This window comes from Fictibacillus sp. NRS-1165 (assembly GCF_050468105.1).
GTDB lineage: Bacteria > Bacillota > Bacilli > Bacillales > Fictibacillaceae > Fictibacillus_C > Fictibacillus_C terrinigri.
Window position 1 is genome coordinate 1 of record NZ_JBDPNU010000020.1, and the last position, 56,156, is coordinate 56,156.

63 protein-coding genes are annotated in these 56,156 nt (G+C 45.4%); 13 read left to right on the top strand and 50 right to left on the bottom strand.

All coding sequences use genetic code 11. From position 1 onward, the window contains the following. The 3 genes from ABHN01_RS08565 to ABHN01_RS08575 all read right to left on the bottom strand — a co-directional run. On the bottom strand, positions 1-878 hold an 878-nt coding region (locus ABHN01_RS08565; protein ID WP_429875179.1), incomplete at its 3' end, for a Cof-type HAD-IIB family hydrolase. Between the two features lie 387 nt (positions 879-1,265). After that, positions 1,266-1,577, bottom strand: a complete 312-nt coding sequence (locus ABHN01_RS08570) for an AzlD domain-containing protein (RefSeq protein WP_290401793.1) — start codon at positions 1,575-1,577, stop codon at positions 1,266-1,268. Next, a complete protein-coding gene (locus tag ABHN01_RS08575; protein WP_429875180.1) occupies positions 1,567-2,292 on the bottom strand; it encodes an AzlC family ABC transporter permease in 726 nt (241 codons plus the stop codon). The genes ABHN01_RS08570 and ABHN01_RS08575 overlap by 11 nt, the downstream gene beginning before the upstream one ends. Positions 2,293-2,387: 95 nt before the next feature. On the opposite strand from ABHN01_RS08575, the gene ABHN01_RS08580 reads away from it, so the two are divergent. Beyond that, the gene (locus tag ABHN01_RS08580; protein ID WP_429875181.1) at positions 2,388-2,936 is read left to right on the top strand and encodes a helix-turn-helix domain-containing protein; all 549 of its coding nucleotides are present in this window, start codon (positions 2,388-2,390) and stop codon (positions 2,934-2,936) included. 17 nt (positions 2,937-2,953) lie between these two features. On the opposite strand, the gene lpdA is transcribed toward ABHN01_RS08580, so the two are convergent. From lpdA to ABHN01_RS08610, 6 genes are all read right to left on the bottom strand, one after another. After that, positions 2,954-4,402 carry a dihydrolipoyl dehydrogenase gene (lpdA, locus tag ABHN01_RS08585; RefSeq protein WP_429875182.1) on the bottom strand — a complete coding sequence of 483 codons (1,449 nt, stop codon included), beginning with the start codon at positions 4,400-4,402 and terminating at the stop codon, positions 2,954-2,956. Continuing rightward, positions 4,403-5,656, bottom strand: coding sequence for a dihydrolipoamide acetyltransferase family protein (locus ABHN01_RS08590; protein WP_429875183.1), 1,254 nt, complete (start codon positions 5,654-5,656; stop codon positions 4,403-4,405). Between the two features lie 12 nt (positions 5,657-5,668). Further along, positions 5,669-6,664: an alpha-ketoacid dehydrogenase subunit beta gene (locus ABHN01_RS08595; RefSeq protein ID WP_429875184.1), complete on the bottom strand. Its 996-nt coding sequence runs from the start codon at positions 6,662-6,664 to the stop codon at positions 5,669-5,671. Between the two features lies 1 nt (position 6,665). Then, positions 6,666-7,727, bottom strand: coding sequence for a pyruvate dehydrogenase (acetyl-transferring) E1 component subunit alpha (gene pdhA / locus ABHN01_RS08600; RefSeq protein WP_290401798.1), 1,062 nt, complete (start codon positions 7,725-7,727; stop codon positions 6,666-6,668). Between the two features lie 28 nt (positions 7,728-7,755). Next, a complete protein-coding gene (locus tag ABHN01_RS08605; RefSeq protein ID WP_429875185.1) occupies positions 7,756-8,856 on the bottom strand; it encodes a Leu/Phe/Val dehydrogenase in 1,101 nt (366 codons plus the stop codon). A gap of 69 nt (positions 8,857-8,925) precedes the next feature. Further along, positions 8,926-9,321, bottom strand: coding sequence for a thioesterase family protein (locus ABHN01_RS08610; RefSeq protein WP_429875186.1), 396 nt, complete (start codon positions 9,319-9,321; stop codon positions 8,926-8,928). A gap of 220 nt (positions 9,322-9,541) precedes the next feature. On the opposite strand from ABHN01_RS08610, the gene ABHN01_RS08615 reads away from it, so the two are divergent. Then, positions 9,542-9,868, top strand: a complete 327-nt coding sequence (locus ABHN01_RS08615) for an HIT family protein (protein WP_429875187.1) — start codon at positions 9,542-9,544, stop codon at positions 9,866-9,868. 114 nt (positions 9,869-9,982) lie between these two features. Here ABHN01_RS08615 and ABHN01_RS08620 read toward each other — a convergent pair whose 3' ends face one another. The 4 genes from ABHN01_RS08620 to ABHN01_RS08635 form a co-directional block, all read right to left on the bottom strand. Next, positions 9,983-10,777, bottom strand: a complete 795-nt coding sequence (locus ABHN01_RS08620) for an ABC transporter ATP-binding protein (protein WP_429875188.1) — start codon at positions 10,775-10,777, stop codon at positions 9,983-9,985. Further along, on the bottom strand, positions 10,752-11,771 hold the full coding sequence (locus tag ABHN01_RS08625) for an ABC transporter permease (RefSeq protein ID WP_429875189.1): 1,020 nt from the start codon (positions 11,769-11,771) through the stop codon (positions 10,752-10,754). Before ABHN01_RS08625 ends, ABHN01_RS08620 begins: the two co-directional genes overlap by 26 nt. Before the next feature lie 86 nt (positions 11,772-11,857). Continuing rightward, positions 11,858-12,847: an ABC transporter substrate-binding protein gene (locus ABHN01_RS08630; RefSeq protein ID WP_290401803.1), complete on the bottom strand. Its 990-nt coding sequence runs from the start codon at positions 12,845-12,847 to the stop codon at positions 11,858-11,860. Positions 12,848-12,946: 99 nt separating this feature from the next. Next, positions 12,947-13,912, bottom strand: a complete 966-nt coding sequence (locus tag ABHN01_RS08635; RefSeq protein WP_429875190.1) for an NAD(P)H-dependent flavin oxidoreductase — start codon at positions 13,910-13,912, stop codon at positions 12,947-12,949. A gap of 72 nt (positions 13,913-13,984) precedes the next feature. On the opposite strand from ABHN01_RS08635, the gene ABHN01_RS08640 reads away from it, so the two are divergent. Continuing rightward, positions 13,985-14,497, top strand: coding sequence for a gamma carbonic anhydrase family protein (locus ABHN01_RS08640; RefSeq protein ID WP_429875191.1), 513 nt, complete (start codon positions 13,985-13,987; stop codon positions 14,495-14,497). Between the two features lie 52 nt (positions 14,498-14,549). Here the strand turns inward: ABHN01_RS08640 and paaX are convergent, their stop codons facing one another. The 18 genes from paaX to ABHN01_RS08730 all read right to left on the bottom strand — a co-directional run bounded on the left by paaX (position 14,550) and on the right by ABHN01_RS08730 (position 31,335). After that, positions 14,550-15,437, bottom strand: coding sequence for a phenylacetic acid degradation operon negative regulatory protein PaaX (gene paaX / locus ABHN01_RS08645; protein WP_429875192.1), 888 nt, complete (start codon positions 15,435-15,437; stop codon positions 14,550-14,552). 73 nt (positions 15,438-15,510) lie between these two features. Next, on the bottom strand, positions 15,511-16,290 hold the full coding sequence (locus ABHN01_RS08650; RefSeq protein WP_429875193.1) for an enoyl-CoA hydratase-related protein: 780 nt from the start codon (positions 16,288-16,290) through the stop codon (positions 15,511-15,513). Between the two features lie 12 nt (positions 16,291-16,302). Next, the gene (locus tag ABHN01_RS08655; RefSeq protein ID WP_429875194.1) at positions 16,303-17,505 is read right to left on the bottom strand and encodes a thiolase family protein; all 1,203 of its coding nucleotides are present in this window, start codon (positions 17,503-17,505) and stop codon (positions 16,303-16,305) included. Then, positions 17,502-18,371, bottom strand: a complete 870-nt coding sequence (locus ABHN01_RS08660) for a 3-hydroxyacyl-CoA dehydrogenase (protein WP_429875226.1) — start codon at positions 18,369-18,371, stop codon at positions 17,502-17,504. The genes ABHN01_RS08655 and ABHN01_RS08660 overlap by 4 nt, the downstream gene beginning before the upstream one ends. Before the next feature lie 101 nt (positions 18,372-18,472). Next, the gene (locus ABHN01_RS08665; protein ID WP_290401810.1) at positions 18,473-19,243 is read right to left on the bottom strand and encodes an enoyl-CoA hydratase-related protein; all 771 of its coding nucleotides are present in this window, start codon (positions 19,241-19,243) and stop codon (positions 18,473-18,475) included. A gap of 12 nt (positions 19,244-19,255) precedes the next feature. After that, positions 19,256-20,035, bottom strand: a complete 780-nt coding sequence (locus ABHN01_RS08670; RefSeq protein WP_290401811.1) for an enoyl-CoA hydratase/isomerase family protein — start codon at positions 20,033-20,035, stop codon at positions 19,256-19,258. Beyond that, positions 20,028-20,333, bottom strand: coding sequence for an EthD family reductase (locus ABHN01_RS08675; RefSeq protein WP_290401812.1), 306 nt, complete (start codon positions 20,331-20,333; stop codon positions 20,028-20,030). The genes ABHN01_RS08670 and ABHN01_RS08675 overlap by 8 nt, the downstream gene beginning before the upstream one ends. 93 nt (positions 20,334-20,426) lie before the next feature. Continuing rightward, positions 20,427-20,927 (bottom strand): 1,2-phenylacetyl-CoA epoxidase subunit PaaD, encoded by a 501-nt coding sequence (paaD, locus tag ABHN01_RS08680; RefSeq protein WP_429875195.1) that lies wholly within the window; start codon positions 20,925-20,927, stop codon positions 20,427-20,429. A gap of 31 nt (positions 20,928-20,958) precedes the next feature. After that, positions 20,959-21,765: a 1,2-phenylacetyl-CoA epoxidase subunit PaaC gene (gene paaC, locus ABHN01_RS08685; RefSeq protein WP_429875196.1), complete on the bottom strand. Its 807-nt coding sequence runs from the start codon at positions 21,763-21,765 to the stop codon at positions 20,959-20,961. Beyond that, the gene (paaB, locus tag ABHN01_RS08690) at positions 21,762-22,109 is read right to left on the bottom strand and encodes a 1,2-phenylacetyl-CoA epoxidase subunit PaaB (RefSeq protein ID WP_429875197.1); all 348 of its coding nucleotides are present in this window, start codon (positions 22,107-22,109) and stop codon (positions 21,762-21,764) included. The genes paaC and paaB overlap by 4 nt, the downstream gene beginning before the upstream one ends. 22 nt (positions 22,110-22,131) lie before the next feature. Further along, positions 22,132-23,040 (bottom strand): 1,2-phenylacetyl-CoA epoxidase subunit PaaA, encoded by a 909-nt coding sequence (paaA, locus tag ABHN01_RS08695; RefSeq protein ID WP_425589633.1) that lies wholly within the window; start codon positions 23,038-23,040, stop codon positions 22,132-22,134. Between the two features lie 129 nt (positions 23,041-23,169). Then, on the bottom strand, positions 23,170-24,495 hold the full coding sequence (locus tag ABHN01_RS08700) for a phenylacetate--CoA ligase family protein (protein ID WP_429875227.1): 1,326 nt from the start codon (positions 24,493-24,495) through the stop codon (positions 23,170-23,172). A 211-nt stretch (positions 24,496-24,706) separates the two neighbouring features. After that, a complete protein-coding gene (locus ABHN01_RS08705) occupies positions 24,707-25,696 on the bottom strand; it encodes a lipoate--protein ligase (protein ID WP_429875198.1) in 990 nt (329 codons plus the stop codon). A 117-nt stretch (positions 25,697-25,813) separates the two neighbouring features. After that, a complete protein-coding gene (locus ABHN01_RS08710; RefSeq protein WP_429875199.1) occupies positions 25,814-26,548 on the bottom strand; it encodes an MBL fold metallo-hydrolase in 735 nt (244 codons plus the stop codon). A 115-nt stretch (positions 26,549-26,663) separates the two neighbouring features. Continuing rightward, entirely contained in the window at positions 26,664-27,491 is an 828-nt protein-coding gene (locus tag ABHN01_RS08715) for a carbohydrate ABC transporter permease (protein ID WP_429875200.1), read from the bottom strand. Positions 27,492-27,521: 30 nt separating this feature from the next. Further along, positions 27,522-28,766 carry a carbohydrate ABC transporter permease gene (locus ABHN01_RS08720; protein ID WP_429875228.1) on the bottom strand — a complete coding sequence of 415 codons (1,245 nt, stop codon included), beginning with the start codon at positions 28,764-28,766 and terminating at the stop codon, positions 27,522-27,524. 237 nt (positions 28,767-29,003) lie between these two features. Further along, positions 29,004-30,302, bottom strand: coding sequence for an ABC transporter substrate-binding protein (locus ABHN01_RS08725; protein WP_290401820.1), 1,299 nt, complete (start codon positions 30,300-30,302; stop codon positions 29,004-29,006). 46 nt (positions 30,303-30,348) lie between these two features. Then, on the bottom strand, positions 30,349-31,335 hold the full coding sequence (locus ABHN01_RS08730; protein WP_429875201.1) for a LacI family DNA-binding transcriptional regulator: 987 nt from the start codon (positions 31,333-31,335) through the stop codon (positions 30,349-30,351). Positions 31,336-31,560: 225 nt separating this feature from the next. On the opposite strand from ABHN01_RS08730, the gene ABHN01_RS08735 reads away from it, so the two are divergent. Then, positions 31,561-32,283 (top strand): amino acid ABC transporter ATP-binding protein, encoded by a 723-nt coding sequence (locus tag ABHN01_RS08735; protein WP_429875202.1) that lies wholly within the window; start codon positions 31,561-31,563, stop codon positions 32,281-32,283. A 367-nt stretch (positions 32,284-32,650) separates the two neighbouring features. Here the strand turns inward: ABHN01_RS08735 and ABHN01_RS08740 are convergent, their stop codons facing one another. The 7 genes from ABHN01_RS08740 to ABHN01_RS08770 form a co-directional block, all read right to left on the bottom strand. Continuing rightward, positions 32,651-35,044, bottom strand: a complete 2,394-nt coding sequence (locus ABHN01_RS08740; protein ID WP_429875203.1) for a YhgE/Pip family protein — start codon at positions 35,042-35,044, stop codon at positions 32,651-32,653. Positions 35,045-35,210: 166 nt separating this feature from the next. Further along, entirely contained in the window at positions 35,211-35,780 is a 570-nt protein-coding gene (locus ABHN01_RS08745; protein ID WP_429875204.1) for a TetR/AcrR family transcriptional regulator, read from the bottom strand. An 82-nt stretch (positions 35,781-35,862) separates the two neighbouring features. Then, positions 35,863-37,116, bottom strand: coding sequence for an ATP-binding protein (locus ABHN01_RS08750; RefSeq protein ID WP_429875205.1), 1,254 nt, complete (start codon positions 37,114-37,116; stop codon positions 35,863-35,865). Between the two features lie 143 nt (positions 37,117-37,259). Continuing rightward, the gene (gene hemY / locus ABHN01_RS08755) at positions 37,260-38,678 is read right to left on the bottom strand and encodes a protoporphyrinogen oxidase (RefSeq protein ID WP_429875206.1); all 1,419 of its coding nucleotides are present in this window, start codon (positions 38,676-38,678) and stop codon (positions 37,260-37,262) included. Between the two features lie 2 nt (positions 38,679-38,680). Beyond that, entirely contained in the window at positions 38,681-39,622 is a 942-nt protein-coding gene (hemH, locus tag ABHN01_RS08760; protein WP_429875207.1) for a ferrochelatase, read from the bottom strand. Positions 39,623-39,627: 5 nt separating this feature from the next. Further along, complete coding sequence (hemE, locus tag ABHN01_RS08765; protein ID WP_429875208.1) at positions 39,628-40,662, bottom strand: uroporphyrinogen decarboxylase; 1,035 nt, start codon at positions 40,660-40,662, stop codon at positions 39,628-39,630. A 255-nt stretch (positions 40,663-40,917) separates the two neighbouring features. Then, positions 40,918-43,053, bottom strand: coding sequence for a transglycosylase domain-containing protein (locus ABHN01_RS08770; protein ID WP_429875209.1), 2,136 nt, complete (start codon positions 43,051-43,053; stop codon positions 40,918-40,920). A 228-nt stretch (positions 43,054-43,281) separates the two neighbouring features. On the opposite strand from ABHN01_RS08770, the gene ABHN01_RS08775 reads away from it, so the two are divergent. After that, positions 43,282-43,782, top strand: a complete 501-nt coding sequence (locus tag ABHN01_RS08775; RefSeq protein ID WP_429875210.1) for an antibiotic biosynthesis monooxygenase family protein — start codon at positions 43,282-43,284, stop codon at positions 43,780-43,782. Positions 43,783-43,903: 121 nt separating this feature from the next. Then, positions 43,904-44,794 carry a diacylglycerol/lipid kinase family protein gene (locus ABHN01_RS08780; RefSeq protein ID WP_429875211.1) on the top strand — a complete coding sequence of 297 codons (891 nt, stop codon included), beginning with the start codon at positions 43,904-43,906 and terminating at the stop codon, positions 44,792-44,794. 3 nt (positions 44,795-44,797) lie between these two features. Here the strand turns inward: ABHN01_RS08780 and ABHN01_RS08785 are convergent, their stop codons facing one another. From ABHN01_RS08785 to ABHN01_RS08795, 3 genes are all read right to left on the bottom strand, one after another. Next, on the bottom strand, positions 44,798-45,478 hold the full coding sequence (locus tag ABHN01_RS08785) for a phosphatase PAP2 family protein (RefSeq protein ID WP_429875212.1): 681 nt from the start codon (positions 45,476-45,478) through the stop codon (positions 44,798-44,800). Between the two features lie 83 nt (positions 45,479-45,561). Then, complete coding sequence (locus ABHN01_RS08790) at positions 45,562-45,900, bottom strand: DUF3243 domain-containing protein (RefSeq protein WP_290401831.1); 339 nt, start codon at positions 45,898-45,900, stop codon at positions 45,562-45,564. A gap of 22 nt (positions 45,901-45,922) precedes the next feature. Continuing rightward, the gene (locus tag ABHN01_RS08795) at positions 45,923-46,402 is read right to left on the bottom strand and encodes a type 1 glutamine amidotransferase domain-containing protein (RefSeq protein WP_429875213.1); all 480 of its coding nucleotides are present in this window, start codon (positions 46,400-46,402) and stop codon (positions 45,923-45,925) included. A gap of 147 nt (positions 46,403-46,549) precedes the next feature. Here ABHN01_RS08795 and ABHN01_RS08800 point away from each other — a divergent pair, with 147 nt between their 5' ends. Further along, positions 46,550-46,981, top strand: a complete 432-nt coding sequence (locus tag ABHN01_RS08800) for a ferritin-like domain-containing protein (RefSeq protein WP_290401833.1) — start codon at positions 46,550-46,552, stop codon at positions 46,979-46,981. A 65-nt stretch (positions 46,982-47,046) separates the two neighbouring features. Here ABHN01_RS08800 and ABHN01_RS08805 read toward each other — a convergent pair whose 3' ends face one another. The 3 genes from ABHN01_RS08805 to ABHN01_RS08815 are packed head-to-tail and all read right to left on the bottom strand — an operon-like array spanning position 47,047 to position 49,807. After that, positions 47,047-47,805, bottom strand: a complete 759-nt coding sequence (locus ABHN01_RS08805) for an EcsC family protein (protein ID WP_429875214.1) — start codon at positions 47,803-47,805, stop codon at positions 47,047-47,049. A gap of 44 nt (positions 47,806-47,849) precedes the next feature. Continuing rightward, entirely contained in the window at positions 47,850-49,064 is a 1,215-nt protein-coding gene (locus tag ABHN01_RS08810) for an ABC transporter permease (RefSeq protein ID WP_429875215.1), read from the bottom strand. After that, positions 49,064-49,807, bottom strand: a complete 744-nt coding sequence (locus ABHN01_RS08815; protein ID WP_429875216.1) for an ABC transporter ATP-binding protein — start codon at positions 49,805-49,807, stop codon at positions 49,064-49,066. Before ABHN01_RS08815 ends, ABHN01_RS08810 begins: the two co-directional genes overlap by 1 nt. Positions 49,808-50,266: 459 nt before the next feature. Here ABHN01_RS08815 and ABHN01_RS08820 point away from each other — a divergent pair, with 459 nt between their 5' ends. The 3 genes from ABHN01_RS08820 (at position 50,267) to ABHN01_RS08830 (ending at position 52,508) form a co-directional block, all read left to right on the top strand. Next, positions 50,267-50,695 carry an HIT family protein gene (locus ABHN01_RS08820; RefSeq protein WP_429875217.1) on the top strand — a complete coding sequence of 143 codons (429 nt, stop codon included), beginning with the start codon at positions 50,267-50,269 and terminating at the stop codon, positions 50,693-50,695. Positions 50,696-50,775: 80 nt separating this feature from the next. Then, a complete protein-coding gene (gene serC, locus ABHN01_RS08825) occupies positions 50,776-51,861 on the top strand; it encodes a 3-phosphoserine/phosphohydroxythreonine transaminase (RefSeq protein WP_429875218.1) in 1,086 nt (361 codons plus the stop codon). A gap of 116 nt (positions 51,862-51,977) precedes the next feature. After that, positions 51,978-52,508 carry a tryptophan transporter gene (locus ABHN01_RS08830; protein ID WP_429875219.1) on the top strand — a complete coding sequence of 177 codons (531 nt, stop codon included), beginning with the start codon at positions 51,978-51,980 and terminating at the stop codon, positions 52,506-52,508. A gap of 40 nt (positions 52,509-52,548) precedes the next feature. On the opposite strand, the gene ABHN01_RS08835 is transcribed toward ABHN01_RS08830, so the two are convergent. Together ABHN01_RS08835 and ABHN01_RS08840 are read right to left on the bottom strand one after the other, a co-directional pair. Then, positions 52,549-52,965, bottom strand: a complete 417-nt coding sequence (locus ABHN01_RS08835) for a YkvA family protein (protein ID WP_429875220.1) — start codon at positions 52,963-52,965, stop codon at positions 52,549-52,551. A gap of 98 nt (positions 52,966-53,063) precedes the next feature. Next, positions 53,064-53,258 (bottom strand): hypothetical protein, encoded by a 195-nt coding sequence (locus ABHN01_RS08840; protein WP_290401841.1) that lies wholly within the window; start codon positions 53,256-53,258, stop codon positions 53,064-53,066. 153 nt (positions 53,259-53,411) lie between these two features. Between ABHN01_RS08840 and ABHN01_RS08845 the strand changes: the two genes are divergently transcribed. Continuing rightward, the gene (locus tag ABHN01_RS08845; protein ID WP_429875221.1) at positions 53,412-53,771 is read left to right on the top strand and encodes a YtxH domain-containing protein; all 360 of its coding nucleotides are present in this window, start codon (positions 53,412-53,414) and stop codon (positions 53,769-53,771) included. A 207-nt stretch (positions 53,772-53,978) separates the two neighbouring features. Continuing rightward, complete coding sequence (locus ABHN01_RS08850; RefSeq protein ID WP_429875222.1) at positions 53,979-54,563, top strand: HTH-type transcriptional regulator Hpr; 585 nt, start codon at positions 53,979-53,981, stop codon at positions 54,561-54,563. On the opposite strand, the gene ABHN01_RS08855 is transcribed toward ABHN01_RS08850, so the two are convergent. Next, positions 54,554-54,895: a DUF1878 family protein gene (locus ABHN01_RS08855; protein WP_429875223.1), complete on the bottom strand. Its 342-nt coding sequence runs from the start codon at positions 54,893-54,895 to the stop codon at positions 54,554-54,556. The genes ABHN01_RS08850 and ABHN01_RS08855 overlap by 10 nt on opposite strands. A gap of 104 nt (positions 54,896-54,999) precedes the next feature. After that, positions 55,000-55,569, bottom strand: coding sequence for a YpmS family protein (locus ABHN01_RS08860; RefSeq protein WP_429875224.1), 570 nt, complete (start codon positions 55,567-55,569; stop codon positions 55,000-55,002). 90 nt (positions 55,570-55,659) lie between these two features. Between ABHN01_RS08860 and ABHN01_RS08865 the strand changes: the two genes are divergently transcribed. Further along, positions 55,660-55,845: a hypothetical protein gene (locus ABHN01_RS08865; RefSeq protein ID WP_290401846.1), complete on the top strand. Its 186-nt coding sequence runs from the start codon at positions 55,660-55,662 to the stop codon at positions 55,843-55,845. 49 nt (positions 55,846-55,894) lie between these two features. Here the strand turns inward: ABHN01_RS08865 and ABHN01_RS08870 are convergent, their stop codons facing one another. Together ABHN01_RS08870 and ABHN01_RS08875 are read right to left on the bottom strand one after the other, a co-directional pair. Next, positions 55,895-55,978 (bottom strand): YjcZ family sporulation protein, encoded by an 84-nt coding sequence (locus tag ABHN01_RS08870; protein ID WP_290401939.1) that lies wholly within the window; start codon positions 55,976-55,978, stop codon positions 55,895-55,897. A gap of 61 nt (positions 55,979-56,039) precedes the next feature. Further along, positions 56,040-56,135, bottom strand: coding sequence for a YjcZ family sporulation protein (locus ABHN01_RS08875; protein WP_082316024.1), 96 nt, complete (start codon positions 56,133-56,135; stop codon positions 56,040-56,042). Positions 56,136-56,156 lie beyond the last annotated feature (21 nt).

Genomic DNA, 56,156 nt, shown 5'->3' on the forward strand with positions numbered 1-56,156 from the left:
GACTTTCTGGACAGCCCCTTCTTTTCTTCTAAATAATTTTCGATCGCATAGGCCACTCCGCTCTCATCATTTGTTTTGGTCACATGCTTAGCGATTTGTTTAATTTCATCGTAAGCATTCCCCATGGCAACGCTGATGCCCGCTTTTTCAAGCATGGATACATCATTATAATTGTCGCCGATCGCCATCGTATCTTTCAGGCTGATATTGTGCAGTTTGGAAAATTTCTCAAGGGCCACTCCTTTTTGAGCATCCGCATTCGTAATCTCAAGGTTGTTATTTGCGGATGAACTGACAGCCAGATGATCAATTTTTCTTAGCATGTCCACCGAGTTTGCGATCTTTTCCTGTTCGCTGGAAAAAGCCAAAACCTTGTAAACTTCAAGACCCTCTTTTTCCATCAACATGTCGTAATCGCTGATAAAATTTACGGTTCCCAATTTAAATCGCCTCAAAGCCGCTTTATGAACATCGTCTTCAGTGGCTTCAGGATTGGATGTCAGAACGATGTCTTTCATGACTTTAAACGCTTTTTCACGGTTATCGGTGTAGGTTCCCTCGCTCGTATACACTTCATAATAGATATCGTTCGCCCGGAGCGCCTTTTCAATATCAAAATATTGCTTGGACGGGATAGGGATGCTTGTTACCTTTTCCCAATTATCCGAACGAATCTCAGCCCCGTTCACACAGATCAAAGGAAGATACAGCTCTGCTTCACTCAATGTGTACCTTGCTTCATCAAATGAACGTCCTGTAGCAATGACCACCATATGACCTTCTTCCCTGGCCTTTTCAATGGCTTCTTTATTCGCTTTGGTGACTTTCAATTGCTTGCTTACTAGTGTTCCATCCATATCTATGGCTATCAGTTTCACTCTCATCATCCTTTATCTCTGTCTTTCCTTTTTTCAGTGTACCCCTTTTTTCCAATACATTACCTTAACTCTTAACAAAAGCGCAAGCGCATTTACGGTAATAAAAAAAAGAGCTAACAAAGCCCTTTTTGTAAGAAAGAGCTTTGTTAGCTCTTTTTCTAAAAAGGAGCACTATAGCTCTTTACCCATTAATCGTTATGAAAAAAACCTGTAAACACATCGATGAACGCTTGAACAACTTCTAGTGATTGAAAAAGTATAAGCGATAAAGCGTCTGTTGAAAAACAATCCAATCGCAGCAAATCGAAAAAGGTGTAAACAATACTATTCGCCTCCTGTCTATTGGATACCCATCCTAACATACATCGATTGCGATAAGAACAATTTTCAGTTCATAAAGAAGGAACAAAGGCTTAAAGCAGCCACAGAGCTTAATACCACTAAAATGATGTTCCAATTTAGATAGGCAGCGGCTCCTGCAACACAGGCACCGAGTAATCCAAACCACATGCTATCCTCGTTAATATGCAATATTCCAGGAAAAATCAATGCCCCGAGTATAGCGAAAGGAACATTTTTCAGTATCCGCTGCAGTCTTGGAGGAATCCGGTCTGCATTGATGAGGACAAGAGGCAAAACCCTCGGAAGATATGTAACAACTCCCATACCAGCAATCATCCAAAGCAAGCTACTCTCCATAAACATTCTCCTCCGTCACAAAAAATTCAATAGCTACGGCAGATATAAGTGTAGATAAAATGATTCCCCAACCGCCTGACAGCGGGTCATACAGAGAAAAAAGAGAGTTTAAAAAGGCGGCGGTTCCAGCCAATGCAATGACTTTTCGCGATTTTTTGGCAGAGGGAACCAGTAATCCGATAAACATCGCATATAGAGCTACAGCCATGCCATTTTGGACGGTTTCAGGAAGGCCCGATCCAATTAAAAAGCCAACGCCAGAATTGATGACCCAGCTTCCATAGGCGATCAAGCCCAGGCCAAGCATAAAGGCAGAACGCAGCTTTTTTTCTGTACGTGTAGCTGCTACTGAAAACGTCTCGTCCGTAATCAAAAAACCGTAAACCGCTTTAATCCACTTCGCGTCCTCGGACATTCTTTCGTTTAATGAAGCGCTCATCAGCAAGTGGCGGATGTTCATAATAAACGCAGTAATGATAATTTCAAAAGCCCCAGTCCCAGCTTCGATCATGGAAAGAGCAATGTACTGGGATGCACCGGCAAAGACGATCATACTCATGCCTACGGTTTCAACCAACGACAAGCCGCTGGACTTGGCCAGCAGGCCATAGGTAAAAGCCACGGGCAAATACCCTATCGCAATGGAAAGACCTGCTTGAACACCAGTAAGAAATGGATGGCTTTCCTTTTCTTCAGCAGGGAATGGCAGCATCATGTCGAACACTCCTTAAGTAGCTTCCTTAACCATTTGTATGTTATATTATACATATTGTATGTTATATGATATAAAACGACAAGGGGATTTTTTGTATGAATTTGAATGAAGTCATTGGCAGAAGATTAAAAGCCATGAGAGGACAAAAGAACTGGAGCCTCGATCAAGCAGCTAAAGCAACAGGAGTTTCAAAACCGATGCTAAGCCAGATTGAACGGGGAGAATCCAACCCTACCGTTAGTACACTGTGGAAAATCGCAAATGGATTAGGCGTATCATTCAGTTCCTTTCTGGAGGAAAATCAGCCAGCGATAAAAGAAGTGAACACTGCGGATGTCGTACCCATTGCAAACCAGGATGGAACATTCCTTGTCTCCCCTCTTTTTCCGATAGAACCTAAAAAGTCATTTGAGATTTATGCTGTGGAGCTTCTTCCTGGATGCCATTATACCTCTGAACCACATGCCCCTGGGGTGGAGGAATACCTACTCTTGCAAGAGGGATCCCTCTCATTAACGGTTCATCGGGAGGACTTCCAATTGTCTTCAGGTCAAAACATCCGTTTTGCTGCAGACTACGTCCATGTTTATAAGAATCAGGGAAGGGGCCCTGCAAAACTAATCATGATCATTTATTACCCATAATGAAAAAACAACCTTCCTTAGACGTGGAAGGTTGTTTTCCGGGTCGCTGCCTTTTTACGCGAAGGCGGTATATGGATCGCTTTTCCCGATGCGTTCTCGACCGCCTCAAGCCATGCTTCACTTAATGATGGATGGGCGTAAACAGGATAAGCGAGGTCTTCCTCTCTGGCTACCATTTCAAGGGCTGTTGTGCCTGACTGTATTAACTCTGCAGCTCCGGCACCCATCATATGAACACCTAGAATGAGCTCGTTCTCTTCATCCATCACCAATTTGGTCAGGCCTTCCTTTTGTCCGGCAAGACCGGCAAACCCGTTTCCGCCCATTGCAAACTGGCCGGTCTTCACCTTGTATCCCTCCTGCTTTGCTTCTCCTTCTGTCATCCCGACTGAGGCAATCGGAGGAACAGTATGGATAACAAGGGGCACAAGTGCCAGGTTAAAGGTTGAGTTCATGCCGCTGATACGTTCAGCGGCTACCTTTCCTTGCTTGATCGCCTTGCTGGCAAGCTTTATGCCGATCGTGCAGTCACCAACAGCATAGATGCCCTTCACACTTGTTTCGCCATATTCATTTATGACGATGAATCCTTGGTCATCGGTGCTCATCTTTAAAAAATCCAATCCAAGGCCTTGCGTGTTTGGCTTGTATTGACCGGAAATAAGCAGGTGGCTCCCCTCAAGCGTCAGTTTTTCCTGATCGGTTTGAACGGTAATGGCGACATGGCTTTCATATGAACAAGCTTCAAGCAACGTGCTGTTTTTGAATACCTTTATCTTCAATTTTTTTAGAACACGGTGCAGCTCTTTAGCTACCGTTTCATCGAGTCCAAACGTATCGTCCATACAGAAGATTGACACATTAGATCCCAGGTTCCGATAAGCAACTGCCGTTTCAAGCGAAATGTAATCTGATCCGCTGACCACAAGATGCTCCGGAAGCTCATGAAGGGTCGGCAGATCATTGGCGCTGATGATCTTTCCTTCCACCGGAGCAATTCCCTCCGGCATTACAGGAGAAGCTCCAACGGCAATGATCGCACTCTCATACTCATACATCTCATAATGATGGCCGGAATCCACACCGATCCGGTTTTCCGACATAAAGGTAGCTGTACCTTTGATCACTTCGATTTTGTTCGCTTTGCAAAGGGCTTCTACCCCTTTTTGCAGAGCAGATACTGTTTTTTGCTGATACTCTTTAAAATTTTGCAGTTCAAATCCAGGCGCGCCTGTCTGGATACCCATCTCGTTCAAGTGAGGAAGTGAAGCATAAGCCGCAGCCGCGTGCGTCAATGTCTTCGAGGGAATGCACCCCGTATTCAGGCAGACACCGCCCAGCTTATCTTTTTCAATGATGGTGACTTCCATGCCGAGCTGTGCCGCCCGAATGGCTGCATTATAGCCCCCAGGCCCGCCGCCGGCTATGATCAGCTGCCGCTTTTGAGTAAATTCTCCAACGACCATTTATATCAGCTCCAATACCATGACAGAAGGATTTTCAATCAGCTCTTTGAAACGATTTGTAAATTGTACTGCGGTCGCCCCGTCAGCAACACGGTGATCAAACGACATTGAAAGATTCATCATCGATCTGATTTGGATCTCGTCTTGAATGATCACAGGCATTTTCTTCGTTTTATGAAAAGCTATTAAAGCCACTTCGGGATGATTGATGATCGGGGTTGCACCCATGCTTCCCAGCGGCCCGACATTGGAGATCGTAAAGGTGCCGCCCGTCATCTCTTCTCTTGTGAGCCCGCCTTCTTTCGCCTTCGATATCTTAACTTTCATATCAGAATTAATGTCTTTAATGTTTCTGCGTTCAACATTCCTGATTACCGGTACGATCAAGCCGTCCTCAGCATCTGTGGCGATCCCGATATTTATTTCCTTCTCAAGTCGGATGACTTCATGTTCTTCATCCAGTTTACTGTTGAAAATCGGGAAATCCTGAAGAGCAAGCTGAATCGCTTTTACAAAAAATGCGGCGACTGAAACATTAAAGCCCTTGTTATTAAGAGGATCAAGACTTTTCATCTGTTTTTTCAATTCAAGCAAATTCGTCATATCCACTTCCTCAAAATGGGTGACATGCGGGATCGTGAACAGCGATTGTGTCATCTTTTTTGCTATTTGCTTTCTGCGTCCTCTAAATGGAATGGTATCTGCTTCCGCAGGTATACTACTTTCTTTCTTCTGTTTGAGAGCGGGCTTAGCAGCTGCTGGCTGCTCGTCTGATTTGGGTTCTGTTCTTTGTTTTGCAAATGAGAGTACATCTTCCTCAGTAATTCTTCCTGCCGGCCCCGTGCCCGTTACCTGCTCGATGTCAATGCCCTGCTCTCTTGCGATTTTCCGGGTGTATGGTGCAGCCAGCACCCGTTTAGTCAGCGTCGCGAGAGATGCTTCCCGTTCAGAGTTCTGGGGCGTCATGTTCTGCACGTCCTGCGGTGAGTTCATCTCTTTTTTAGCCTCTTGAACCGCCCCTTCTCCTTGCAGCGTAAGCAGAACGGTACCGACAGTGACCGTTTCTCCTTCCTTTACAAGGATGTCGGCCACTTTGCCGGCGATCGGTGATGGAAGCTCTGCCGTCACTTTGTCTGTTTGGACTTCAACAAGAGGCTGGTCAATGGAAACCGTGTCACCGGGTTTTACAAAGAAATGGATGATTTCTCCCTCATGCATTCCTTCGCCTATATCATGCAATTTTACTTCAACCATTTTTACAGCCTCCTAAAAGTTAATCACCTTATGAATTGCTGATGTCACCCTGGCCGTGTCAGGCAGATAATGATCTTCGAGTGCAAACATCGGAACTGGTGTATCAAAACCTGTAACACGCTCCACAGGCGCTTTCATGTAAAGGAATGAAGTGTCATTGATCAAAGAGACAAGCGTATCCCCAAGCCCTCCAGTAGACGGCGCCTCGTGCACGATGACCACTCTGCCTGTCTTTTGGACGCTTTGTGCAATGAGATCTTTATCTAGCGGATAAAGGGTACGCAAATCAATAACTTCCACATGTATACCATGCTTTTCCGCTTGCTCTGCTGCTTTTAACACTGGGTCAACCATCGCTCCATAGGTCAAGACCGTGACGTGTTCTCCTTCTTTCAGAACACTTCCCTTCCCGATTTCAACCGTGTACTTTCCTTCGGGCACCTCCATTTTGGAGCTCCTGTAGCATCTCATCGGCTCAAGGAACAGCACCGGGTCCGGATCCTCAATGCTCGCGATCAGCAGCCCCTTGGCATCATAGGCGTTTGAAGGAACTACCACTTTAATTCCCGGCATGTGAGTGAACAGAGCTTCCACCGAATCAGAGTGAATTTCAGGCGCGCGCACCCCCGCTCCGAACGGTGCACGGATAACCATCGGGACGGTAAATGCACCGAGTGTTCTGGCTCTGATCCTTGAAGCATGGGTCATAATCTGGTTGAAGGCTGGATAGATAAATCCCAGGAACTGCATTTCTGCCACAGGGCGGAAGCCGTTCATCGCAAGCCCGATGGATGTCCCTATGATGCCTGATTCGGCCAGCGGCGTGTCAATGATCCGCTTTTCGCCAAACTCATCCATCAATCCGTCAGTGGCACGGAACACTCCTCCGTTCCGCCCTACATCCTCACCTAGAACAATCACGTTTTCATGTTCCTTCATCATCGTTCGAAGTCCGTCCGTTACTGCCTGAACAAGTGTCAGCTTTTTCGTTTCAACTGCTGTCGTCATCTTACTCCCCCCTCATAAGCGCATAGGCTTCTTTTTGGTCATTGATCGTCCATGGATTTTCTGCAAATACATGGTCAAACATATCATTGACGTGCGGCGGCCGTTCGTTTTCCATCTCTTTTACAGCCGCCTCGATTTCCGCTGTTAATTCTTTTTCAAGATCTGCTGACCACTGGGTATCCCACATGTTCTCCAGCTTCATATACTTCTCCAGCCGGATGAGAGGATCGGTCGTTTCACGCCGGATCAGACTCTCGTTTTGATCTCTGTATTTGGACGGGTCATCGGCAGTCGTATGGGCACCATACCTCCAGGTCACCGCTTCAATTAGAGTCGGTCCTCCTCCGGCCCTTGCCTTGTCTATGGCTGCTTTTGTATGGAAGTACACTGAAAATACATCATTGCCATCCAGTCTTATACCTTCAATATCATAGCCGAGCGCTTTTTGGGCGATAGTCTTCGCCTTCATTTGCTTTTCTATTGGAACGGAGATCGCAAAACCGTTATTCTGGTTGAAAAAGACTACAGGAAGATTAAAAACACTCGCAAAGTTAAGGCCCTCATGAAAATCTCCCTCCGAGGTCGCTCCGTCTCCAAAGTAAACGATGGAGGCGCGGTCTGTTCCTTTCATCTTTTCAGCCCATGCGGTCCCGGCAGCATGAAGAAGCTGGGAAGCAATTGGCACGGCAGGTGGAAAAATGTTCTTTCCAGCGGGTGGAATACAGCCTTCCTGACGGCCTTTCCAATAGAGAAGCACATTCTTTACAGAGTGTCCGAACGTTAATGTCGCCCCGTGGTCACGGTAGGTAGGGAACATCCAGTCTCCTTCTCCCATCGCCATGGCACTGCCGATCTGCGCCGCTTCCTGGCCTTCAAACGGCACATATGTTCCAATACGGCCTTGCCGCTGAAGATTTACTCCTTTGCGGTCAAAGAGGCGGGCTCTCAGCATTTTTGTGTAGAGGCTTTTCACAAGCTCTTCTGTCAGTCTGATTTTATATGAATCATCTGCCAGCTTTCCGTCTTCGTTTAAAATTTGCTTCTTCGGAAATTGACTTTCCACATTAACTCCCCCTTTAATAGACTCCATATTAATGCCGGACCTTCCATTTCGGCCTTGTATCATGGGAAAAGAAACTGTTTCGCCTCTTACGGTGTTCAATCCTGTCCTCACAGAAGCGGTTGGCGGCTTCCATCGTAGATAGATTCTGTTCCTTGCTCTGTTTATAGATTGCCAGAAGAGAATCATAGATGGCTCTTGTCTGGTTCAGCACCCGGTCCCTATTCGGCCCGTAGAGCTCATCAGCAACCTGAATAAGCCCGCCGGCGTTCACGATATAATCAGGCCCGTAAAGAATTCCTTTCTGCTGAAGATAGATTCCATGCTTATCTTCGAGCAGCTGATTATTCGCACTTCCCACAACCGCTTTGACCTTGAGCCTGTCGATGGTTTCGTCATTAACCACACCTCCGAGCGCACATGGAACAAATATATCCGCATCCACTCCGTAGATCTCATTGCCCCCAACAATTTGCACTGTTCCAGGAAGAAGCTCTGACTGCTCCACGATGTTCTTCAGCGCCTCCTGATTAATATCGGTAACATACACATGAGCACCAGCTGCGACCAGATGCTCCGCTACCTTATAGCCCACTTTCCCGAGCCCCTGAATGCTGTAAGACATTCCGGAAAGATCTTCTGAGCCATACAGCGCCTGAAGGGTTGCTCTCAGTCCGTATATGACACCCTGTGCGGTAGGAACCGACGAATCTCCGCTGCCGCCATATTCATCCGGTACGCCGACGATACAAGAGGTTTCTTTCAAGGCATGCACAAAATCATATGGTGTCGTTCCCATGTCTGTGCCTGTAAAAAAACGTCCGTTCAACGAGTCCACGAATTGTCCAAACGCACGGAACAGTGCCGGGGATTTATCTGTCGTCGGATCACCAATGATCACCGACTTACCTCCCCCAAAATCCACGTCAGCTCCGGCACACTTATATGTCATTCCCTTAGAAAGCCGGAGTACATCTTCGAGTGCTTCATCCGTCGATTTGTACGGACGCATCCTGCAGCCTCCGAGCGCCGGCCCAAGCGTGGTGTTATGTATTGCGATGATCGCCTTCAAGCCGGTGGATGGATCGTTGCAGAATACCACCTGTTCATGCTGTGATATCTTTTCAAACATGATTTCTTCCCCCTCGGTAATCCTTTATCTCTTTGTCGCTTTAAAGTAAGCGCTTTCATTTTATGGTGTTCAGATGGTCATTTCATGCAGCCTCTGAGAAATTTTTTCTTTTGGAAGAATGTATTGTGTCACCTCTCCCTCTCCTACTGTTGCTTTCTCATTTCTTACTTCGACTTTGCAGATGACTGCTCTTCCTTTCAGTTCTGTAAGAGTTGCCGTTATCTCAAGTTTCATTCCTTCAGGTGTAGGGGCAAGATGCGAAGCTTTGATCCCTCCGCCGATTCCTTCCTCATCTTCTTCGAGGTAAGGCAGAATAATTTGTCTCGCAGCCCACTCCATATGATAAACCATTGATACGGTCGAGTAAGCGCGATGAACAAGTTTTCCTTCGAACTGCGCAAACATATCAGGCGTAACAACAGCCGTAATGGTTGCTGTATCACCGATTTTCATCCCTGGTTTCATGAAATCACCTCTTAGTAGTTACAAGCATTTGTATGACCGCAGACAATGAGGACATATTCCAGCTAATGGCCCATGCCCTCATGCACGATAATCATATAACGTTTTCTTAACGTAATAATATCATTGTGTTGAATAATCGGTCAATGAATAGCCTGAAGATTTCAAATCTATACAAAATATCAGGACTGTGAAAAAGTGAAGTTCGAAGGAGTGAAAAAATATGGACAAATGTCTATTATGCCAGCCGTTCGATCTGGATGATCAGCAGATTGTCTTAGAAAACACAACGTGTCTTTATATTCAAAGCCCGCAGCATCAATTGATCCTTGAAGGAAGCGGATTGATCATTCCTAAAGCTCACCGGCCGTCTGTGTTTGATCTGACACAGGAAGAATGGAATGATACTTACAGCCTTCTGGCCGATGCCAAGAAATACGTTCACCGCCGATTGAAACCGGATGGCTTCAATATCGGATGGAACTGCGGTGAAGTCGGCGGCCAGCATATCCCCCATGCCCATCCATGTCATCCCTCGTTTTGCGGATGAGCCTTATGAGGAAGAGGAATTCGCTCCTGGCTCAAAAGCTCCTCCAACCAACGCCCCCAAAACGAATAAAAGCTGTGTTCCGGTTGGAACACAGCTTTTGTTTTTCCAGAAGAATTAAGAGAGAAGCGCCCTGTCGCTTGCCATCTTTTCTCCCCGTATGCGCTGAAACTCATTAAGAAGACTTTCAACGGTTAAAGACCTTTTGTTGACTTCATCAACATCCAGGATGATCTGGCCTTTATCCATCATAATCAGCCGGTTTCCAAGATCAATGGCCTGCTGCATGTTATGAGTGACCATCATTGTGGTGAGGCCATGTTCAGCCACGATCTCTTTTGTTAATTTTGTGATCAATGCTGCACGGGAAGGATCCAATGCAGCTGTATGCTCGTCCAGCAAAAGGATATCCGGCTCTGTAAAGGTTGCCATCAGCAACGATAACGCCTGCCGTTCACCGCCTGATAACAGGCCGACCTTGGCAGTAAAGCGGTTTTCCAGCCCGAGGTGAAGAGACTTTACCGCTTCTTGAAAGAAATCCCTCGATCTTTTTGTAATGCCCCGTCTAAGGGTTCTTCTTTTATTTCGTGCATAAGCCATCGCCAGATTTTCCTCGATTGTCATTGTCGGTGCGGTTCCAGCCATCGGATCCTGAAAGACTCTTCCGATAAACCTGGACCGTTTATGTTCAGGCAGTGAGAGGATGTTTTTTCCTTTGATTCTGATCTCGCCGGCATCAGGAAACAGGACGCCCGAAATGACATTCATTAAGGTTGACTTTCCAGCTCCATTGCTTCCGATAACCGTGACGAAGTCTCCAGGCTCAAGTTTCAGATTGATATTGGAAAGTCCAATTTTTTCATCAGGGGTGTCTTCATTAAAAATTTTATGAACCGAGTTTAGATGCAGCAATCTCCTCACCCTTTCTGTCCATTGACTTGCCGTTCGTCAGCTTTCTCTTTGTTTTTCTTGCCTGTTCTTTTCTGGCTTCCAGCAATTTAGGCAGGATGAGAGAACAGACTACGATCAGCGCAGTGATCAACTTCAAATCCCCGGTTTCAAAAAATTCGATCTGAAGAGCAAAAGCAATGATGATACGGTAGACAACAGCTCCTAATACAACAGCAAGCGTTGCACGGGCAATAGATTTCGTTCCGAACAATGCTTCACCGATGATGACCGAAGCGAGACCGATAATAATCATACCGATTCCCATCCCGACATCGGCAAATCCGCCGTATTGCGCGATGAGAGCCCCCGCAAAAGCGACCAGTGCATTGGACAATCCGAGGCCCAGAACCGTTAAGCCATCCGTGTTTGCTGAAAAGCTTCGAATCATGCGCTTGTTGTCCCCAGTTGCCCGGAGTGCAAGCCCGATCTCCGTTTTCAGGAACCAATCGGCTGCCCATTTGATAAGCAGGGTCACAATGGCCATAACAATAAAGATGCCCCACGTTTTCGGCAGACTATCTCCCAGTCCAATCGCTGTGAACAGCTGATTAAGCATGCTGTCGAGTCCCAGCTTCTGCCAATAGGAAGTGGTTATAGAAAAGATAGTGCCCTCTCCTAATAGGGGCACATTGGACCGCTGCTCCATAATCCTGAGATTGATAGAATAAAGAGCGATCATCATTAGGATTCCGGAAAGAAGCGGATTGATTTTCCCTTTTGTATGTAAAATGCCGGTAATACACCCTGCGATAAAACCAGCGAGCATTCCTGCCAGAGTGGCGATGAAAGGACTCTGTCCGTGTACAATTAAGCCGGCAGATATGGCCGCCCCCGTGACAAAGCTTCCATCTACCGTTAAGTCCGGAAAGTCGAGTATACGGAACGACAGGTAAACACCAAGTGCCATAATGGCATAGATCACACCAGATTCCAAAGCGCTAAAGAGTGCAAACATCTGAATTCCTCCCCTAGAAACCGTTTCTATCGAAAAAACGTACTGGGGTTTGGCCAACACGGTGCGCCAAACCCAGCACGCGAGACTTACTTTATATATTCAGCCATCGAGTCCCAATCAGGTTTCAGTTGGACATTCATGGCCTCTGCCGCCTTCTTGTTGATGACGAGTTTCAGCTTTTGAGGGTACTGAACGTTGATTTCGCTCGGCTTCTTTTCACCTTTTAGAATCTTGGCTGCCATCTGCCCGGCTTCATAGCCGATATCATAATAGTCGAATCCGTAAGCTGCAAAAGCTCCTCGTTTGACAGAATCCAGCTCTCCGGCAAACATCGGGATATCCTTGTCCTCAGATACACTGATCACCGATTCAAGGGCAGAAACGACAGTATTGTCAGTAATGATGTAGAATACATCTGCACGTCCTACCAGTGATTCCGCAGCCTGCTTGACATCTGCAGAGGTTGAAACACTGGCCTCCACAGGCTTAAGATTCGATTTCTTCAGCTCTTTTTTCACAAGGTCTACTTGTGCAACAGAGTTTTGTTCTCCTTTGTTGTAAATCAGCCCGACTGATTTGGCATCGGTCTGCTTGTCGATGAACTCTATCGTTTTTGGAATGGCATCAGGGTGGGTATCTGTTGTTCCCGTTATATTTTCCCCTGGCTTGTCAAAGCTTTGGACGAGCTTTGCACCTACCGGATCGGTTACGGAGGTAAATACGATCGGGATATCTTGTGTTGCGTTAAGAGCATGCTGGGCACTTGGTGTAGTGTTGGCAAATATAAGATCGACTTTTTCACCTACAAGGTTTTTAGCGATCGTCTGGGAATTGTTCTGATCCCCTTGTGCGTTTTGGAAGTCATATTTTACATTTTTCAGCCCGTTGGCTTCGATGGCTTTTTTAAAGCCTTTGTAGGCTGCGTCAAGCGATGGATGCTCAACAAGCTGAGTAACGCCGATCTTGATTTCCTTGCCGCTTTTCTCCTCACTACTCGTTTCTTTCGTTGCTCCACAGCCTGCAAGCAGAAGCATTCCAGCCAGTGATACACCGAGTAAACCTTTCCATTTCTTCATTCTCTTTTCCCCCTTTAACTTCAGCAGACGCTCGAAAAAAGTTTTCAAACTATTTTCAAAATTAATTATATTATAAATCCTTTTCCTTTTAAAGGTCTCTTACCGTTTTTGCCATTGGGACAGCGCGCTGTTCCTTTGGCTCACTGCCGTACAGGCATCATCCATCATTTTCTGTATCAGCTCACTTGCACTCGGCAAGTCGCGAATGAGTCCTGCAATCTGCCCGCTGTTGATGAAGCCTCGATCAAAATCCCCCTTTACAGCACCAGCAATGTGCTGGTCTTCCGTCGTCAATGCATTAAATTCTTCGAGCGTAATGCCCTTTGACTCCCGCGATAGCAGCTTCTCGGCATAAGGTGCTTTCATCAATCTCCGGATTCTGCCCACCGACCGGCCAACGACGACTGTGCCTCGGTCATCTGCGTTAATGAGCGCTTCTTTATACCGATGATGGAAAGGCGCCTCCTTAACCGCTATGAATCTCGTTCCGAGCTGCACGCCGTCTGCCCCGAGCATCATCGCGGCAGCGATACCTCTTCCATCCCCAATGCCTCCAGCTGCAATCAGTGGAACCTTAATCGCGTCGGCTACCTGCGGAATGAGCGTCATTGTGGTCGTTTCAAATGGAGAATTCAAACCTGCTGCCTCATACCCTTCTGCCACGATAAGGTCGGCTCCTGCGTCTTCTGCCTTTTTTGCATGATAGACGGAAGCGGCCACACAGATCACTTTGATGCCGTGTTCCTTCAGCTTCGGAATATAAGGAGCCGGATTGCCCGCTGATAAGGCAACGGCTGGCACGCAATGCTTAATGATCAGCTGAAAAATTTCTTTTACATTTGAAGCCACAGTGAGTGGGACATTGACAGCGAACGGCTTCGATGTTTTCGAAACCGTCTCAACGATCATCGCTTCCACTTCTTCAGGAAGCATCGTTCCCACCCCAATCGTTCCAAGTCCACCTGCGTTCGAGATAGCTGCCGTCAGCTGTGCGTTGCTGACATTTCCCATCCCTCCTTGGATAATGGGAAATTGGATGCCTAAAATTTTGCATACAGGGTTCATTTTGTTACTCCTTTCTACGAATCTGTTATACTTTTAATAACAATAGTCAAAACAACAGGGAGGATCTATTCTATGAATTACACATTTAACGGAAAAGAGCCGCAAGTTGATGAAAGCGCTTTTATAGCGCCTGGCGTACATATCATTGGCGATGTCAAAATCGGTAAAGAATCCAGCATCTGGTTTAACAGCGTCCTTCGCGCGGATGAAGGCCCGATCACAATCGGGGACCGGTGCAATGTCCAGGATAACTGTACACTGCATCTATACGAACATTATCCTCTCGTTCTTGAAGATGAAGTTTCAATCGGCCACAATGTGATCCTTCATGGATGTACGGTCAGAAAAGGGGCGCTGATCGGCATGGGAGCGACAATCCTCGATGGCGCTGAGATCGGTGAACAAGCCTTTATAGGTGCTAACGCCCTTATTCCTCCCGGAAAAAAGATTCCGCCCCGTACGATGGTGATGGGCGCTCCGGGGCAGGTCATCCGGGAGTTGAACGCCAAGGACCTTGAGATTATCCGTATAACGATTGAAACGTATCAGCAAAAAGGACAGATGTTTAAGAAGGAGCTAAAATAAAGGTGAAAAAAGCACTTTCCCGCTCAGGATGAAAGTGCTTTTGTTTACAAATCTACAGTTCCTGGATGAACGGATGGTTCATTGCGTTGTAGGATTTGTCTCTTTTCAGTTCATTGCCTTCTTGATAGATCTCTTCAAAAAACCGGCTGGAAGGTCCGGCGAGAGTTCTGTAATAGTCTCCAAATAAGGATGCCGCATAATCACCGAGCCAGTCTGATGGAAGGAGTTCCTGAGGAAGCCCGGGATCAACAAACAGGAACTTGCGGTATTCATGCACCAGCTTAGTCCGTTCCACAAAACACTCGCCATCTGTCATCTCGCCTTTTTCGATCTTATTCTTATCAATCACATACTTTTGGGAGTACGTTTTGATGAACTCATCATATTTCTGATTGGTTTCTGCCAGATCCCAGCACTCTTTAACAAGCTGAGCGTTTTCATGCGGCCCTTCGTATTTCGCCGTGAAAAAGTGAACAAAATCCTGAATCTCGTATTTCTCCATCATCTGCTTGATCTGCTCCTTCTGGTTGTTGGGAGAGATCCAGAAGCTGTTGGCCAAAAGACCGAACCCGCTCCATACCAATTCTTTTCTTAGTTCGTCCCTGATGCTTCTCTTTTCTTCCGGAATAGTATACGTAAACATGTACCATGTACCATCCCACTTCTCAGGCTGAAGCTTGAATATCCGTTTGGCTGCCTCATCCATTCGCCTGGCTCCGCGCGGAGTCAAGTAATAGAAACTCTTATTCCCCTGCTTTCGCGACACGATCCAGCCCTGTTTGTTCATACGGGAAATGGCTGCCCTTACCGCCTGTTCGTTGTGGCCGAACTCCTCCAGTAAACGGATTAGGCTTCCAATCCATATTTCATTGCCGTAATGGCGTATGTAATCTCCATACAGCGTAAAAATCATTGAACGCGTGTTTAAACTGTTTTGCATGACTGTCCCTCATTTGCTTACTGTCAATTTTGATGACTCTTATCCTACCAAAACAGCTTGAGCAGAACAAGCCCTACTCCCCTTTAAAAACAGGAGCCCTTTTTTCACTGAAGGCTTCCAGCGCCTCCACTCTGTCTTTTGTAGGGATGGTCACTTCATAGGCTTTAGCCTCGATCGCAAGCCCTGTCTGCAGGTCCGTTTCCATACCATGCTTGATGGAGTACTTCGCCTGCTGTACAGCGATCGGCCCGTTCTTCAGTATGGCCGCTGCATACTCTTCACAAACCGGTATGAGCGCTTCTCTCGATACCGTTTTATTCAGAATGCCGTATTCCCAGGCTTCATCCGCCCTCAGTTTTTTCGCTGTCAAAATCAGCTCCATCGCTTTCGCCTGCCCAATCAGCCGTGGAAGCCGCTGTGTGCCGCCTGCACCCGGAATAATCGCCCAGCTAAGCTCAGTGAGTCCCATTGAAGCTGAATCAACAGAAACTCTGAGATCGCAAGCAAGTGCCAGCTCAAACCCCCCGCCGAACGCATGGCCGTTAATCGCAGCGATCGTAGGCTGCGGAAGCGCCTCAATACTGGAGAACACATCCCTGATTTTCCGCACGTTGCGCTTAACATCCGCTTCCGACAGAGTACGCCTCTCTTTAAGGTCCGCCCCTGCACTGAATGCCTTTTCTCCTGCTCCTGTGAAAATGACGACACGGATGCCTTGATCATGATGGATCTCCTCAACGACCTGACCCAACCGCTTCAGTGTGGGGTAGTTAAAACAATTGAGCACTTCCGGACGGTTTAACGTAACGTAAGCAATATGGTCTCTTACCTCAAAAAGTATGGCTTCCGGCATTTCATTCTCCCCTTACTCTATATTTTCAACGACGGCAGCGATGCCCTGGCCTACACCAATACACATCGTGGCGAGCCCATGCTGCACGTTTCTCTTCTTCATCTCATGAATCAGTGATGTAAGAATTCTTGCGCCGCTCGCTCCAAGCGGATGTCCAAAAGCGATGGCCCCTCCATTCACATTTACTTTTTCAGGATCAAGCTCCAACTGTTTGATGCACTCCAGTGACTGTGAAGCAAAGGCTTCGTTCAACTCGATCAGTCCGAGGTCATCCAGCGTGATGCCGGCCCGCTGCACCGCTTTTCTGCTCGCTTCAATCGGGCCGAGCCCCATCACTGACGGCTCAAGTCCCGCCACAGCAGCAGCCTTATAACGCGCCAGCGGCTTCACACCCAATTCTTTCGCTTTTTCAGCGCTCATCAACATCAGCACTGCTGCACCGTCGTTCACGCCGGAAGCATTTCCTGCAGTAATCGTACCGCCGGCAAACAACGGCTTGAGTTCTGACAATTTTTCAGCCGTTGTACCTGGTCGAGGATGCTCATCCTTGTCAAAAATGCTTTCATTGCCTTTTCTATCTTTTAAGACCACTGGAACGATTTCTTCATTCAAGCGCCCTGATTCAATCGCTTTCTGGGCCCTGTGCTGGCTCTGTGCCGCAAAGCTGTCCTGGGCCTCACGGGAAATATTATAACGCTGCGCCACATTTTCTGCTGTCTGAGGCATGGAATCCGTGCCATATTTTTCGTCAAGGAACGGATTGATGAACCGCCAGCCGATCGTTGTGTCAAACATCTTCATGTCACCGCGCGGAAACTCTGCATCCGGCTTGGCCATGACAAAAGGTGCTCTCGTCATGCTTTCCGTTCCGCCGGCAATGAAGATGTCCCCCTCATTCGCCATGATTGCCCTTGCTCCATAAATAACCGCATCAAGACCAGAACCGCACAATCGATTGATCGTCGTACCGCCGACTTCTACAGGAAGTCCAGCCAGTAATGCAGCCATGCGAGCTACATTCCGATTATCCTCTCCAGCTCCATTTGCGTTTCCAAGTATAACCTCTTCAATGTCTGCGGCTGGTACATTCGGGTTCCTCTTCAGCAGCGCCCTAATGGCAATACTCGCAAGATCATCCGGCCGGACATTTTTCAAACCGCCTTTGTATCGGCCGATCGGCGTCCTTACGGCATCGACAATTACCGCTTCTCTCATTTGGTTACGCCGCCCTTCTCCGTCATATAATCATAGACGCCGCGGCCGGTCTTGCGTCCAAGCCTTCCCGCCTTCACATACTTTACCAGCAGCGGGCATGGACGGTATTTTTCTCCCAGGGTCTGATGCAGATAGTTTAAATTGTTCAGTCGTGTATCCAGACCGACCAAATCGCCGAGTTCAAATGGACCCATCGGATAGTTGAGACCAAGTTTGACCGCTTTATCGATTTCTTCCGGAGTACCTACGCCTTCCTGCAGCATATAGAACGCTTCATTTCCGACCATGGCCGAGATGCGGCTCGTCACGAAGCCAGGAAATTCGTTAACAATGACTGTTTCCTTGCCCATCCGCCCGGCTGCCTCTTTAACAGCAGCTGCTGTTTCATCGCTCGTCTCATGTCCTCTGACAATTTCAACAAGCGGCATCTTATGGACCGGGTTAAAGAAATGCATTGCGATAACCTTCTCAGGCCGCTGTGTAAATGAACCAATCTCTGTCGGGCTCATGGTCGATGTGTTGGTCGCCAAATAACAATGGCTTGGCGCCGCTTGATCAAGCTCGGTAAATACCGCTTTTTTGATCTCAAGATTTTCCGGTACGGCTTCAATGATCAGATCCGCACCTCTTGCGGCTTCTGACATATTGCCTGAGTAAAAGAGCCGCTGTTTCGCTGCTTCTGCTTCTTCTGCCGTTATCTTTCCTCTGGCAACCCCTTTCGAAAAAATGGATTCTATTTCGGCTTCAGCATTTTTTAAAGCTTTCTCCTGTACGTCCACAAGCTGTACGTGGAAACCGCCTGCCGCTGCACAGTAGGCAATCCCCCTTCCCATTACTCCTGATCCGATAACAACGATGGACTGCATCAATGGTTCTCCTCCTCTGCGTTCCCTGAATGTCGGCAAAAAGCGAGCCTTGCTGCAGCCCGCTTTTATATACATATAAGCTTATAAAGCCACTTATTGAATCATTTTCCTGTAAAAACGGGCTTTCGTTTCTCCATAAAGGCTGTGACCCCTTCTTTATGATCCACTGTGCCCCCAGCGGTTTTCTGAGCAAGCGCCTCGTATTCCAAAACTTCTGTCAGATCGCTCTCCCAGCTTTTATTCATATAACGTTTGATCAAACCGATCGCCTTCGTCGGCATGTTGGCCAGCCGAACCGCAAACGTCTCCACTTCCTGAACGAACGTTGCATCGGAAACAACCTTAGTAACAAGGCCGAATTCCTTTGCCTGTTCAGCAGTAACCTTCTCACCTAAAACAGCAAGTTCCATCGCCTTGGCATGTCCTACCAGCCTAGGCAGGAAATACAGGTTGCCGGAGTCCGGTACCAGGCCTACATGGATGAATGCTTCAATAAAGCTGGCTTTATCAGAAGCCACCCTGAAATCACATGCAAGTGCCAGGCTCATTCCGGCACCTGCCGCCACTCCGTTTACAGCTGCGATGACCGGCTTCTCAATGGAAACAAGTGCCTGCACCATTGGATTATAGCCTTGGCGGAGAACTTCACCGTAATCCGGGTTTTCACTTCCCCCAAGGTCCTGTCCGGAGCAGAACGCTCGCCCTGCGCCGGTGATGACGACAGCACGGACTTCTTCATCTTTGCCAGCCATTTTTAAAGCGGAAAGCATCTCTTTGTGCATCACACTTGTGAACGCATTGAGCTTTTCAGGCCTGTTCAGTGTAATCCATGCCACTCCGGCTCTTGTTTCGTACATGATCGTTTCAAACATCGGTATCCCTCCTTATTTGCCTTTGAAATTAGCCCGCCGTTTCTCAGCAAAAGCTTTCATGCCTTCTTTTTGGTCTTCAGATGAAAACAGCAGGTAGAAGTTTTTCCTTTCAAACTGCATGCCGTCAAGAACCGAATCATCAACCGCTTTGTAGACCGTCTCTTTAATCAATCTTAAGGAGAGCGGCGCTTTTGAGGCGATGGTTCGTGCGAATTTCACAGCTTCTTCCAACACGAGTTCAGGAGCTACTACCCTATTGATCACCCCGTGCTGATGTGCTTCCTTCGCAGACATCGGTTCACCGAGCCACAGCCATTCCAGAGCCTTCTTCTGACCCATAAGCTTGGTCAGCTTCACAGTTCCTCCTGCGCCAGGCATCACGCCAAGCTTGATTTCCGGAAAACCGAACTGCGCTTTTTCGGATGCGAAAAGGATGTCACAGCACAGGGCAAGCTCAAATCCGCCACCGAAACAATATCCGCTTACTGCGCCGATGATCGGTTTTTTAATGGTGTGCAGCTGATCCCAGTCCTTAAACTGGTTAAGCAGTTCAAGCGTGATGGCGTCGTCATTCATCATCTCATCGATATCAGCCCCGGCCGCAAATGCACGGTTGTTTCCGGTAAGAACGATGGCTTTCACTCGGCCATCACGGTCAAATTGCTCAAAAGCAGACAGAAGCTCAGATACCATACTTCGGTTTATGGCATTCAGCACTTTAGGGCGGTTGAGCTCAATCAGTGCAATGCCGTCTTCTTCAACTTTTGCCGTTATCGTTGTAAATTTACTCATTCACTTCCTCACCGATCATCAAAGTGACAAGCTCACCGGCAAAGGACATCAAATCTTTTCCGGAAGCTTTTCCTTCAGCGGATTTCATGCCTGCTTTCAACGACTCATGATCGTCATAGTACATTTCACAGAGCAAGTAATATTTGCTTTCTCCCATCGGTGAACCTACAATCTTTGTGACCTCCATTTTGCGAAGCCCTGGAATCTTTTTCGTTACTTCTGTATGTGTGCCGAAATAATGGTCATCAAAACTTTCCTTGTTCTCCGGAGTTTTATAAAGTGCGATCAATTTTACCATCAGTATCTTCCTTTCGACTGTTTATTTGGTGGTTCGCCGTATTGAGGCTGCATTAAACCTTTTCTATAAAACTGTCTTTTTCCCCTTTTTCTTTCAGTTCATATCGGCTACTGGCTTCATCGCTTCGAATGGATTTTTGCAAGACTTGCAATACAGGATGCTGCGGCAGGCGGTCGGCCCAAATAAATTTTCCATGGTTACATAGGCTGATCCGCAGTAAGGACAATCGATGCTCCAAGGTTCCCCCATCACATGGTTTGCCGGGGGAGGAGCGATTCCAAACTCTTTTAATCTCTTTTTTCCTTCATCAGTAATCCTGTCCGTCGTCCAGGCTGGTTTATACACAAACTCCACTACCACATTTTTCACACCTTCTACCGCACTGGCAGCCCGTTTGATATCCCTTTCAATGATCGGAAGGGCCGGACAGCCGACAAACGTAGGCAGCGCCTTAATAAGTACAGAGCCTTCGCTTTCCTCAATGTCTTCAATCATTCCAAGGTCCAATATACTGACTGAATCCATCTCGGGGTCTTTCACCTCTTTTAGCGCTAATAACACTTTATCCTTGAGATTCATAGGCTGTGTGACCATGCTGTCTCTCCTTTCCGGTCCCGCCTTTCTTTTACCAGCCGGATGCCGGGTTGGTCGCATAAACTTCGGATAGAGTGGCCAAAGCTTCCGCAAGATCCGCAGTATGCTCGCCTTTACGGCCGTTCCCGCTCTCGATCGCCGGTTCTCCGGCAAGCTCGATTCCGGTTTCCTGAAACACCTTCTCGATCCTGTTCAGCCAGCGTTTTTTCAGCAGCGGTTCATCTTCAATCAATCCGGCTTTTACAAATTCTCCATAGGAAGGACCGAGGGTCAGGACCCCGCCAAATTCCTTCCATACTTTATCCACGGCAGCGAGCATGCGCTGCCTCGCATCATCTGTGCTCGTTACCAGCTGTTTAAACCAAATTTCCCAGTGCATCAAGTGGTAATATTGCTCCATCATGATCTTCTTTGCTGCATTTGCCAGTGGTTCATATGAAGAAACCCTCAGTGACTCCAGACGAACTTGTTTATGGATCGCATAAAAGTAATTTCTTACTACAGCAAATGCCCAGTCATAGTCCGGTTTATCAAGATAGGTTCCTCTTCCGTTCACCATTTCGAGAAGGATGGCATTGCGGAATTCCTCCGGCTTTCTAAGATGTGCAATGCGGTCCGCATCCCCTTCCCCAAGATCCTCGAGGAGATGATAGTACATAGAAGCATGCCCCATCATGTCCTGGTTGATGGAAGAAAAAGCCACGTCTTCTTCGATATGCGGGGCGAGCCCGAGCCATTCCGATCCTCTGTACGCGAGGATAAAATCATCATCTGCCAGCTGATAGATCAGTTCTTTCAGTTCTGTTCTTTCCTGTTGATGCATTGATTCAGTGTTCATCGGCTCTCTTCCCTTCCGCCCATGATGTGCTTTTCTGTAAACTGCTCCTGGTTGTAATCACGCCATTTTTTCTTCAGGTAGCCGTATCCTTTGGTTTCCCTATAATCTTTATCGAGCTTCTTGAGCATCTCCCTCTCTCCTTGCGATAATCCGCGGATGTTCTCCCGTTTGACGACCCAGATATCAGCCACTGGCTCCCTGCGAAAAAAATTTTCCTTTGCCATGACAAGAGCCATATCAGCGTTCGGCGCCAGAAGGCTGAACTGATGCTGAAACGGAGCTTTATCCGTCTTCTTGCTGAAAACTTCATACACGTTGTAGAATTGATTTCCTTTTTCGCCCATGATTTATCCACTCTCCTCCGTTCTAGATCGCCTTTTGGGCAGCCAGTGCATCACGCACCCATCCATTGCTATCGTAGGACCGCCTTCTCAAATCCAAACGATCCTGTGAACGAGGGCCGTTTCCGGAAACGATCTGCTTAAATTCCTTCCAATCCACGTCCTCATACACCCACATCCTTGTTTCCTCGTCAAAATGTATCGTTTCATCCGGAATGGTGAGCCCGAGCGCCCAGATTCGCGGAATATATTTGGTGAAGAACTCCTGGCGAAGATCCTCATTGGTTTTCGTCCGGATTTTATACATAATGTTTTTGTCTGCATTAGAGTTGCCGGTTTCCTTTGCAGATTTTGGTCCAAAGAACATGATCAGTGATTTCCACCATCGGTTCAGGGAGTCCTGCAGCAATGCACGCTGTTCAGGTGTGCCTTCAGCAAGAGCGAGAATAATGCTCTCTCCGTGCTGTGCATGGAAAACTTCCTCAGCGCAGATGCGTTTTAATGCTCTGGCGTATGGGCCGTAGGATGAGTCAAGCATCATGCTTTGTGAAATGATGGCAGCCCCATCCACGAGCCAAGCTATCATTCCTGCATCCCCCCACGTCGGAGCTTCCATGTGAAAAACATTATGGAATTTCAGCCGGCCGGAGAACAGGTCCTGCATGATGTCTTCTCTTGTTTTCCCGAGCGGGGCCATCAGGTCTTCTGCTACACGAAGCAGCAGCTGTCCGTGCCCCATCTCATCCTGAACTTTTGCCATAATGGCCAATTTACGGTGAAGTGACGGTGCTTTTGGCACCCACTCCTTTTCTGGAAGCGCTCCCATTATTTCTGAAATGCCGTGCATGGAAATGAGTCTGATCAAACTTGTTCTATAATCATCCGGCATCCAATCATCGGCTTCAATCTTTTCGCCGCGGTTGATCCGATCCATAAAGTGCTGGTGCTTTTCATCGTTCGTTAACTGTTCAAAGCTAAGACCTGCCTGCACAATTAGCCCCTCCTAATTATATTACGTTTATTTACCGTTATTATAAATTATCGTCATATAAATAACAACCAGCTAAACACCTAATTGAGCGGTTTTATGTCTGATCACACGAACCGCCTTCCCTTCAGACCTTGGAATGGAGCCTGGCGGAAGCAGATGGATCTCGAGATTTACAAGACAGCTGCTTTTAACCGCGTGTTTAACCCGTTCTTTGAGCTGTTCCAATTTCTCATGGTCAAGATTTTGTTCCATGCGTGTGAAACAATCCTCAGTGATTTCAACGTGCAGGTGAACATTTTCTTTCAGCCCCTCTGAATGTACATGAAGCTGATAATGAGGTACAAGATCCGCTGCTTTCAGAAGACAATTTTCAATTTCGGAAGGGAAAACATTCACTCCGCGGATAATGAGCATATCATCAATCCGGCCTTTAACCCGAGACATCCGGACGGAGGTACGCCCACATGCGCATTTCTCTGTTTGAAGAGAAGCAATATCACCGGTTCGATATCTAATGACCGGAAAAGCTTCCTTCGTTAAACTTGTAAACACCAGTTCTCCCGTTTCTCCTTCAGCAACCGGTTCAAGGGTTTCAGGATCGATCACCTCCACAAGAAAATGGTCATCCATAATGTGCAGTCCATCCTGTGCTTCATGGCACTCCATAGCTACACCTGGCCCCATTACTTCACTTAGCCCATAGATGTCCATCGCTTTGATATTCAGCTTATCCTCTAGCGCCGCACGCATTTCCTCTGACCATGGCTCAGCTCCAAAGATGCCGTATTTTAATGAAGTCGATCGGGGATCTTTCCCCATTTTCTCCATTCTTTCTGCGATGGTGAGGATATAGGACGGAGTACCGCATATCACTTCCGGCTCAAAATCTTCAATGAGTAAGATTTGGCGTTCTGTGTTGCCGCCGGAAACCGGCACCGTCACCATCCCAAGCCGTTCAGAACCGAAATGAAGGCCAAGCCCTCCGGTAAACAGTCCGTATCCGTAGGCGTTATGAAGAAATTTGCCCGGCTCTCCTCCTCCGATCGCGATACACCTTGCCACCATTTCGCTCCAGTTTTCAATATCCTTAGCGGTATAACCAACAACAGTAGGCTTGCCGCTCGTCCCCGAAGAAGCGTGAACGCGCGTAAGCTCTTTTGTCTCCACAGCAAAAAGGCCAAAGGGGTAATGATCCCTAAGATCCTTTTTTACGGTGAACGGCAATTTTTTTATATCCTCCAGTGAATGAATCTCCTCGGGTGATATCCCTTTCTCTGCAAATGCTTTTCGGTAAAAAGGAACCCTTTCATATACCTTTTCAATCGTTTTCTTTAGTCTTGATAATTGAAGTTCCTGCTTTTCCTCTCGTTCCATGCATTCCATTTCCCGATTAAAAATCAACTTCATTCACCTCTTTTTTAGTATGAAAGCCCTTTCATTTTCAGCCGTTCAGTATGACGTTTTATTTTCGTTTAAATTATATATGTAATACTATTTACTAAATCTTATCGTTTTACAACTATTCTGTCAAATGGAGCATGGGCAAAAAAAAAGACAGCTGTGGCTTATGCCAAAGCTGTCTTTTAAGCCGACTCGCACAGCAATTTATTCAATAGAGCAAGTCCAAAAATTCTTCTCTCGTTACATTTCCGAAATAATGACGCATGTCTGCGTCCTCCAGCGCTTTTTCGAGCTCTCCTCTGTCATAGCGGGTCCCTATGAGCCGTTGTTCAATGTCACTTACATCGCCTACCCCAAAGAAATCACCGTAAATTTTACATTCGCGAATGATGCCTTTTTCGATCTGAAGCTTTACATCCACTGATCCTCCAGCAAAACGGTTGGACAGCTCCACATTGGATTTTGGAGAGTTGCCATAGTTCCAATCCCAATTGCGGTACCTTTCTTCAGATATCTTATTGATTTGTTCCCAGTCTACCTCGGTCAGTTCATAGCGCGGGATTTCCTCAAATTCTTCGAACAAATAGGAAAGAAGGATCTGCTCGAATTCCTCCATCGTCATCTCTTTATTCATATGCTCTTTAATGTTGGTAACCCGGCTGCGAATCGATTTGATGCCTTTTGATTGAATCTTGTCCAATTTTACATTAAGTGCAGACACAACATTTTCAATTTCAGAATCAAACATCAGTGTACCATGGCTAAACATTCTGCCTCTGGTCGTAAACATCGCATTTCCTGAAATCTTCTTCCCATCGACGAGAATATCGTTCCTTCCGCTAAGCTCCGCATGGACACCAAGCTTGTTGAGCGCCTTGACGACAGGGTCCGTAAACCTTTTAAAATCATGAAAAGAATTGCCGTCATCTTTCGTAATAAAACTGAAGTTCAAGTTGCCGGTATCATGATATACCGCTCCCCCACCGGAAAGACGGCGGACGACATGGATGCCGTGCTCACGCACATAATCGGCATTGATCTCTTCTACTGTGTTCTGGTTCTTCCCAATGATGATGGAAGGCTCATTAATATAAAATAAAAGATACGTTTCGTTAATATCCAGGTTTTTTAAAGCGTATTCCTCAATGGCAAGGTTTATCCTTGGATCCGTAATATTACGGTTATCAATAAACAGCATCGCTTATTCTCCTTCACTGCTCTGTTAGAAATAATTTCTCCTTTTTCGTTATACAACTCTTTTAGAAGAATAGCAAGCTGCCAGTCTTCTCAACACATAACAAATAATGGAAAATACTTACTCTCCCCACGTCCATCCGGTACGCGCGGTTTCCACTTTACCCGAGTACCTTTCTGCCGCTTGCCAGATGAGCTGTCTATGCTCGCCGAAATGCGGCAGATGTGTGAGCAGGAGATGAGGAATTTCCGCTTGGGCTGCAATGTTTGCCGCATCATGAGAGTTCATATGCCCCGGTCCGCTTCCATCCTGGTCGCTGTAAAAATTGCATTCTGAAATGAGCAGATCTGCACCTTTACTGAAGTGAACAAAGTCAGAAAGATAAGCAGAATCTGCTGTATAGACGAAGGTTTTGCTTCCATCTGTGATTCTCATCGCATAACATGGCGCGGGGTGCTTTGTCGCCATAAAGGAGATGTGAAACGGACCAATCTGCAGCAGCTGTTCCGGAAAATAGGCTTTACCAAACGTTGCGGAGCGATAGGTTAAACTCTGAAACCCTTTTTGGTCTTCTGTGTGACCATAAACGGGCAGTGTTGACACACCCTTTTGTAAAAAGGACTGAACGAGACGGCCATACTGCAGAACACCGATATCGGCCACATGATCATGGTGATAGTGAGACAGGATTACAGCATCCAATTCCTCAACCCCTACATAATTCTGCAAGCCGGACAAAACACCGCTCCCGCAGTCGATCAGCAGATTAAAACCCCCATGCTGGAGAAGATAACCCGAAGTGGCTTCTCCCTTTCCCGGATAACCGCCCCAAAACCCAATTACCGTTAGCTTCACTTGATTCACTTCCTTGTCTGTTTTGTTCTAGTATAACCTTAAAAGGTGCCAGGCACCGCTTTTTGACATCTGTCAAAAACGGGTGCCAGGCACCTAAAAACGAAAAGCTTATCTACTATTCTTTTACGGCTCCGGATGTAAGACCCGAAACAATCCTTCGCTGGAACAGCAGAACCATGATTACGAGAGGAATCGTCACAATAACCGTTGCTGCTGTGATGTCGCCCCAAGGCACGGTGAACTGTCCTTCAAACATCGCAATACCGACCGGAACGGTTTTCAATTTATCATCGGTGTTAATCGTTAAGGCGAACAGGAATTCATTCCATGCCGCAATAAATACGAGAATTGCGGTCGTAAAGATTCCTGGCACAGCCAGCGGCAGGATGACTTTCCAATACGTCTGCATCAAGCTTGCTCCGTCCATCTTTGCTGCTTCTTCCAGATCAAACGGGATCTTGCGGAAGAATGTGACCAGAATCCAGATGGACAGCGGAAGCGTAACCGTTGTGTAAGGAATGATCAGTCCCAAGTAACTGTTGGTCAACCCGATATTTTTCAATAGAATATAGATCGGTGAGATGGTAGCGATCTGCGGGAACATGGATACCGAAAGCACCAGCCCGAGAATTACCGTTTTCCCTTTAAACTGCAGCCGTGCGATGGCATAGGCGGTAAATGACGCGATTAAAACGGTATATAAGGTTGTAATACCCGAAACAACGAAGCTGTTCCATAAGTATTTAAGAAACGGATAGTTAGTGAATACCGATACATAGTTTTCAAATGTGGGATGGCTTGTAAATGGTGTAAACGCCTTATCCCCAAACAGCTCTGTAATCGGCTTGATCGAACTGACGAGCATCCATAAAAACGGGAACATTACGACAAATACAAAGATGGCAAGAAAGATATAAAACAACGGTCCTGCTTTTTTATTCACGAATTCTCACTCCTTTTTACAGTAACTGTCCTACTTGTCGTTTAACAGGTCACGGCCAAGAAACTTGATGAAAATCATGGAAATGACGGCAACACAGACAAAGACGATGACTGAGAGTGCTGAACCATCCCCAAAATTGGTCTGTTCGAACATCCTTTTGTACGCCAGAATTGATATCGTTTCTGTTGAGTTGGCAGGCCCTCCCCCTGTCAATACATAGACGAGGTCAAATACCCGGAAAGCATCAAGTGTACGGAACAGCAGCGCTACCAGAATACTGGATTTTAACAAAGGCAGTGTAATGGTCGTGAACTGTTTCCATTTGGTCGCTCCGTCGATCGAGGCGGCCTCATAGAGTGAAGACGAAATCGTCTGCAGGCCTGCTAGAAGCAATAAAGCCATATAAGGAGTGGTTTTCCAGACATCTGTAAAAATAATAGAGAACATGGCTCCAATATTGCTTGTCAGCAGATCGGTCGCATTGTCAACGAGGCCGACTTTTTCAAAAATCTTTGCAACAACCCCGTTCTGTCCATCGTAGAGGAACTGCCACATCTTCGCGGAAACGGCGGTTGGTATCGCCCATGGAATGAGGATCGTCGCCCTGACCAAGCCTCTTCCAAAGAAAGCTTTATTGATTAATAGAGCAATCGCAAGTCCAATTACCAGTTCGATAAATACAGAGATGATGGTAAACGCGCTCGTGTTCCAGATCGCCATCCACATCCTCTTGTCCGTCAGATTGCTTTTGTAATGGTCCAATCCGATAAAGTTAGGCTTGATTACCGCTTCGTTCAGGGAAGAAGACAGTCCGAGAGCATCCTCTTCATTTTCAAGTCCCTTAAGCGCCTTAACTTTTGCGGAAACCTTATGAAGCGTCTCATCAAGCTTCATCGCATCGGCTTTATCAACCTTTACCGAGCTTAGTTCATCACTTACCGGCTCCATGTTGGTCAGTTTATCATCAACTTGATCATATTGTTTCTTAACGGCGGCATCACTCTGTATGCCAGCATCTACATCCTTCAGTTCCTTAACCAAACCGTTCAGCGTGTCTGCCGCCGAACCCGTGGCTTTCCCTGCCTCGTCTTCGAGTGTAGTGATCAGAAATGGGTAGCTGTTCAAATACTTCTCTAGATCAATATGATAGCTCAAGTTTACTTCGGATTTCGTTGGATTATTTAGCCTGAGATCGAACATGCTGTAATAAAAAGATTGAAGTACAGGCCAGACTGCGATAAGGAGAATTAATATCAAGGATGGAGCAACAAGCATATAGCCCAATCTGCTTTCAGATGCTTTTCGTTTGTTGCCAGAAGAGGGCTTTACCGGTTTCGGCTGTTTTTTTGGATTTAGTTTAACTTCCACTTTTTCCACTCCTTACATTACGAATGCCATCGATGGACTGGCGAAGCATACAGCCCATCCATCTCATTCTGGAATCGATACCATTAATTATTTTGCATAAGCCCCCATTTAAATGAAGGCTTATGCATTTAATCGTTCAAGCTATTACTTATCAAGCTTTGCAGAAATTTCTTTTTGCATGTTTTTCGCTGCTTGTTCTGGTGTGATCTCTTTAGCGATTGCTTTAGAGACCTGGATTTGAATGATATCAGAGATCTCTGTGTAGTTCGGCGCTACAGGACGGGAAACCGCTGATTTAAGGGCGTTGACAAATCCTTCTTCTTTAAAGTAAGGGTTTGCTTTTTGAACCTCTGGATCTTCGAACAATTTGTTGATCGTGGGAGCATGTCCGCCGTTGATCGCATCAATCTTCTGTCCTTCTTCACCCGCCATGAATTTCAGGAACAACCAAGCTTCTTTCGGTACATCGGTGTTCTTGTTGATTCCCGCTTGCCATCCGCCAAGTGCAGCAGCAGGCCCTTTATCACCGGCTGGAAGTGGTGCCACGCCTACTTTACCTACGATTTTGGATTGTGATTTATCATTAGCAAGAGCAAATTGATACGGCCAGTTACGGATGAAAGCAGATTGACCGTTAATGAAAGCGGTATGTGATTCAGGCTCAGCAAATGTTGTTACGTTCTTCGGAACCACATCTGAAGAGGCAACCTCCACGAGCTTCTTGATTCCTTTTACAGCTTCGGGAGAATCAACTACAACTTCTCCCTTTTCATTGATGATCTCTCCGCCATAAGAAGCGATAAATTCAACCGCATTACAGACAAGCCCTTCATATTGCTTCGCCTGCATCAAGTATCCGAACTTGGTGCCGCCTTTCCCTTTATCTGCTTTCGCCTGTTTTAAAAGATCATCCCACGTTTTAGGCGGTGATTTTACAAGGTCAGTACGATAGAAAAGCATACCGGCATCAATGAACTTTGGAAGCGCCCATTGTTTTCCTTTAAACTTCGAAGCGCTTAATGCACCTTCGTTATACTCGTCCAGCTTTACACCATCTTTTTGGATGAAACGGTCCAGAGGCATAACGTAGCCTGCCTGTGCAAACTCTGCCGGCCATACAACATCCATATCAAAAACGTCGATCTCATCCGATTTCGCGTTGAATGCTGTTACATACGCATTATGCTGTTTTCCTGTGTCAGCAGGCATCTCACGGAATTTAACATCGATGTTCGGATACTTCTTCTCGAACGCTGCTACCATCTTTTGTGTAGCATGTGTATCATCTTTACCGCGGGCATAAATCAACTCGACTTTTTTCCCTTTGCTGCCGGAATCCTTTGCCTTTTCGTCTGTGCTTGCTTTGTTGTCACTGCATGCAGACAAAACGAGTGAAAGAGCAAGAGATGTTGTAATGACCTTTGAGATCTTTTTGATGTTCATCAAGGTTATCCCCCTTTAATATAATTTGCGGGCCGCTGGTTTAAATTCAGGTAGACCGCCGTTTAACCAATTTAAAATCAAGCTGAATTTCTTTTCTTTTGCTTGGCAGTTTCTTTTCTATGGTTTCAATCATTTGTTCCATTGCCCGCTTTGCGATTTCCTCGATCGGCTGCTCAATCGTCGTCAAACCGATTAATTCTGCAACTGGCTGGTCATCGAAACCTATGATGGCCAAATCATCCGGCACCCGCCATTGATGATTGACCGCTTCCTTCCAGATCCCTGCTGCTACTTCATCACTGCCGGTAAATACTGCAGTGGGCGGATCCTTCATGCTGGCTATTTCCTTGAAGATCCGTTTGCCATCTTCAATGCTGTACGCGCTTGTCAGGAACCACTTCTCGTTGAGTGGAAGGCCTGCCTCAGCTAATGCTTTTTTATAACCTTTGTACCGGTCAGAAGCTACACGAGATTCTGTGTTGTCTCCTGAGCAGTAGCCGATTTTTGTATGGCCCTGCTCGATGAGGTGGCGAGTCCCTATGTAACCGCCTTCAATTTGGTTTAAATAGACGGTCGGGACCTTGGCTTCATCATTGTACTCATTACAAAGCATAATCGGCCCAAAGTTCATGTACGGTTCAATGTCACTCCATTCGTTCTCGATGGATGTGAGGATCAGCCCGTCTACTTGCTTTGTTTTCAACAGCTCAAGATAATTGATCTCCTGGTTTCGGCTATAGCTCGTTTGGCAAAGAATCAGCTGGTATCCTTTTTCGGCTGCATAGTTTCCCATGACCTCAACCATTTGGCTGAAGAAGGGATTTGTAATCCTTGGGACATAAACGGCAATGGTTTCAGTCTGCTGTTTTCTTAACCGTCGGGCAGAAGAATTCGGTACATAATTTAATTCTTCCATCGCGTTCATAACGAGTCTTTTCTTTTCATCCGTAACATACGGATGCTGATTGATTACTCTGGAGACTGTCGTTCTCGATAACCCGGCAAGCTTTGCTACATCGTGAATAGTTGCCATTGCGTTTCTCCTTCATTTCTCACTATGAAATCGAAATCATGAAATCGGTTTCATAGATTGAGTATAGGTTAAACTTCCTATACGGTCAATAAGTTTTCTAAAAATTTTTATTATAGTTTTAAATAAAACATTTATTCATCGCATTCTCTCCTTTCAAAAGGTATAATCGAGTTAACATCAGGAAAACGATAAAGAGATTGTGTGAATAGGGGGAACGTATTCTCAATGATTAAAGTACGAAACTTAAAAAAATCCTTTGGGGATTTAGAAGTATTAAAAGATATCAACTCTGAAATCAAGGAACGGGAAGTGGTCTGTGTGATCGGCCCGTCAGGTTCAGGGAAAAGCACGTTTCTCCGCTGTTTAAATAAACTTGAGGATATTACAGGCGGAGAAGTGATCGTTAACGGCTACAATCTTGTAGATCCGAAAGTGAACATTAACGTCGTGCGCCAGGATGTCGGCATGGTGTTTCAGCAGTTCAACCTCTTCCCTCATAAATCGGTTTTGGAGAACGTCACACTTGGACCGATTAAAGTACGGGGAATGGAACCTGCCAAAGCTAAAGAAAAAGCGCTCGCCCTTCTATCCAAAGTTGGCTTGAAAGACAAAGCAGACAGCTATCCCGGACAATTATCCGGCGGACAAAAGCAGCGTGTAGCCATTGCCCGCGCACTGGCTATGGATCCTAAAATCATGCTGTTTGACGAACCCACTTCAGCACTGGATCCCGAAATGGTGGGAGAAGTTCTTGAAGTTATGAAACAGCTCGCGAAGGAAGGAATGACGATGGTCGTAGTTACCCATGAAATGGGCTTTGCCCGCGAGGTCGGTGACCGTGTGATCTTCATGGACGGCGGATATATCGTCGAAGAGAACATTCCATCCGAATTATTCGGAAATCCTAAGCATGAGCGGACAAAATCGTTTTTAAGCAAAGTTTTATAAGAAAAGCGCAAGCGCCACGCTGAGGCCCGACAAGCGCCGGAGCTTTTACACTGCAACACGCTTTTTGTGTTGTGGAGTAAGAGTGAAGCCGACTAATGATGAAAAGAGGATCTTATTTTTCAATCTATCGAGGGCCTATGCTGAAAACTGAAGTTCGTTTTCAGCCTTGGGCGCTGAAGCTGGACATTACTCCATAGAAAAAAAGCCTGGCGATGCCAGGCTTTTTTTATGGCGCTTTTATTTGATCAACCTTCTGTCTTTAAGGAAATCCCTTGCAACGTCTCTAAGTTCTTTCTTATAATGCCTGCTTTTGCGTTCATTTCTGACATGTCTTTTTCGCTGATTTTCCTGCAAGTTCGCCTTAATGTTAAATAGCACCCGCACTAGGCTCATCATTTCTGAACTTCTTCATTTTAACCGTGAAAAACAGCAGTGATGCTGCGAGCATCGGAACCATAAAGTACCCAAGCACGATGGCGTTCTTCCACATAAGGCTGTAATCTCCTGTTGTTATAACAGCTCGCAGCCCTGCGATAGAATAAGACATCGGCATAAAGAAGTGCACTTTTTGCAGGGAAGACGGGATCATCTCTGTCGGGAATGTTCCTCCGCTCGATGTTAATTGGAAAATAAGCATGAGGATAACAATATAACGGCCGGGGTTCCCCATCGTTGTGACAAGGAACTGAATAATGGCCATAAAGGCTAGACTGATAATAATGCTGAATAGAACAAATCCGCCCGTGCTCTGAACTTCAAGGTCAAGTCCTTTAAGCAGAATCAGGTCAGCAATAAGAGCCTGAAAGATCCCCGTTACCGCCATAAAAGCATATTTACTGAAGAACCAGCTGAATGCATTGTTCGGTTTCACCGCGGGTTCCACCAGCGGAAACACGATGGTCAGCATGAGTGCACCAACAAACAATCCAAGAGATAAAAAGTATGGCGCAAGCCCTGTTCCGTAAGTCATATCCTTAACCGTGCTGGCATTCAATGTGTTTACTGGATTGGAAATCATATTTACTTCATCATCCGTTGCTTTTGCTTTTTGTGCCTGATCTGCGGCACTGTTCAATTCTCCAGCCAATTTCTTATTGCCGGATTTAAGAGAATCCACACCGGAAGCCAGTTTACCTGCCCCTTCGTTCAGCTGGCGGGCTCCATCACTCAGCTTGCCTGAGCCCTCTCTTGCACTTTGCAGCCCATTCGTAAGGTCGATGCTCCCTTTTGCGAGTTTCGTCTGGCCTTCGCTGAGTTTGCCGACATTATCGACAAGCCCTGACCAGCCCTGAGACAAGCCTGCAGTACCTGCCGACAATTTGGCAGAACCGTCAGCTAATTGATCAGCTCCAGATTTGGCTTCACCCATCTTGGACATGAACATTTTTGTTCCATCAAGCAGCTTTTGCGATCCGGCAGCCAGCTGATCCGTGCCATCCACCAGTTTTTTCTGTCCCGCATGCAGTGCCTCTACACCCTTTTGAAACATTTCTTGCCCTGCTGATAATTTGTCGGCTCCAGCAGAGAGATCATCAGCACCGACTTTTATAGGGGCTGCTCCATCGGCTACTTCTTGAGTCCCGCCGCTTACTTGCTTGCTTCCTTTTTCTAGGGCTGCAATTTTTGCAAGAATGACCGCTTTTGGCAGTTCAGGATTTTTCTCCATTTCCGCTTTAAGAGCAGCAAGTCCTTCGTTTAGGGTTTTTGCTCCAGCTGCCGTTTCGTCAGCACCGTCTTTTAAAGATGTCATCCCTGCAGACAAGCGGGACGCTCCATCCTTAAGGTCATTGGCACCGTGCTCCAGATCTTTTCCTTTGTTTTGGAGTACAGCTGATCCTGAATAGGCGTCGGCCGCTCCCTTTTTCAAGTCATTAACACCTTTAGACAGCTGTTGTTGTCCGGATATAATCTCGCTTCCCTTTTGATCAAGCTGATGCAGTCCGTTGGAGAGACTGTTCAGGCCCTTTTCAAGGCTGTTTGCCCCATTGCTGAGCTGGTCGATTTCTGGCGATTTTTCTTTCATTCCAGTATAGAGTTTACCCGCTCCATCTTCTGATTGCTTCAAGCCTTCAGACAGCTTTGATGATCCTCCTGCCAGCCGGCCTAATCCGCTGTGAAGATCTTTCGTTTTGTTTGAGAATGTTTCAGTGCCTTTAACAAGATCGTGCGAACCGCCAGAAGCCTTCGATGAACCTTCGGCTAATTTACCTGCACCATCTGATGCTTTTTTATATCCATCACCCATCTCACCAATTTTATCGAAAATGAGACCGGTATACGTTTTAGAAATTTCATTTGAGAGCTTATGTTCAAGCTGTTCTACCCCCTTCTTGCCGATTTGGGAGGCGAGATAGTTGTATCCAGAATTTATTTTGTATTTTAACTGAAGCTTTTCTGGATGAGGATCCATTGCAGTCTTTGCTTTTTCTGAAAAGTTTTCCGGAACCTCGATCACTGCATAATATTGATTGTTCTTTAAACCTTTTTCAGCTTTAGCCGTATTGACAAACTTCCAATCGAAGTCTTGATTATCCTTCAGTTCTTTTACTAAATCATCACCGATCTGCAGCCTTTCTCCTTCAAGCTTCGCTCCCCTATCCTCGTTTACTACAGCAACAGGCAGTTTATCTGTATGTGAGTATGGATCCCAGAAAGCCCATAAGTAGATGCCGCTGTACAGGATTGGAATAAACAGTATCGCTGCAATCGGTATCAGTGCTTTTGGATTTCGGAGAACCGCCCCAAATTGTTTCCTTATCATTTGCATATCACCCATTCCTATCTTTTCATACGATATGACTATTTTAGTCAATTGGTCATTTTAATTAAAAAAAAAGAGAGATCTACAGAGAGATCACATGAAAAATGACTAAAATTAAAATTTAGTCATTTACAAAAATACCATGAATGGCGGAGCTTTACAACTGTTACTTCTTAAGCCCTGTGATCAGCATTTTTTCAAAAATATCAGCAATTTCTTCCTTGCTGAGGGGCTCATGTTCCTGCTCCCAGTCAAAAACGAGAGAAACATACATCTTCAGCATGACATAAGAAGTAATTTCTGTATTGCAATTCTTAATCTCACCTTTATCGATCGCCTTCCCCAACTCTTGCTTAATAAAGGTAAGGACGGCTTTCTCAAGCATGTCACTTGCTTCCTTTACAGCAGGTGTGTTCAGCTCCTTTCCTTCCTGTGCAATCTTGATGGCCAGCTGGTGGGACTTTCTGAAGTCCAGCACACCATACAAGGCGAAATGAAGGTTCTGGTGAAACGCACGGTCTTCCTTAATGGCATCATTGGCTACATGCCGGATCTGCTTGACAAGATCAGCTACAATCTCTTTGAACAGTTCTTCTTTATTTTCAAAAAAAGTATAGATCGTCCCTTTACCCACGTTGGCAATCTTAGCTACTTGATCCATAGTGGTGGCCTTATATCCAAACAGCGAAAATGATTTCGCTGCAGCTTCAATAATATTTTGTTTTCGATCAATCATGGACTCATTTCCTTTCATTGACCAATTTTAATATCTGGTCAATTTCAAACTTTACCATGTTATTGCCATTCACACAAGACCGTTAGGAAGATTTTAGAGGCAAGGACAGCAAAGCCTTCGTCCCTTTCTCCGGTCGGCTCTCATACCGCACACTCCCTCCAATGTCCCGGATGAGCCTGCTAATAATCATTGTACCCAAACCTGTGCCTTTAGTCTTCGTCGTATAAAAAGGAAGCCCGATCTGCTGAAGTTCTTGCTCAGACATCCCTTTTCCATTGTCCTCAATCGCAAGGGTGATAGAATTTTTGGAAATCGAATGTTTATAGATGGTAATCAAGCCTTCTTTGCCTTCCGTAGATTCAATCGCATTTTTAATTATGTTGATCAGGCATTGTTTTACATGCTGCTCATCGGCAACAATTTGTTCATTCTCACCTGTTTCTTTAAACAGGATGGCTGTATTATGCAGGTATCCGTACGGCCTCAGCAAAGAGAGAGTATCATGGATCAACACATTCAGATTTAAATTCTTTAGATTGGGCTTGCCAGGCTTCACCAAGGTTAAATAATCGGTGATGATTTTATTGGTACGGTCTAGTTCATCCAGGATAAGAGGTGCAAACTCTTCCAGCTTCTTATCTTCCGTATCTTTCGCCAAAAACTGAATAAGCCCCCGTACGGTAGTCAGCGGGTTCCTCACCTCGTGCGCAATCGCTGCCGCCATCTGCCCGACGACAGAAAGTTTGTCGAGGTACGCGGTTTCTTCCAGTCTCATATTGATCGCGGCCAGCCTCTCGATCAGCAAAATGGTAGAAAAGAAGGAAACATGAAAGCAGATGAAATAAACCAAATAAAAATCTCCTGGAAGAAAGTCCATCTCATAATGAATGATCATCATATAAATGATCGTGTATACGGCTCCCAGAACGATCGCCGCTCTCCATTTTTTCTTATCTCCGCTAAAAAAACCTTTGTATGCCGCTCCGATGATATACGCAACTAAAGCAAGCACAACGCCAATAACTGCAAACTGGCCGCCGAGCAAAAGCCTGGCAACGGAAACGACTATTGTGCAAATCGCCCCAGGCAGCCATCCTGCGTACAGTGTCACCACCACAATTGGAACATTTCTCAGGTCAAAAAAAGAGTCCCTCAGCGTTTCGATCGGATACGCCATACAGAACAAAGCACACACACCGGCAATCCCGCCATACAGAAGCTTCGCCTTTAGCGTCATCTTTCGATTCATTAAGAAAGGAGCGATTGTATTGCCAATATAGGTTAAAGAATAGATAACAGCTATATTCACAAAAAGCGGCTGTAAAAAGTATTTCATCACTATTAAGTCCTTTCAGCAGGTCCCTGCAAAAAACAAGTATAACTACATTATTCCTATATTTTTAAAAGCTGAAACGGCCGTTTAGGGGTGACCGACGCTGGAGCTCTTGAGCATAAAAAAGAGCGATAGGTTCCATGGGCCTATCGCATGCTTTCAATGATATGGTTAACTGCCTTTTGAGCTGAAGCTGCACAATCCGGAAGTCCTACCCCTTCATAGGAAGCACCAGCCGCATAAACACCCGGATAATAGGCTGAAAGGTTGTCCTGCAGTTTTTGCCACCGTTGTTTGTGGTTAACCTCATATTGAGGCATGGATTGAATCCAGCGGGAAACATAATAAAATTCAGGTTCAGAGGTAATATCCATGATTTTATTCAAATCATTCATCACAGCTTTTAAAATCGTTTCATCCGACTCAAAAACGATATCCTGATTGTTCGCCCTGCCGACATAACAGCGGATCAATACCTTTCCTCCAGGTGTTGTATGCGGCCATTTACGGTGTGTCCACGTGCAGGCGGTGATGGTGGTAGGTTCTTGTCTCGAAATGACAAAACCGGTGCCATTAATATCATTTTTTAGGGCGGACGCTGGAAAAGCCATAGCGATCGTAGCGACTGAAGTAGATGGCGTGGAATGAAACTCTTCCACTCTTACGGTTTCAGGCAGCAGCTGCTTGGCTACTGAATAAGGAGAAGCCAATATCACCGAATCGCCATGTGTATTCGTGCCATCTTCCAGTTCAACCCGGTATCTGCCAGTGTCTTCTCTATGGATGCCTGAGACCTTTTTGTTTTTCCAGATGCTCTTCTCCTCCAGAAGCTCCTCAAGTCTTTCAACAAGGGATTCGAGGCCGGAGGAAAGGGTTAAGAACTGCCCTTGTTTCTTTTTGCCGTATGTCCCCGGCCGTTCAGGCTTAGGGATTTTCTGCTTCATACCGAGGATCAAGCTTCTTGATTTTCTTTCCACATCCTGAAACTGCGGGAACGTGGATTGCAGGCTCAGCCGGTCGATGTCCCCCGCATAAATTCCAGACAGCAAGGGCTCGATCAAGTTTTCAACAACCTGGTCGCCGAGCCTTCTGCGAAAAAAATGGCCGACAGAGATATCCTGATCTGCTCCATCACGGCGAGGCAGTACAAGGTCCATTGCGGCTCTTGCTTTTCCTGCTTTGGAAAATAATTTGGTTTTAATGAACGGACCTACCTTAGTCGGAACCCCCATTACTGCACCTTCAGGGATCGGATGCAGTTTGCCTCCAGACATGACGTACGCCTGACCTGTTTCGTTTGAAACGAGCTGACCTAAGAGGCCGGCTTCTTCAATTAGCTTCGTCAGGCTCTGCTTTCGCCCTAAATAAGAATCCGGTCCGCGTTCAATCACAAAACCATCCCGATGAATGGTTTTTATCTTCCCCCCAAGACGATCGGATGCTTCAATGAGCGTATAGGTGATCGGAAGGTTCTTTTCCTTCGCTTCTTTATGCAAGTAAAAAGCGGCGGTCAATCCTGTTATCCCACCGCCGATGATTACAACATGCTTCCGTTGAGGCATCATTATCACTTTCCTTTTTGAGTTAAGGCTTCTGAAACAACATCAGCAAGTGCATCGATAAATGTGTCTTTCGCATTCGGCATGGCTGGACGATAATAGTTTACGCCAAGTTCTTCCGTTACTACCTTGCATTCATAGTCATTATCAAACAGCACTTCCAAGTGGTCTGCGATAAATCCAACCGGGCAATAGACGTAGGACGTATAGCCGTGCTCTTTATACAAATCTCTTGTTAAATCCTGCACATCCGGCCCGATCCAAGGTTCGGGCGTATTACCTGCGCTTTGCCAGCCGATCGTATAGTGAGGGATACCGGCTTTGGAAGCAATAAGATCTGCCGTTTCCTTCAGCTGATCCGGATAAGGATCTCCCATCTGCAAAATTCGTTCGGGCAGGCTGTGTGCCGAGAAAATCACGACAGTCTTTTCCTTTTCTCCGGATGGGATCCCATCCATTATCTTATTGAGTTCATTCACCCAATAATCAATAAATTTGGGATTGTCATACCATTGATCAATAGAGGTAATTTGAATGCCTCCAAGATTTTCCGCTTGCTCAGCCGCTCTGGAGTTGTAAGATTTTACACTGAACGTAGAGTAATGAGGTGCAAGAACAACGGATACTGCTTCCGTAATCCCATCTTCCTTCATTTGTTTAACGGCATCTTCAATATATGGGTCAATATGTTTTAACCCTAAATAACTTTTAAACTCAATGTCTTCATGACGGCTGTTCATCATCTCTTCTAGCCTTAATGCCTGTTCTTCGGTAATCTTCGCTAGAGGAGAGATCCCGCCGATCATTTCATAACGGTGTGTTAAATCCTGCAGCTGCTCTTCCGAAGGCTTTCTTCCGTGTCTGATATGTGTATAATACGGCTCTACTTCATCAAGGCTTCCCGGAGTTCCGTAAGCCATGACAAGCAGTCCTACTTTTCGTTTTCCCAAAATGGTCACCCCAGTTTTTTAGAAGAATAATCATGTATAAATGCTGTTAAACGCTGAAGGGTCTCGACTTGTACCTGTGGAAATATCCCTTTTCCCACATTAAAAATGAACCCTGGCTCTTCCATTCCCTCGTCAAGGATCCGCTTCGCTTTCTCTTCAATAACCTTCCATGGGGCCAATAGAATTGATGGATCCAAGTTACCCTGCAGCGATTTCGTGATCCCCATCTGTCTTGCTTCTCTTGGAGATGTCCTCCAATCAAGACCGATGACATCGATCGGCAGATCATTCCATTCGAGAAGAAGATGACGGGCTCCCGTTCCATATAGTATAAGCGGAACCCCTTCGCCGCGAAGCGCAGAAAAAATCCGGTTCATGACTGGCTTGATATACGTTCTGAAGTCTTCAGCATTCAGTGCACCCACCCAGGAATCAAAAATCTGAAACGCCTGAGCACCTGCAGCTATTTGAGCCTTGGCATAGGCAATGGTCATATCACCAAGCTTGTCCATCAGCAGGAACCACGCTTCAGGGTCAGAGTGCATCAATGCTTTTGTGTAGTGGTAATCTCTTGAGGGACCACCTTCTATCATGTAGCTGGCGATCGTAAACGGCGCACCCGCAAAGGTAATGAGCGGTACTTCCAGCTGCTCGCGAAGCAGTTTGATGGTGTCCAGAACATAAGGAACATCCTTTTCCGGTTGAATCGTCCCGAGTTTTTCGACATCAGCCATCGTGCGCACAGGAACATCAATAACAGGCCCTACACCTGACTTGATCTCAACGTTTACGCCCAAGGCGGGAACCGGGGACATAATATCCTTATAGAGAATCGCAGCATCTACTCCATGCTGATCCACAGGAAGTTTCGTAACCTGAGCACAAAGCTCCGGGCGGTGAGTTATGTCAAAAAGCGAATATTTTTCCTTCAGTTTTCGATACTCCGGCTGTGAACGCCCTGCTTGGCGCATATACCAAACCGGTACAAAACTGTTGTTCTCTTTTCGGCAGGCTTTTAAAAACTCCTCATTAACTGTCATGATCAACACACCTTTCTGCTTTGAAGCAAAAGCCCGAACCACGATTCTTCCTATACTTTGTGTCCCGACCTACTATGAATTCCTTTAATTTAAACTCCAGAAACCCGTTCGCTCCATATCCATTAAACATTGTAAAAGAATTCACAATAAATGTATAGCATCGGGTTTTAAATGTCATGAATTTGACAAGGCACAGGATGCAAACAAGGTGCCAGGCACCAGAAAGGCGGTGCCTGGCACACCCTTTGAAGATAGTTATCTGAACCACTCCATGGAAACGGTGTTGGATGGCTCGCCTTCCTGATCGGTCTGTGGATTCAGAGGGACGACATAAAACTTCGGCATGCTGAACAAGTACTTTGGAGATACGTTGTAGCTTCCTCTGCCTGTAACGGTATCAATGTGCGTCGCCTTTCCTTCTTTGACAGAATAGATCTTGTACTGCAGCCGTTCATCATTTGATGGCGTCCATGTGAGTTTAATTCCTGGAACCCCAAAGGATCCCAATGCAAAGTCCGCCTTCAGATCCTTGATCTTGACGAGGTCGACTGGCGGCTCCAGCTCTTTGACTCCTTTCGGCTTCTTGAAGGTCAGTCCGCGCTGTGAAGGCATCTGATTGATCACATCTTTAAAAAGCCTGGTGGCTTTCTCACTGGATGTATTGAGGTAGCTTTCGTTTGTGGTTTTATCATATCCGATCCATGCGGCACCCACGACTTTCGGGGTATAACCGACAAACCATGCATCCTTGTTGGCATGCGCCACGCCCTCATAGTTAGTAGTACCTGTCTTCCCCGCCAGCTCTGTATTTACTGAACCATATCTTCCCGTGCCTTTTTCCACGACTTCCTGGAGCATACGGGTCATGTACCACGCTGTTTGTTTCTTAAACACCTTCTTTTCTTTATGGCTCGCTTTACCGACAAGCTCACCGTTTCGGTCATAGATTTTAGCGATGACATACGGCTTGATCGTCTTGCCTTCCCGTGCAAATGAGCGGTAAGCTGACATCATTTGATAAGGGGTAACACCATGGTCCAGGCCGCCGAGCGCAATTCCGAGCCCTTTATCAGGAATATCCATACCGAGCTTTTTCAATGAAGCTTTTGATTCATCAATTCCCATTTCATTGAGCAGCCATACGGCGGGGGCATTGATGGAATCACGGATCGCTTCTGCCATGGAGACCCTTCCCCTATAACGCCCGTCATAGTTTTTCGGTTCATACCCGTTGTAGCTCAGCTGTTCATCTTTCAGCATGGAATAAGGTTTATAGGCTTTCGATTCCAGTGCAGGCCCATAAACCGCAAGAGGTTTAAACGATGAGCCAGGCTGACGGTTAACATATACCCTGTTCAGGCCCTCGGTCAGATAACCTCTTCCTCCCTGCGCAGCGATAATACCGCCTGTATCAGCATCCATGAGCACCATGGCTCCTTCAGGACGCTCCTTCCCTGTTCCTACGAAATAATCGGGTTTTAAAAAGGTCTGATATATCGCCTCTTGTGTACTTTCTTTCAGAGGAACGACGACTTTGTACCCGCCTTTTCTCATCTCCTCCCTGGAAAGATGATATTTCTGCTTCGCTTCATGGAGCACCATATCAATATAAGTAGTAAGTGCCGGATTACGCTCTTCCTTATGGATATTGAGAGCGATCGTCTTGCCCTTCGCCCTTACGGCTTGTTCGGCCGAAATAAAATGATGCTTCGCCATCAGGTCCAAAACAAGGTCTCTTCTTTTTTTACTAGCCTCTTTATGTTCAATGGGAGAGTAATAGCTCGGTGCCTTGGGCATCCCCGCCAGCATTGCTCCTTCTTCAACCGTCAGATCGCTGACGTCCTTATTGAAATAAAATTTAGACGCTGCCTGTATCCCGTAGGCGCCATGGCCAAAATAGATCTGATTCAAATACATCTCCAGAATTTTGTCCTTGCTGTACCTTCGTTCAAGGTTAATCGCGATTACGGCTTCCTTCGTTTTCCTTAACAATGACTTCTCATGAGACAAAAAAACGTTCTTAGCCAGCTGCTGAGTGATCGTGCTTCCGCCCTCAACTTTATGGCCTGCCGCGATATCACGATAAACGGCACGGGCGATCGAGCGAAAATCCAGTCCGTGATGCTCATAAAATCGGGTGTCCTCCACCGCTACAAAAGCATCCTTGACTTCATCTGGAATCTCATCTGCTGAGACCAGCTCCCTGTTCTCTGAATAAATCCTCGTAATGGTATTGCCCTTCAGATCGACAAGTGTAGAGGCAGAGCTCATTACAAGATCCTTATCATCGACAACATAATCGCCGGCCATAAGTATAAACAAATAGCCCATGAACCCCGCTACTAATATTCCAATTAATAAACCAATGCCAAGCATTCCGTTTTTAAACACGTCTGTACCTCTTTTCAAACACTGCCATACTTGATTGCTTATTTTACTATATTATTACAGAATCCGCTAAAACAAGGATAAACTCTTTTTTATTGCAGTCGCTAGAAAGACATCGTTAACTATGCCGCTTTCCGTGGTGCTTTCGTTTATTATTTGCTTGCCTTGGGTAAATCATGAATTAGAGATGAAAACCGTTCAAATCATTAAAGAAGATAAGGAGCAGTTTACATGAAGCTATATATCTCGTATGGAACACAGCACTATTTAGAAAATCTTCCAGAAGCCGCTCTCGATCATTCGGTTCTGCTGGAAAGCAGCGGGGATGCCGTACTGATCGCAGAGCTTGATGGAAATAACCCCTTCAAAGAAGGCCATGCCTATGAGATTTTAAACTCAAGAGGAGAACTGAAGGACGGGTCCTTTGCTGTTTTGAACCACATACAAGTGACCGATGAGGGAAGATCGCTCTTCGAAGAACGTTTTAAGCAGCGGGCTGGGCTTGTCGAACAGGAACCTGGCTTTGCTGCCATCCGGGTCCTTCGTCCAGAAGAAAACGATCCTTATATCGTGATGACCCTTTGGAAATCACAAAGTGACTTTACGAGCTGGCAGCAGTCTGATGCTTATGCTGAAGCGCATAAGAACAGAGGTAACGGACAGGGACTGCCCCAGACTCTTTTTTCCGGCCCATCGTTTGTAAAAGAATATAACGTGATTTCTAAGTCGTAATGTGTCATTCATCCATCGCTAAAGAAGCCTGCAGACTGATCTCTGCTCAGCAGGCTTGTTCCGGATGACATCGAAACATAGTTCGAAGTATGTATAGTAACAAGTTAAGGAGGCGGCGGATATGAATAAAGCAGCCATTATCGTAAATCCGAATGCCGGAAATAAGAAGCTGGTTGAAAACATACATGAAGTAGTTAAAAGGCTAGAAGAAAAATATAGTAAAGTTATCGTTTATGAAACGAAAGAAGTCGGAGATGGCGGAGAATTCCTGACCAAGATCGCTGGGGAAGTCGATCTCGTAATCGGAGCCGGCGGAGACGGAACGGTCTATGAACTCGTTAATGCGCTTTGCCCCTTGAAGAAACGACCGTTGTTTGCCATTCTTCCCGGAGGAACATGCAATGATTTTTCAAGGGCGATCGGCATGGATCAGGATCCCTTTAAAGCTGTGGAACAGATATTGGAGCATAAGGTCGAACAGCTTGACGTTGGACATTGCAATGCTGATTACTTTCTGAACTTTTGGGGTGTCGGTCTCATCACACAAGTTTCCACCAATATAGACAGCCAGGTTAAGGATCGTTTCGGCCGGCTCTCCTACTACCTTTCAGCGGCCCAGACACTCAAAGATTATGAATCGTTTAACCTTGAAATTGAGAGCCCCGACTTTACGTATCAGGGAGATGCAGCTATGCTCATCGTTGGAAACGGTCCATTTACAGGAGGCGTTAGGGCCTTTTTTCCGGATACCGACATTCAGGACGGCAAATTCGATATTTTAATCGTGAAAGAACCATCCCTGCGTTTAATTTGGGATGCCCTCCAATCCAAGCTGCTGAAACAGATTCCTTCCAGTGAAGAGATTCACTACTATAAAACGGGCCGACTTAAGGTTAAAGCATCTCCTGGTCAATTGATTGACTGTGATGGTGAACGGTACGCTCATACCCCCGCTGAAATGGTTAACCTGGAAAAGTATCTGTCTGTTATTGTCGGCAATTTTCCATCATGAGGATCATCTGAGCCGTTTATAAAAATAAACGGCCTCCAGGGCTGCTATGCAAAGAAGAAGCCATACCATTCCTGCTGAATAACCTGCAATTATATCAGATGGATAATGAACACCGAGATAAATACGGCTAATGCCGATCCCAATGATAGCTACAGCAAATAATAGAGTCCAGAAGGCCTTTCGCAGAGACTTTCTTTTACTTCTTACCACCAAATAGCCTAGAAATCCGTAATACACCATACTGCCCATTGCATGTCCGCTTGGAAAACTGAAGCCCAGTGCTTCCACCAGCGGATCTGCGTTTGGCCTTTTTCGTTGAAAAGCGTTCTTCAGCAGCAGATTCAATATGCCTCCTCCGCCGACAGTGAGCAGGAAAAATACCATCCCCCATAGGTTCTGCCTCTTAAATCCCAGCCAGAGCATGCCTGCAACCACCAGAATTCCAAGTGCAAGCGTAGAGCCGATCTCTGTAAAAAACAGCATGACACGGTCCAGGCCTGGAGATGAAAAGGATCTTACGGCATGAATAATCACCGGGTCAAAAGTAAAGGGCTCCTTCTCGATAAGTTCCTCAGAAAGGGAAGCGAAAATATAAATAGCAGTGGCCGCCAGAATGAATCCGATCAAAAGCAGCACTGCCGGCACGATGGGAAATGAAATTTTTTTCATCCATTTTTGGATCATGATTTAACACCTCTTGCTTCATCAGTTATTGAATCAACCATAGAAAAAAGCTGCTTAAGTTAGCAAAGCAGCTTTTTCTGCGCCTATTGTACAAGCTTTATCAGCATGTGTGCCAGCTGATGCCTTTGATTTTCATCGCCAACCTTCCACAGCTCTTTCAAAAGATTTTCTTCAGCATTGCGAGGCTCTTCTGTCTCCGCCAGATGATCCGCCACTCTTTGGGCAGCTTTAGCAAGAGTTTCTTCGTCAAGGCCAAGCTTCTCACCAAGGGCTACCCTTGTATGAAGATACGATTTAAACTCAGAAAAGTTTCGTAAGATTTCATCTTTCCGGCCTTCAGGAATTCGGTCAACGGTGTCATCTACTTTGTTTAGATTTACTGATTCATCTTTATGCAGGATATGCTTTTCTTCATTGCCCATAGCTTTCGACTCCTTTATTGATTTAATTTTGAAAGAATGGCAAGTGATTCTCGGTTGAATGCCCTCCGGATACGGCGACTTCCTCGTCTACAAAATTTGCTCCAGCATTGATCAAGTCCACTTTTATGGAGTTATAGCCTGTAACTTTTCTATCCTTCAATACGCCTGCTGTAATTAACAGCTGCGGGCCGTGGCAGATCGCAAAGATTGGTTTTCCGTTATCTGCAAAGTTTTTTGCGAAACTGACGAAACGCTCATCATCCCTTAGCTGGTCAGGGGAAAAGCCTCCCGGAATGAAGAGGGCATCAAAATCAGATGGGCTCACATCCCCTATTCCTGCATCTGCAGTAACGGTTGCTTCTTTTTGTTTGCCTTCGATCTTTTTGCCTTTTTCTGAGCTGATCACTACCACTTCGTGACCGGCTTCCTTCAAAGCTTTCGCTGGGTCTGTATATTCAACATCTTCAAATAAATTGGTCATCACAGTTGCAATTTTCGCCATTGAATATTCACGCTCCTTCGCATTTTCATCTGTCTACATCCCTTAACATTTCCTTTTGCAAACTTTAGTAAACCCCTTTTTTATAGTTTATCCTCCATTTAAACGGGGAAGAATATCCGAGAATGAATCATGGGAGGTAATGTAAAGATGGAAAAAGATTTACAGGCACTAATTGATGGACTCAATGAAGACTTAGCCAACGAATACTCCGCCATTATTATGTACAATCACAATGCAGCGACCGTATCAGGAATCTTTCGGCAAGTGCTAAAACCGTTTTTTGAATCAGAAATCGGTGATGAACAAGGCCATGCCCTTTACCTTGCAGAAAAGATCAGTACACTTGGCGGAACACCTACAACAACTCCAAAAGAAGTGAAGCCAGTAAATGATGTGCGTCAAATGCTTGAAGAAGCAAGAAATGCGGAGATCGATACCATCCGCCGTTATGAAGAACGAAAAGATCAGGCATCAAAGCTCAACATGACCGAACTGGTTGTGAAGCTTGAAGACATGATTGCCGATGAAACCACACATAAAGAAGAAATGGATCGCCTGTTAAAGGACAACCGTTTTTAATAGTAATACACCGAAATAAAAAAACTGCCCCTTAAAACCGTTTGGTTTCAGGAGCAGTTTTTTCGTTACTCATTCAGCCAGCCTTTTTGTTTTAATTGATTGAGCGTCCTTAAACGAAAACAGTTCTTCGCAGTCTTTCCGAGTTCGTCCAAAAAACGGAAGTTTGCAAAAGCTCCCACCAGCGCACCAAAACCGGGAACCATCTGCAGCATTTTTACCAGGTCGATATGGTCTCTGTAGTCCTGCTGCAGAGATTGCCAATCGATGTTCTGCAAATACAGCTGCTCGGTGGGGAAATCTGTAATCGTACGGTCCCAATTTGCAATTTTCTCAAAGAGTTCTTTCCGTTTAAATGGACTTGAGTAGGTAAGCTGAAAAATATACAAAATATACAATCGTTCCCGGTAATCTTTCACATCGTAGCCATAGACCCCAGCCGTATCAAACAAAAACTTCATTTTAATCCCGAGTAATATCGGAAAATCCGCGAGGCCAAGCAAAAAACCGGCCGCGCCGGTCCCTGCCCCTTCAACAGCAGCTGTCCGACGATAAGCGGTAATTAATGCATCTGCAGCCTGATCGCTCTCCTTTAAGGAAAGAGGAGCTGGAGGCTGCTTTTTCGAGATATATTCAGAACCGATCAGGGTGCCGTGCACCATTCCTTTAATGCTCTTTGTAATCATCTGATGCACTTTTTCTGGCAGAAGATCATTGATTCGATTTTGCAGCTTCTTGGCCGATCGATCCCACAAAGATGGATTTTTGTTGATTTCTGTTTCCCAATGACTCAGTTCAGCCAACACCTGTCTTTCATACTTGCTCATCTTCTTCCCCTCAATCCTCCCGCGGTTTGCAAGCTTGTTTACTACTACATTACTCGCATAATCTGTTTTTTAGTATAGTAAGCGGTAAACAGCCAGACAAAAAGGAGTGCGGATCCTGCAGATAGCCCGCCGATCATCCAAGTTCCACCTATGAGAAACAAAAAAGCGACATAAAGGAAGGCCTGAATCAATAATAGGATACGAAGCCATTTTTGAAACGCCTCAAAACGCCATTCGTGTTTCACGGGATATAGTTCAAACCAGACGTTGCCCCTATGATGTCTATAAAGCGGCAGCAGTTGCACGCCTGTGGCATGCAAAAACAGCAGGATAAGTATAGGATGCCACCAGCCGGAAGGAAACCAGAAAAGAAACAGACCACCGATGATAACGAGTCTGATATAGATTCCAAAATAATCGTTGGAACGAAAGAACGTCTTTCGGTACAAGCCTTCAAACGTATGCCTCTGTTTATAAGGCACTTTAGAAAACGCGGTAAGCCACTTTCTCGGTTTTACCTTTTGTGATAGCTGTGGAACATCCGTAAACAGATTGGCAATCCGATAGAGCTTCATCATCAAGCCGTTTTCAATTTCAAGCAAATGCTCCCACTTGTAGCCGTGCATTTTTTTAATAAATCCGAAAAAAAAGTGGGAAAGAACATACATGATCGCAAGAATTGCCAGGATGAACACATATGCCTTTTGAAAAAGAAGAAACAGGAACACAGCATTTACAGCCAAACGGATCACCATATAATTTCTTCGGGTTTGGTCAAAAGGTAGACGCTGCTCCTCCCATGAGGTTTTGATGTTCCACACTTTTGCTGTCAGCAGCAGAGCCAAAGTCAGCAGCATCTCGATGGGGTTGTCTGTGATAAACCTTGAAAACAGCGGCCCTAGTGCCAAAAAGAAAAAAACGATGGAAAAAGATTGAATAACGGCTGTATACCGTATGGAATGCCGGAAATATTCCTTCATCCTCGATTCAACAGGCAGGAGAAACACGAGATCTCCCTTTTTCAGGAAGGTTCGTACAGGGCTTTTTGTCAGCAAGTATGCATACACAGCGATAAGCAGCCAGGATGCCGGAAAATTATCAGGAAGCTGTTTAAGAATCCTGGCATAATAGAAGCTTCCCATGACAAACAGAATATAGAGCGAAAGCATGAACCCGCTGTTTCCGATCAAGCGGAAGTAACGGAGAGCGATGGCAAAATACTGGTCTTTTCTTCTTTGCCATATCTTTGTAAAATTCATCATGGTCTCTTCCCTCTGCTGGCATATATATAGATCTCGTCAAGTGTGGCTGCGGGATTTCCGATTTCATGTTTCAGTTCCTCTAAAGTCCCCTCCAAAGCGATTTTACCTTCATGCAGGATAATAAATCGGTCACAGTGCCGTTCGGCAGTGGCCAAAATATGGGTTGACATCAGGATGCCGGCTCCATTCTGCTTGAATTTCTCCATCAGTTCCAAGAACGAATGAATACCGAGCGGATCCAGACCGACAAACGGTTCGTCAACGATGTAGAGTTCAGGCTCCACCAGAAAAGCGCATAAGATCATCACCTTTTGCCGCATCCCTTTTGAAAAATGTCCAGGAAACCATTTAATTTTATTTTCCATATTAAATTCTGCGAGGAGCGGCCTTACTCTAGTTAAAAATGTCTGTTCCTCCAGCCCATATGCCATAGCTGTCATCTCTAGATGCTCCCAGAGTGTGAGCTCCTCATAAAGAATAGGTGTTTCTGGTATGTATGATAATTGTCCCCGGTACTCCTCCGCCTCTTCCTGAAAGGTTTTCCCGTTGATTCTGGAGGTCCCCTTACTCGGCTCCATCAGCCCCAATACGTGTTTGATCGTCGTACTTTTGCCTGCTCCGTTCAATCCGATGAGGCCTACGATCTCATTCGCGTGCACATTAAAAGAAACATCGTGCAGGACAGGCCTGTCAGGTGAATAGCCACCTGATAACCCCCTGACTTCAAGAATTTTTTTCATGTTTGATCCCTTCTTTCCCAGCCTCTGTTCTATTCTTTATGTCTTCTATCATCGCCTTCATGTTATCTTCATCATACTATGTATCATTTTCCTTTTCCAACGAGGGAATTTTTTACGGATAAACTTTTTGAAACTTGGCAAACCTATGAGGGAAGAAGGTATCCCCCCTTCTTCGAGGGAGATTTTAGGTGCTATATAACGATTTGAACAACCAATTTCAGGGAGATGATTCTCTTGGAAAGATTATTGCTTACCTAAGCTTATAATCCAAAAGAATGAGGTGTTCGCCAAAAAATCGGAATGTATGTTTCCAGGTTCTCCTTTCTTCTCTAACCTCTATAAGGAAGAGGGCTCTACACACGTAGGGTCCTCTTTCTTTGTGCAAATTTCAAAATGTTCCAATAACATATTCTCTGTACTTATGCTAAAATGAGAAAAAACATTTTCAGAGGTGATAAAATGAAGCATGCCGAGAACTGTATTTTCTGTAAAATCATAAAAGGTGAAATACCGAGCTACAAAGTATATGAGGATGAAAACGTGCTGGCATTTCTTGATATCAGCCAAGTGACAAAAGGACATACTCTCGTTATCCCAAAGAATCATTATAAAGATATCTTTGCCCTGCCTTCTGAAGAAGCGGCAAAGCTGTTCTCAGCTGTTCCTGCCATAGCTTCAGCAGTGAAAGAAGCCTTCGATCCGATCGGGCTGAACGTATTGAATAATAATGGAGAACCTGCGGGACAATCCGTATTTCACTATCACGTACATATCATTCCACGCTATGGCAGAGGAGATGGCTTTGGTGCGGTTTGGGAAACTCATGATTACTCAAAGGAAGAGTTCAGCGAGATTTCCACCAAAATTGCTTCCCGTCTTTCTTCATAAACAATCGTATCACTGCCTGAAGGCAGTTTTTTATTTAACAGCATTGGATTGAGACCACAAAAAGGAGAGGAAATGCATTCATGAAACAGGTTTACAATTTTAACGCAGGACCCGCAGCTCTGCCTCGTCAGGTATTGGAAAAGGCAAAGGAAGAATTTCTGGACTTCGATGACACCGGAATCAGCATTATGGAACACAGCCATCGTGGAAAACATTACGAGGCAGTACATGAGGAAGCCAAAAACCTCTTAAAGGGCCTGCTTTCCATACCGGATGATTACGAAGTGCTGTTTCTGCAGGGGGGCGCCAGCCTGCAATTTGCGATGATCCCCATGAATTTTATGAGACCCGATGAACAGCCTGGCTATATCCTAACCGGTTCATGGTCCGAAAAGGCGTTAAAAGAGGCAAGCAAATTTGGAGAGGTGAAAGAGATCGTATCCGGAAAAGCTGGCAATTATACCTCCATCCCTGAGGTGCCTTCTTTGTCTCAAGACGAATATTCGTATGTCCACATCACATCCAATAATACGATCTATGGTACGCAATGGCCTTCATTTGAGGGCATTGAGCACCCTTTTTTAATCGCTGATATGTCCAGTGATATTTTAAGCAGGAGAATTCCGGTAAATAAGTTCGGCCTTATTTATGCAGGAGCTCAAAAGAACCTTGGACCTGCAGGAGTCACCGTTGTGATTTTCAGAAAGGATGCTGCTGAGCGTGCAAATCAAGGGATTCCGGCGATCCTTTCCTATAAGACACACATTAAAAACCGTTCGCTGTATAATACACCGCCTACCTTCTCCATCTATCTTCTGAAGCTCGTTCTCGAATGGGCCAAGGGACATGGCGGTCTGGAGGCACTCGAAAAACGCAATGAAGAAAAAGCGCAGCTGATCTATGACGCTATCGATGAAAGCCAAGGTTTTTACTCAGGGCATGCAGCTAAGAACAGCCGTTCACTGATGAACATTACGTTCACCTTAAAAAACGAAGAGCTGACGAAACAATTTTTAAAAGAAGCAGAAGCTCAAGGATTTTACGGATTGGCCGGCCATCGTTCAATCGGAGGATGCAGAGCATCCGCTTATAACGCCGTTCCGCTCGAAGCCTGCCAAGCACTAAGGGATTTCATGGTGAATTTCCAGAAAAAACATGAGGAATAGGCTTTATGTACTGTTCAAAAAGCTCTAGATTTGTTAAGATAAGAGTAACTTCTTTGCATAGGGCAGTAGTGCACCTATGAAAGAAACTTAAGAGTTGAGTAGAGGAGAGATGAGTCATGAAAACTAAATCTTTAGCATTAACAGGAGTTCTACTGGCATTGGGGTATGTTCTTCACGCCATTATGCCGCCCTTCTTTTTAGGCATGAGGCCTGATATGATGCTTACCATGCTTTTTCTAACCATTATCATGTTCCCAACGCTGTCTAACGTCATTGTAGCTGCGCTGGCAACCGGTGTTATTACAGCCATCACAACTACATTCCCAGGCGGGCAGATTGCGAACCTGGTGGATAAACCCATTACCGCACTTGTTTTTTTAGGATTATTCCTTTTCGTTTCACGTTATAAATTAAATGCTTTGACCGCTGCTGTTTTGACTTTTGCTGGAACCCTTGTGAGCGGGTCAATTTTCCTTGCAACGGCTCTACTCGTAGCCGGTTTGCCTGGAACCTTCTTATCGATCTTCCTGGCGGTCGTATTGCCGACAGCTGCTGTAAACAGCGTCGTCATGTTCGTTCTGTACCCGGTCGCACACAGCATCAGAAAGCGTTCCATGCCAGCACAATCGAAACAGATTCAGGCGTAATCTAAATATTATTGCAATAAAAAAGAGCCGGTACCTGATCTTAAGGTGCCGGCTTTATCGTTTGCTCTTCTTCTTCCCATGCCATGTAATGATCGATTTCTTTTTTGATCGTCTTGTATAAAAAGGCTAACACAGCAGCATCATCCAAAAGGCCGATTCCTGCCAAAAAATCTGGAACAGCATCGATTGGACTGACAAAATAAAGCAGGGCCGCAACGATGAGCATCATCGATTTTTTAGATACATGCCGGTATGAACCGTCCCGATAATGCTTGACCAGCCTGATTAAAGCTTTTACCTGTGAAGTGAGTTCCCACAAGCCGCTGTTGCTTTGCGCAGATTGTGTTTTCTTCTCGGCATTGGTGATCAGTTCACCTGTTTGATGGTCATCATCCAGGATGACCGAAGCCTTGCTTTTCATTCTGTTAAAATAATTACCGATTGTGTGACGCTCCATAATACCCTCCTCCTGACTTGTTGTTATTATACCTTTATCTAATATATTTCTAACATAAAAAAGCAGATTCAAAAAGAATCAGCTTTCCCTATGATTCGTTATTTTGTGACAAAGGTCAGCAAACAGCCGACCAGCCCTGCGATTCCGATCAAACCGAAAATAAATGCTGATTTTCTCCTTTTTATAATCAATGTGTTACGAAAAGAATATCGGCGGGTAGTGTTTAAGGAGTACATCATTCGCATTATCAACAGCAGGCCCGCAAACATCAATAATATGATATTCCAATCCATGGTCCATCCCCCCCATATTATAGATATGCAGGTGCCTGTCCAATCATGCCGAAAATCATCGTTAAATATTTATGATTTCGGGAAATTTCTCGATAGGAATTCATCTGATCCACCAAGAATGTAATACTAAGTATAAAAGAGGAGGAGTAAATCATGTCTAAAGCAAAATCTCTACTGTACGGCTTTGCCATCGGAACAATTGTTACAGCAGCAACTACTCTGCTGTCCGCACCCAAGTCAGGAAAGGACATCAGACAGGACATTAAAGACAGTGCAAACAAATTAAAAAACTCTGTTTCTAAAATGAAGCGTGAAAGCATCACGCTTAAGGAAAAAATAATGTTTGTTTCCAAAGAAGGAAAAGAAGCGTTCAAACAGGCTTCCGCTGACATAAAAAAGGATATCGATGATTGGAAGGAAGAGATTCAGCCGAATATGGAAAGCATCCAGGAAAACGTAAAAGAAATTCAGGACACACTCGAGGAAAGCAAAGCGTCATTGGCAAATCGTTAACTGTACAATTGAGGATCTCCCTTGAACGGGAGATTTCTTTATTATTCAGCAATTATGATCTTCCATCTGTTATCATACTTAAGTTATATGCCTTTATTACCAATTTTTCTTTGAGTTTTGAAAAATTTTACTTTCTTATTTTAGGAAATACTGGCATAATGAGGGATAGATTGATGTTCTTATATGTAGTAATGGAGGGCATTTAGTATGGAAAAGGATAATTTGTACAGTGTAAAGGAAGCCATGATTTTCAGTCATAAATTCGCACAGATCAGCAAAGCATTATGGAAAAGTGTAGAAAAAGACTGGCAGAATTGGATTAAGGATTACGGATTAAACATCAATGAACATCATATTTTGTGGATTGCTCATCAATTAGAAGGCGCAAGCATTTCCGATATTGCAAAATTCGGGGTTATGCATGTATCTACGGCATTTAACTTTTCAAAAAAACTGGAGGAGCAAGGCTACCTTTCATTTTCAAAAAAGGAAAATGACAAGCGAAATACATACATTCAATTGACAGATAAGGGTGAAGAGCTTCTCTTGAAAACGATGGAAACGTATGATCCGGCAAGCTTTGGCGTCTTTTCCTCAGCACTGCCGATCAAGGAGCTCTACGGTAAGTTCCCTGACTTCCCTGAAATCATGTGCATGATCCGTAACCTGTACGGAGAAGATTTCATGACGATCTTCAACAAGCTGGAGATGAAAATTGAAGAAACCATGGAGGAGAAAACACCTAACAACGTTATTCCGATCACTCCTAAGCTGGCCGGCGTTCACTCGTAACGCCGCGCCAAATCATACAGCTTATCCATAAGCTCAGGATAGACGCCTTGGGTACGGAGAGCTTGAATGGTTTCTCTCGGCTTCAGTTTCGAATTCAGCATTCCTGCAAAATGGAGAAGTAGAGGCAGGTACTGCACATAACCGCTCTCTTTCTGGACCTCAAAACGTCGTTGGAGTTCATCGCACAATGAAAGGACATCTCCCACTTCGACTTCGCTCAGATGTTTTTCCATCACCAGCGTATAAAAGGGATATGTCCTTAAATTTATCGATTGTACAGTAAGCCGGTTATAGTATTCCAGCCGTTCAACACGTTCTTCAATCGTTTCCATCTTCATCCTGCTTTCTTATAGTCGATCTTTAGTTTCTATTGTATAGTAAAGCCGCCTTTTTTGTAAGGCGGCTTTCTTCTTTTCTTCAAAAATTCTCCATTCGATTATTTTCCAAACACGTCGATTGAAATATTGTTATTCGGCAGATCGACCTCTTTGGCTTTTACTCTGATATGCTTTTTGTTGTCCATTTTGGTCAGCTGGACATGGATCACTTTTTCCTGCGGATATACTTTCACCCATTTTGGAAGTTTCACACTGTTTGATACCAGATTAAGCACTTGCTCACCTGGCAGATTTAACCGTCCAACCTGCACGTTTTTTTCATGTAAGGCTAGATCTCCATTAGGCAGCACTTCTGGTTCAAGGGACATCTGGTATACGATTTCACGTCCAAAAACATCTACACGCCCGAACAGCTTCATCTGATCCGTAAGCCTTACCTTAAGATCCAAATTTTTTTGTTCTTCTATTTCTTTGTTCATTAAAAAGGCAGCCTGTTCTTTGCCGGTATGTATCGTGAATAATTTTTTGCCTGTCAGAGAGTCCCCTGCTTGTCCGGCCCGATCAAAGCCCTTCTCCCCCCCTGAAAATAACAGTGAGGCCACAACAACAATCACAATAACGATAACAGCAGCCAGGGCAAGGAAGCTCAGTTTCCATTTGTTATTCATTTTCGTCCTCCATAACGTTGCTTTTTCCTATTCTTATTCTCCAACTTTTGTTAAAGTAAGAATGGTAGCTTTTTATGGAGGTATTGTAACATGCCAGATATCATATTTGTAATTCTTGCCCCCGTTTTTTTATTTGTTTTTAATCTCCTCACCAATGAACTATGTTCTCGCAAATCCATACCGGCTGAAACACAGCCCAATGTGTTCCGTACGATAAATGTTCTGATTACCATCCTTTTAATCAGTGCCTATGTAGAAAATATCTATACATATTAAATTAATGAAAACAAGAGGGGCGGCTGTTACCGCTCCTCTCTTGTTTTCATTAGCAGAAACAAATGCATCCGATAATAATGAGTAGGATTATCAATACAACAATCAGCTCAAAGCCGCCAGAAACACCGCCCATTATATTACCTCCTCAGCAGAAAAAAAGCCCCCAGTTTACTACTATCACAGCCCGTGCTTACTTAGCACCAGCCTCCCCAACATACACAACCGACGATGATCAACAGAATAAACAACACAACGATTAACGCAAAGCCTCTTCCATGTGTAGAACCCATGATGCCACCTCCTTTATTTCT

Coding starts and splice junctions, on each gene's coding strand:
- ABHN01_RS08570 (WP_290401793.1), bottom strand. CDS start 1,577: ATGGAGAGTAGCTTGCTTTGGATGATTGCTGGTATGGGAGTTGTTACA.
- ABHN01_RS08575 (WP_429875180.1), bottom strand. CDS start 2,292: ATGATGCTGCCATTCCCTGCTGAAGAAAAGGAAAGCCATCCATTTCTT.
- ABHN01_RS08580 (WP_429875181.1), top strand. CDS start 2,388: ATGAATTTGAATGAAGTCATTGGCAGAAGATTAAAAGCCATGAGAGGA.
- lpdA (WP_429875182.1), bottom strand. CDS start 4,402: ATGGTCGTTGGAGAATTTACTCAAAAGCGGCAGCTGATCATAGCCGGC.
- ABHN01_RS08590 (WP_429875183.1), bottom strand. CDS start 5,656: ATGGTTGAAGTAAAATTGCATGATATAGGCGAAGGAATGCATGAGGGA.
- ABHN01_RS08595 (WP_429875184.1), bottom strand. CDS start 6,664: ATGACGACAGCAGTTGAAACGAAAAAGCTGACACTTGTTCAGGCAGTA.
- ABHN01_RS08605 (WP_429875185.1), bottom strand. CDS start 8,856: ATGTTTGAAAAGATATCACAGCATGAACAGGTGGTATTCTGCAACGAT.
- ABHN01_RS08610 (WP_429875186.1), bottom strand. CDS start 9,321: ATGAAACCAGGGATGAAAATCGGTGATACAGCAACCATTACGGCTGTT.
- ABHN01_RS08615 (WP_429875187.1), top strand. CDS start 9,542: ATGGACAAATGTCTATTATGCCAGCCGTTCGATCTGGATGATCAGCAG.
- ABHN01_RS08625 (WP_429875189.1), bottom strand. CDS start 11,771: ATGTTTGCACTCTTTAGCGCTTTGGAATCTGGTGTGATCTATGCCATT.
- ABHN01_RS08630 (WP_290401803.1), bottom strand. CDS start 12,847: ATGAAGAAATGGAAAGGTTTACTCGGTGTATCACTGGCTGGAATGCTT.
- ABHN01_RS08635 (WP_429875190.1), bottom strand. CDS start 13,912: ATGAACCCTGTATGCAAAATTTTAGGCATCCAATTTCCCATTATCCAA.
- ABHN01_RS08640 (WP_429875191.1), top strand. CDS start 13,985: ATGAATTACACATTTAACGGAAAAGAGCCGCAAGTTGATGAAAGCGCT.
- paaX (WP_429875192.1), bottom strand. CDS start 15,437: ATGCAAAACAGTTTAAACACGCGTTCAATGATTTTTACGCTGTATGGA.
- ABHN01_RS08650 (WP_429875193.1), bottom strand. CDS start 16,290: ATGCCGGAAGCCATACTTTTTGAGGTAAGAGACCATATTGCTTACGTT.
- ABHN01_RS08655 (WP_429875194.1), bottom strand. CDS start 17,505: ATGAGAGAAGCGGTAATTGTCGATGCCGTAAGGACGCCGATCGGCCGA.
- ABHN01_RS08660 (WP_429875226.1), bottom strand. CDS start 18,371: ATGCAGTCCATCGTTGTTATCGGATCAGGAGTAATGGGAAGGGGGATT.
- ABHN01_RS08665 (WP_290401810.1), bottom strand. CDS start 19,243: ATGTTTGAAACGATCATGTACGAAACAAGAGCCGGAGTGGCATGGATT.
- ABHN01_RS08670 (WP_290401811.1), bottom strand. CDS start 20,035: ATGAGTAAATTTACAACGATAACGGCAAAAGTTGAAGAAGACGGCATT.
- ABHN01_RS08675 (WP_290401812.1), bottom strand. CDS start 20,333: ATGGTAAAATTGATCGCACTTTATAAAACTCCGGAGAACAAGGAAAGT.
- paaD (WP_429875195.1), bottom strand. CDS start 20,927: ATGGTCACACAGCCTATGAATCTCAAGGATAAAGTGTTATTAGCGCTA.
- paaC (WP_429875196.1), bottom strand. CDS start 21,765: ATGAACACTGAATCAATGCATCAACAGGAAAGAACAGAACTGAAAGAA.
- paaB (WP_429875197.1), bottom strand. CDS start 22,109: ATGGGCGAAAAAGGAAATCAATTCTACAACGTGTATGAAGTTTTCAGC.
- paaA (WP_425589633.1), bottom strand. CDS start 23,040: ATGGATCGGATCAACCGCGGCGAAAAGATTGAAGCCGATGATTGGATG.
- ABHN01_RS08705 (WP_429875198.1), bottom strand. CDS start 25,696: ATGCTGTTTATTGATAACCGTAATATTACGGATCCAAGGATAAACCTT.
- ABHN01_RS08720 (WP_429875228.1), bottom strand. CDS start 28,766: ATGCTTGTTGCTCCATCCTTGATATTAATTCTCCTTATCGCAGTCTGG.
- ABHN01_RS08725 (WP_290401820.1), bottom strand. CDS start 30,302: ATGAACATCAAAAAGATCTCAAAGGTCATTACAACATCTCTTGCTCTT.
- ABHN01_RS08730 (WP_429875201.1), bottom strand. CDS start 31,335: ATGGCAACTATTCACGATGTAGCAAAGCTTGCCGGGTTATCGAGAACG.
- ABHN01_RS08735 (WP_429875202.1), top strand. CDS start 31,561: ATGATTAAAGTACGAAACTTAAAAAAATCCTTTGGGGATTTAGAAGTA.
- ABHN01_RS08740 (WP_429875203.1), bottom strand. CDS start 35,044: ATGATAAGGAAACAATTTGGGGCGGTTCTCCGAAATCCAAAAGCACTG.
- ABHN01_RS08745 (WP_429875204.1), bottom strand. CDS start 35,780: ATGATTGATCGAAAACAAAATATTATTGAAGCTGCAGCGAAATCATTT.
- ABHN01_RS08750 (WP_429875205.1), bottom strand. CDS start 37,116: ATGAAATACTTTTTACAGCCGCTTTTTGTGAATATAGCTGTTATCTAT.
- hemY (WP_429875206.1), bottom strand. CDS start 38,678: ATGATGCCTCAACGGAAGCATGTTGTAATCATCGGCGGTGGGATAACA.
- hemE (WP_429875208.1), bottom strand. CDS start 40,662: ATGACAGTTAATGAGGAGTTTTTAAAAGCCTGCCGAAAAGAGAACAAC.
- ABHN01_RS08775 (WP_429875210.1), top strand. CDS start 43,282: ATGAAGCTATATATCTCGTATGGAACACAGCACTATTTAGAAAATCTT.
- ABHN01_RS08780 (WP_429875211.1), top strand. CDS start 43,904: ATGAATAAAGCAGCCATTATCGTAAATCCGAATGCCGGAAATAAGAAG.
- ABHN01_RS08785 (WP_429875212.1), bottom strand. CDS start 45,478: ATGATCCAAAAATGGATGAAAAAAATTTCATTTCCCATCGTGCCGGCA.
- ABHN01_RS08790 (WP_290401831.1), bottom strand. CDS start 45,900: ATGGGCAATGAAGAAAAGCATATCCTGCATAAAGATGAATCAGTAAAT.
- ABHN01_RS08795 (WP_429875213.1), bottom strand. CDS start 46,402: ATGGCGAAAATTGCAACTGTGATGACCAATTTATTTGAAGATGTTGAA.
- ABHN01_RS08800 (WP_290401833.1), top strand. CDS start 46,550: ATGGAAAAAGATTTACAGGCACTAATTGATGGACTCAATGAAGACTTA.
- ABHN01_RS08805 (WP_429875214.1), bottom strand. CDS start 47,805: ATGAGCAAGTATGAAAGACAGGTGTTGGCTGAACTGAGTCATTGGGAA.
- ABHN01_RS08810 (WP_429875215.1), bottom strand. CDS start 49,064: ATGAATTTTACAAAGATATGGCAAAGAAGAAAAGACCAGTATTTTGCC.
- ABHN01_RS08815 (WP_429875216.1), bottom strand. CDS start 49,807: ATGAAAAAAATTCTTGAAGTCAGGGGGTTATCAGGTGGCTATTCACCT.
- ABHN01_RS08820 (WP_429875217.1), top strand. CDS start 50,267: ATGAAGCATGCCGAGAACTGTATTTTCTGTAAAATCATAAAAGGTGAA.
- serC (WP_429875218.1), top strand. CDS start 50,776: ATGAAACAGGTTTACAATTTTAACGCAGGACCCGCAGCTCTGCCTCGT.
- ABHN01_RS08830 (WP_429875219.1), top strand. CDS start 51,978: ATGAAAACTAAATCTTTAGCATTAACAGGAGTTCTACTGGCATTGGGG.
- ABHN01_RS08835 (WP_429875220.1), bottom strand. CDS start 52,965: ATGGAGCGTCACACAATCGGTAATTATTTTAACAGAATGAAAAGCAAG.
- ABHN01_RS08840 (WP_290401841.1), bottom strand. CDS start 53,258: ATGGATTGGAATATCATATTATTGATGTTTGCGGGCCTGCTGTTGATA.
- ABHN01_RS08845 (WP_429875221.1), top strand. CDS start 53,412: ATGTCTAAAGCAAAATCTCTACTGTACGGCTTTGCCATCGGAACAATT.
- ABHN01_RS08850 (WP_429875222.1), top strand. CDS start 53,979: ATGGAAAAGGATAATTTGTACAGTGTAAAGGAAGCCATGATTTTCAGT.
- ABHN01_RS08855 (WP_429875223.1), bottom strand. CDS start 54,895: ATGGAAACGATTGAAGAACGTGTTGAACGGCTGGAATACTATAACCGG.
- ABHN01_RS08860 (WP_429875224.1), bottom strand. CDS start 55,569: ATGAATAACAAATGGAAACTGAGCTTCCTTGCCCTGGCTGCTGTTATC.
- ABHN01_RS08865 (WP_290401846.1), top strand. CDS start 55,660: ATGCCAGATATCATATTTGTAATTCTTGCCCCCGTTTTTTTATTTGTT.
- ABHN01_RS08870 (WP_290401939.1), bottom strand. CDS start 55,978: ATGGGCGGTGTTTCTGGCGGCTTTGAGCTGATTGTTGTATTGATAATC.
- ABHN01_RS08875 (WP_082316024.1), bottom strand. CDS start 56,135: ATGGGTTCTACACATGGAAGAGGCTTTGCGTTAATCGTTGTGTTGTTT.